The sequence below is a fragment of the uncultured Solobacterium sp. genome, from assembly GCF_963550625.1.
GTDB lineage: Bacteria > Bacillota_I > Bacilli_A > Erysipelotrichales > Erysipelotrichaceae > Bulleidia.
Genome location: NZ_CAUVCV010000011.1, coordinates 1 through 45460 on the forward strand (window position 1 = coordinate 1; position 45460 = coordinate 45460).

Below are 45460 nucleotides of genomic sequence, written 5' to 3' on the forward strand. Positions count from 1 at the left end.
AGGAGATGTATACAGATTTTGTTTAGCTGGATGAGCTTAATTTGTATATACCAATCCTATGAATGAAAAGATTAAAAAGACAATATTAGAAACGGAATATAACAAACCTTCAAAAGAAGAGTTGAAAGGGAAGTTAACAGAGTTACAATACGAAGTGACACAGAATGCGAAGACGGAACGTCCTTACCAAAATGAGTATGATGAGTTATTTCAGAAGGGTATCTATGTGGATATTGTTTCGGGAGAACCATTATTCTTGTCCACAGATAAGTTCAATTCTGGCTGTGGATGGCCAGCATTTTCTAAGCCAATTATTCCAGAAGTAATTACGGAGAAGGTTGATTTACAGTTTGGTATGGTACGAACGGAAGTGCGTAGTCGTTATGCGGATAGTCATTTGGGACATGTTTTTGCGGATGGACCACGTGATAAAGGTGGTTTGCGTTACTGTATTAATAGTTCTTCCTTACGCTTTATTCCGGTTGAAAAGATGGAAGCGGAAGGCTATGGCAGTTATATTGAATTACTAGATAAATAATGAAAAGTAAAAGGGATTTGTCATTCATACAAATCCCTTTTAAGTAATTTTGTTATTGTAATGTAGATAATTTTTGTTTCTTGATAATCCAAAGTATCATTGCCGCAACTATAGAGAATCCAAATAGTGTAGCGTACATCGGAATGCTTGTTGTATCAGCAGTTTTAACACTTGCTTTGGCAATGACAGTGATTGTTGCTACTTGTGTAGCACTTAGACCATCGTTATCTGTCACCTTATATGTAACGGAATAGGTACCGAGTACATCTTTGTTGAAGCCACCGTCGTTGATAATTTGGACACGATTTAAGATATTACCATCTTCATAGTCGTCTGCGGAAACGGCTAGTGTCATAAGGTCAAGATTATCACCTTGGTAAATTGTTGTATTCTGTACTTCTAGTACTGGTGCTTGGTTAACCGCTGTATAGATTGCATAAACTGTCATATCACTATTCACGGTTGTACTACCAGTAAATACTGTGCCTGTACCATCGGCTGCTGTATTCCATTCTTTGAATGCGAAGAAACCAGCTCTGCTTGGATTTAAAGGCATGGATTGATTTGTTAGTACATCTGAATCAATGGATTTACCTGGTTCTACATTAACAACTGCATGGGTTGTACTATCATTCATGAATGTAACTTTGTTTTGGTTGACTCTGAGTGAGTATGTAATGAGTTCTGGCTTATTTGCGTCGCCTCCATCATCTTTACCACTAGCGAGTTGTCTTCCGGCAAATACGATTGTATTGCGATCGATATGATGTCTATTATTGTTTTCTGTTGCGGTGGCGTCTTGATTTAGAATTGCATTATTGTCAGTTGTATGAATAAGCTCATATGCGCCATAAACATATCCTGTTACAGTACTATTTTGATTAGGTTCAATATCCGTAGTTACCTTGAGACCATCGACGCTTAGTTTCACGGAATTTACTAGACGTATCTTTGCGTATACATCTTTTAAGGTTTCGTAGTTTGCAGGTGCGTTGAGTCTAGCTTTTACAACGATTCTTCTGCCGTCATTTTCTTTCGTAACGGATAGTGTTAGATCATCAATACCAGTTAGTGTATAAGTGGTTGAATCAAGAGATTCTAGTCCCTTTGGCAAATCCATAACGAATACTAGTTCGCCATCTGATTGTGTAATTGCAGTCTCAGGCATATTATCCTTCATCATATAATACGCAGGGAATTCGGAGTTTAAAATACTGATAAATTGGGTAAGTAATGTCTTCTTTAAAAGGGATACATCTACATCAAAATCTAAATTGACTGTATCACCAATCATATGCTCAATGACAGCTGTGCTAGATAATCCTCTTTCTCGTATATCTGCACGTGCATTATAGTCGGTGATTCCCTCATTTAATAATTCTGTTGCGTAATTAAAGTTATATGGATTCCACTGTTTTCCACCAGGCCAACGATTAAGGGTAGGGTCAGTAGGTTGTCTATGTGGGAGATCTTTCGCGTATGTTCCAAACCATTGATTAATCACATCAAGCTCTTCAGAATCTACTTGTGGACTGCTTGAAAATCCGGCACTTGGGAAAAATGGAACTAATTCATCGTAGTTCAGTCTGTTATACCAACTTAAACGACTGCTTGTAAAGTAGTCATTTAGATATGTAGGAACTACCCCCTTATAGTTATCATTTTGGAACCAATTTAACTCAGCCCAATAATTATCCTTTGTGTACTCTTTGTATTCGTCAGGCATTTCTTCTGCAATGACTGCGGTATGTAAGAGCGGGGTTGTCATCATTACGCATACCAAGATGGCAAAAAGTTTCTTTAAGAATTTCATCATTTCTTCCTCCTTATGATACAAACAATGAATATAGAAAGTTGATATTCGCAAAGGTCAGAATATCGTTGTAGTATTGAAGGATGCTGGCTGAATGATCTATGTAAAATATTGTTGAGAAAATCATCATTCATTTGTACAAATGAATGGAAGTGATTAGGCAGTTTGCCTAATATGATACATATACTATACTATCTTTTTCTTTACAATGTAAAATTTTTTATACAAATAAGAGAAAAATACCTGTGCTGTATTCTGCACAGGTATTTTAGTAGACTGTATTTCTTGATTATGCAATGGAAGCTGCGTAGATTTTGGCGATTGCTGCTTTTACAGTTGCGTCAAATTCTTCGTCAGTTTGTTGGTAGCGCAAGTCTTGTGCAAAGGCACGTGAGAAGGACGCAATCATTCCGTGGTTGAGTGAGAGTAACTGACAAGCTTCATCTTGTGAATATCCACCAGATAACGCAACGACTCGTACAACATGAGGATCTTTCATTAAATCAGCGTATAAGTTATTCACAGTTGGAATTGTTAACTTAAACATCACTTTTACATCAGAATCTAATTTTGCTAGATGTTCGTTGATTACTTCTAACATAAAGGCTTCAGATTCTGCTTTGTGTGGGTTGTGAATATCTACTTCTGGTTCAATGATTGCGACTGCACCTGCATTCCATACTTGTAGAGCTATATCAAACTGTTGGGCGATGACATCGCGAATACCTTGTTCATCGTAATCGTAGATAACAGAGCGTTCTTTCGTTCCAAAGATATGACGATCTTCGACAGCGTGTTTGAGTGTTTCCGCAAGATTTGGGATAGGCTTCATCAGCTTGACGTGGTTCTGTTCTTCAGCTAAACCTTTATCGATCTTTAAGATTGGAACGATACCTTTCTCTTGCCACAAATAGTCAGCGGTATATTTGCCATCAATCATACGATCCATTGTGTTCTCAAATAGAATTGCGGCTAAGATACCGTCTTTGTTGAAGGATGGTGTTTTGATGATACGTGTACGCATTTGATGTACACAATCGAACATCTCCTCATCATTTGCATAAGCTGTCTCGTCTAGGCCATATGCACGTAAGGCTTTTGGTGTTGATCCACCAGATTGGTCTAAGGCAGCAATAAATCCTAAATCTGAATGCATTCGTTCTAGTTGTTGTTGATTCATTATCGTACCTCCTAGTTAGTACTAACTAACACTACATATATTATAATCCTTTTCTTAAAACAGTTCAAAATATGTGAAGGCAGTGTGAAACGTGTAAAATTCATAAAAAATGATATTATTTTCATCAGAAAATAGTGTAATTTTATAAAACTGCACTATAATATTGAATGTTATTTTGTAAGAATGGAAAGATATTTACTTATGAATTTATCGTATAACGCTTTAGGTTATTTAGTTATATTTCTGCCGATTACGATGTTGTTCTATCAGATAGTTACACAGAAGTATCGGTGGATGGTACTACTGCTTGCAAATCTGGTATTCTTCGGAGTATGGTCGGGTTGGTTGGTAGTATATTGTTTAGTAACAACTTTTATTACCTTTTTCGTTGGCAAGAAATTAGGCGAAATGAAAAAGGCACCGGAAGGTGTAGATAAAAAGGTATTTAAGAAACAGAAGAGTCGTATTTTGACAGCTGGTATCTTGTTGAATCTTGCGGTACTTTTGGCTTTAAAGTATACAAACTTCTTTGCGACAGGCATCTTTGCGGTATTACAGCAGTCTTTTACACCGCTTAAGATTTTGGTTCCAATTGGTATTAGTTATTATACTTTGCAGCTTGTTTCATATCTTGCGGATATCAATAGTGGAAAGATTGAACCGGTGCAGTGCTATGCGAAACTGTTATTGTTTGCAACGTTCTTTCCAACCCTTGTGGAAGGTCCGATTGCACGATTTAGTGAGATTGGTGAGAAGTTAACAGAAGGTAAGCCAATTAGCCAAGAGAATATGATTATTGGGTTTGAACGTATTCTTTGGGGTATGTTTAAGAAGGTTGCGATTGCGGACCATATGGCTCCGGTAGTCAATGCAATCTTCTCCAGGTATGAATCCATGGGTGGACTTGTATTAGTTGGGGCAATCTTCTGTACGATTCAGTTGTACATGGACTTTGCTGGATCGATTGATATTGCAATCGGTAGTGCAAGAATTTTCGGAATCGTATTACCAGAGAACTTTACGCAGCCATTCTTTGCGAAGAATGCCTCTGACTTCTGGCATCGTTGGCATATTACATTAGGTACATTCTTTAGAGATTATATCTTCTACCCAGTATCGCTTTCCAAGCCAGTTATGAAGCTAACCAAGTGGTGTAAACAACATCTAGGTAAGACAGTCGCCAAGTATATTGGACCTGCAATTGCGTTATTTTGTGTATGGATTTCCAATGGTTTATGGCATGGCCCACAGTGGAACTATATTCTATATGGTATTTATTACTTCATTTTAATCTTTGCGGAATTGTTCATGGAGAAACCAACAGAAAACTTCTGTAAGAAGTTTCATATCAACCAAAATGGATTTGGCTATCGTATCTTCCGCTTTGTGAAGTTACTTGTAATTGTGTGCTTTGGTGAAATGGTCTTTGCGGCTTCTTCTGGAGGACAGATTATTACGATGGTACAATCTTTATTCACACGCTTTGATTGGGCTGATGCCTGGTCAACAATTCCATATCTTGGTATGGATGCGTGGGATTACATCACAGTTGGAGTTGCGTTTGTGATTGTGGTGATTGTAGATATCCTAAAGGAAATAGGTTATCCAATTCGCAAGGTGTTTGAAGCCAAACCATTGGTAATACGATGGAGTATTTTATATCTTGTGATATTCTATATTATATTCTTCGGTGCATATGGACCGGGATATGATATTATCAAAATGATGTACGCTGGATTCTAGCGTCAAAAGGAGAAAAACAATGGAAGAACTATTAGAAATTTTAAACGATATTAAAGATGATGCGGATTTTGAAAACTGCACAACATTAATTGATGATGCAGTATTAGATTCATTTGATATTTTATCAATTATCAGTGCTTTGAATGATCACTATGACATTCAGATTCCAGCATCTGATATTGTACCGGCAAACTTTAACAGCGCTGCTGCGTTACTTGCGATGGTACAAAGACTACAAGCTGAATAAGTTTATATTAAGTTTTTAGTAAGGAGTATGTATGAAGAAAGCATTAAAACCAGTTGCCTTTCTATTGGTTTTGGTATGTTTACTGATCGGTACATCATATCTTGTAGCACCAAAGGGATATGAAAATGTATATGACATTCAGTTGGTAAATCGAAAAATTGATGCAGTGAGCCAAGAAAAAGAGAATACGCTGGATGTCTTATTTACAGGTGACAGTGAGGCCAGTAATACATTCTCTCCTTTCCAGTATTGGAAAGAACAGGGTATCGCTTCCTATAATCTAGGTGGTAGTGCACAGCGTTTAAATGACTGCTATACCGTTCTAGAAGAAGTATTAAAACATCAAAAACCAAAAGTCTTGGTGCTAGAGCCAAATACTTTGTTCCGTAAGAATGCAGTTTATAACAAGGAAGATTCAGTATTGATGATGGCAGAACAGATATTTCCTGTATTACACCACCACAATATCTATAAGTCAATCAACCTTGGCGTTAATTTGATTGGTGCAACCAAGGAAAACGCATATGCGGATCAATGTAAGGGGTATTATGCACGTGTCAAGATTCGTCCATATCAAGGCTCTGACCAGTATATGAAGACAAATAAGCGTGAAACGGCAATCTATCCTGAGACGATGGAGTACTTTGAGAAGATTGTACAGTTGTGTAAAGAGAATCAGGTTGAACTGATCATGGTGAGTTCGCCATCTCCAAAGAACTGGAGTGATGAACGACATGATGTGGTTCAAGCACTATGTGATAAATACGGAATTACATATTATGATTTAAATAAGCTAGATAATGCTCTTGCGTTAGATTGGACGACAGATACATTAGACCGTGGAGACCATTTAAATATCAATGGTTCCAAAAAGGTTAATGCTTATTTTGGTAAGATTTTAAAAGAAAAGTATCACATACCTGATCACCGTGGAGAAGCGGATTACGCCATCTGGGATCAGCAGGCAGCTGAGCTAAAGTTATATTAAAAGAAGGTTCTCGATTACGAAGAGAACCTTCTTTTGTTTAATGATATGAATATGCGTTTGAGTTTGCGTTTGCAGTACCTGTTAGATTTACTGGATAACGATAGTACGCTACAACTGCAATATCATTTGGAACGTTCGCATTCATATATGCGGCGGAATCATTCGGTAGGTTGATACAACCATGAGATCCTGCATATGTATAACGGTCACCACCGAACCATGGTTGCCATGGAGCATCGTGGAAGCCGATGTTATATGCAAATACGATAAAGTAGTTTACTGGTGAATCATATTCAGATCCATCGTAATCTGTACCTTTTAAGTGTGTGTTTGTAACACGGTACTTAATTCGGAAGACACCATCTGGAGAACCACTACCCATGTTGAGGTTTCCTGATACGATAGGAGATGAGAATACACGTTCACCATGTAATACGTAGTACATGACTTGGTTTGTGTAATCAATTTCTACATAAGTATCACCGATATCATTTTCTAAAGTACCTTGTGCGGTTTGGGACCACATTGGCTGTCTTTCAACCATCATGCCAGATTCAAGATCTGACTTTAACTGTGTAAACTCAGAATCCTTATCTAAAATATAACCGTAGTCACCACCACCGATTTGAATATCATCGCCAGCTTGTGTTCTAAATGTACGAACTTTACCGTAGGTATTAAAGTTTGCGGCTAGTTCTTCTACATATGCTTGTAACTTAGCATCATCAACTGTCACATCATATGTATCAGAAATGCTTAATACTTTTAGTACAGATGCTTTATCCATGACTTTCTTAGAATCACCAATCGTGTAGGATACTGTACTCTTTAAGTAGCTTTCGATCTTCTTTACAGCATTTGTAATCTGCTCAGATTCTGATGTGATTTCTGGTGCTGTGAAGTTATCTTTATTCAATGTTAATTGGTAGGTTTGGTTATTGATGGCCTCATCAATTTCCTTTTGTACTGCAGCTGTATCTGCACCATACTTCGCTTCAACAACTTTGTATGTATCATCGTTAATTGAGATTGTTGCATTGACTGGATCTTTTGTTAATGACAACAAATCTTCTAATTGTTTTTGGAGCTTTGATTCACTGTATTCTACTTGAATCTCTTTGTGTTCAGGTTGAATCAAAGAGAGTGGCCAAGTAAATACATTCTGTGCTTTGATTTCTTTTTCAACAGATGCCTTCGCGTCGCTTGCTAGACTAAGTGAGATATCTTTACCCTTTACTTCATAAACCTTATCTCCAGGGGCAGTTACTTTAATTTTGTAGGTTTTGGTAGAGTTTGTAAGTGTATCGATACTTGAATCTACATCCATAAAACTTACATCTGTATTACCAACTGTTGTGCGGTAGAAGAAATGTTGTTGGAAATAGATAACACCTGCAATATATACGCCGATAGCGATGATACTCACAACTGCTAAGAGTATGAGTAAAACCTTACCGACGCCACCTTTCTTTTTTTGTTGTTTTGATCTGGCAGACATATATTCACCTCGTACGTCTCAATATTCTTCAAAATATACATGACAAGTATAGCATAGATGTATAAAAATATCTCATTTAATAACTATGAAACAAGGGCATAAAACTGATAAAATAGAAGGGATATTATGGAGGAATGATGAAGGCTTTAGTGATATTGATAGTACTAGTAGGCATATTGTGTTTAATTGGCACAATTACGTTTGTAATACGTTTTAAAGCACTTGGAAAGAGTATCTTTGAAATGCAAGCTACGCTTGATTGTGATGAGTTCACAATCACTGAACAAGGTAGTTATGCGATTTGGTTCAGGGTACCGTTAGGTAAATTTTCCTACCCAAGATTGAATATTGTGATAAACGAAGTGGAAACTGGTAGAGAAATCCCTTTACATCGTACGACGTTCAAAGTGGAGAGAAGCTCTTTTACACAACATTCTAGACAACACTTTTGGTTTGATGCAGAGCCAGGTAACTATCTGATGACGATACAGCGTAGTACAGATGCAGAGAATATTCCTTTGCTTGATAAGTTATTTAGCACAAATGAACAGCCACTAGATGGTTGTAACGTATTTATCACAAAGAGAATCAATCCTACTTTGATAGTAGCTGGTATTGTGGTTTCAGTTGTTGCTGTGAATGCAATTATGTTTGCCATATTCCTACTTGCAGGACGAATCTAAGCAACAAAGCAACTGTGTAGTATAATAGACGAAGTACATTGAAAGAAAAGAGGCTATTTATGAAGGAAAAAATCTATCCATTGTTATTTGGTGGTGATATAAACGTATACTCTGTTGCAAGAGCGTTCCATGAAGCGTATGGATTACGTTCTACATGTTTTGGTAAATATTTATCTGGACCTGCGTATCGCAGCTCTATCATTGATTATCATGCATGTGAAAATAATGAAGATGCAGATGCGTATGTAAAGAATGTTGTGACTTTCGCAAATAGTCACCAAGATGGAAAAGTACTTGTCGTAGGTTGTGGTGATGCATACGTAAAGCTGGCTGCTGAAAATAAGCACTTATTTCCAAAGAACTGTATCGTAGCAGGAATTGACGCAGAACTATTAAATATCCTTATCAACAAAGAAAAATTCTATGAGATGTGTGACAAATATGGTTTAGACCATCCAGCTACGTTTATCTACCACAAAGAAATGGGTCATGACTTTACATTACCATTTACAGCACCATTTATTTGTAAACCTTCAAATTCCGTTACTTATTGGGAACATCCATTTGAAGGCAATGATAAGGTATTTATCTTACAGACAATGGAAGAATTATACGATGTGCTAGATCGTTGTTATGCGGCTGGATATCCAGATACAATGATCATACAAGATTGTATTCCTGGTGATGACTCCTACATGCGTGTATTAACAAACTATTCTGATAAGAATGGACAGGTTAAGATGATGTGCTTAGGCCATGTCTTACTGGAAGAACATACACCGCATGGATTAGGGAATCATGCAGTTATCATGACAGAAAAGAATGAAGAAATCTGTATGAAGCTAAAGAAGTTCTTAGAAGATATTCACTATGTTGGATTCTCTAACTTCGATATGAAATATGATGAACGTGATGGCAAGTTAAAACTATTTGAGATTAACTGCCGTCAAGGAAGAAGTAACTACTACGTTACAGGTGCAGGCTTTAATATCGCTCGTTATTTAGTGGAAGATTATATTGAAGGTAATGAACTTCCATTTGAAATCTGTGAGAATGAAAGCTTATGGCAGGTAGTACCATCAGATGTCGCAAGAGACTTTATCGTATCTTCCTACCACGATAAGATGAAACAACTAGAAAAAGCAGGTAAGATGACAAACTCCCTTGTATATAAGGGAGAAAAGAATCTCTTCCATCGCTTATGGGTTTGGTATAACTTAAAGAGACAAAGAAAGAATTACGAGACATACGCAGTAAAGAAATCATAGAGGTGTCATGTATGGAACAGACAAAAGATAAATTAGGTATCTTAGGTGGAATGGGGCCACAGGCAACACAAATCTTATATCAGTGGATTCTAGATCGTACAGATGCGGTTTGTGACCAAGACCATATTCCAACGATGATATTATCTGATACAAAGATGCCAGACCGTACAACTGCAATTCTATCTGGTAATGAGAATGTCGTGTATGAACGTATGTTGCATGATTGTCATTTGTTAGAGAATTGTGGTAGCTGCTGTATTGCGATTCCATGCAATACATCGCACTACTTCGCAGATCGTTTACAGAAGGAAATATCTATTCCAATTATTCATATGCCACGTGAAACGGTAAAACGCTTAGCACAAACAAATCATAAGAAGGTAGCGATTCTTGCGACGGATGGCACAATTAAGACAGGCGTATATCATCGTGAGATTGAAGCGGCAGGTATGCAAGCATGGCAGCCAGACGCTGAGACACAAAAGAAGGTGATGTCCTTAATCTATGATGAAATCAAGCGTGGAGAAAAGGGTAATCGTCATAGCTTTGCGGCAATAGATAAAGCAGTAAGAGATGCTGGTTGTGATTGTGCAATACTTGGCTGTACAGAATTATCTGTATATCGTGAATATCATGGACTATCTTCATTCTATATTGATGCGATGGAGGTTTTAGCAGAGGAATGTATACGCTTCTTTGACCGTGAACCACTACATGTATAGGAGGTTTAGATGAAGAAATACTTATTAAAAGACTATATCTCACTTTTACAAGAGAAGAATGTATTAGGTAAAGTTCATTTATCTGATACATGCATGAATACTGTTGTGGAACTTGTATCCTGTGATTCAAATCAGGTTGTTAATAATACATTATTCTTGTGCAAAGGCGTGCACTTTAAAGCACAGTACCTACAGGATGCAGTGAATAAAGGTGCCTTTGCATATTTAAGTGAAGTAGAATATCCAGAGGTTAATGTTCCATGGATTCCACTAACAAATGTGCGTTATGCAATGGCAAACCTTGCGACGATGTACTACAACGATCCATGGAAAGAACTGAATGTCATTGGACTGACTGGCACAAAAGGAAAGTCTACAACGACATATTATGTAAAGACAATCTTAGATACATATCTTAAACGTGTTGGGAAACAAGAAAGTGCAGTCATTTCTTCGATTGGCACCTATGATGGTGTAGAACGTTTTGAATCACACTTAACAACACCAGAGCCACTCGACTTAGAAAGACATTTCAGAAATGCAGTTGAGTCGAATATTGATTTTGTGACGATGGAAGTATCTTCACAAGCGTTGAAGTATGACCGTGTACTTGGTGTAAACTTCTCTGTTGCGGCATTCTTAAATATTGGCTATGACCATGTATCATCGATTGAACATCCTACTTGGGAAGATTACTTTGCGTCTAAGTTACGTATCTTTGAGCAGTGTACATATGGTCTAGTGAACTTAGATTCTGAACATTGCGAAGAAATTCTAGAAGCAGCGAAAGCTAGTAAGAAAATAGTTACGTTCTCAGAAACAAAGGAAGCAGCCGACTTCTATGGTTACAATGTTCATAAAGTCGGAAATGATATTGTCTTCAATGTACGTGGAAGTGACTTTGATGAAGAGTTTAAACTATCGATGCCAGGATTATTTAATGTATCCAATGCACTATGTGCAATTGCAATAGCACGCTTGTATGACATTCCTGTTAGTGACATTCAAGCAGGTCTCTATCAGGCAAAGGTACCTGGACGTATGGAAATCTATACATCAAATGACCAAAAGATAACCGCAATCGTAGACTATGCACATAACCAGTTATCCTTTCAGAAATTATTTGAATCTGTACGAAATGAATATCCTGGATATCGTGCAACGATTATCTTTGGCTGCCCTGGTAAGAAGGCACAAGATCGCCGTCATGACCTCGGAGAAATTGCAGGTAAATACGCTGACTATATTTACTTAACCGAAGAAGATGCCGGGGAAGAAGACCCACTGGCAATTGCCCAGGAAATTGCAAGAGCAGTCGAAAAAGAAAAGGCACCATACGAAATTATTATCAACCGTGAACAAGCCATTGCACGAGCTGTGGAAGACGCCGCAAATGCACAAGGTAATACAGTTATCTTGATTACAGGCAAGGGTGCAGAAACACGTCAAAAACGTGGCACTGAATACATTCCGGTTATGTCGGATGTCGAGTGCGTTCATTTAGAGTTAAAGAAGTATAACGAGAAATAAAATAAAAGCATCTTCCTTGTAAAAATGCATATCATGCATACAAAGGGAGATGCTTTTAGTCTAATAGTGCCGACAACAGGAATTGAACCTGCGACCTACGCGTTACGAGTGCGTTGCTCTACCAACTGAGCTATGTCGGCGATGTAATTATTATACGTAATATCAATACTGAATTCAAATCATATTGAGCAGAAATATGATACAGTAGAATACAGAAAAACGTGAGGTATATTATGAAATTTACAAAGTTAATGTTAACAATGTTATTGGTTTTGGCGGGATGTGGTAAGGCAACACCTGAAGCACAAGCTAAAAAGACAGCAGAAATATTTATCAATGCATTAGATGCTGGAGATACAGCAAAAGCAAAGGAACAATCCAGCGAAGATGTTCAAAAGATGTGTGATGCGATTGAATCATCCTTTAAGACACCAACTGGTTTTTCAACTTCAGCAGACTTGTCTGATGATGCGAAGAAAAAACTAGCTGAAATTGAAAAGGAAATTAGAACTGCATCTTTTGAGAATCCGCAGATCAAAGAAGTAAAAGAAGTAAATGAAAGAAAATATGAAGTAATCTTCTCAATGGACTACTTAAATACGACAGAAATCAGAAAATATTTTACAGGTGAAGAATACAAGGCACTGATTGCGACGCTATCCGTCGAAGCAACACAGATCCAAAATAAAGATGGCAAAGAAGCTGCTACAAAGTATATGATGGAAAAACTTGTAGAGAATATCTATTCGGTATATACAGAAAATTTCAAAAACAAGGAGTATACCAATGAGGATTCTGTCATTACACTTGAACAACAAGATGATGGTAAGTGGTTTGTGACAGATATCAAAGGCACAAACCAAAATAAGTAGTACTAGAGGTAAATCAAATGTCAAAGAAGAAAATTGCATATATTGGTGCAGGACCTGCAACCCTATATAGTATTCAAACACTTTTAAAACTTGGTGAATATGACGTCGAAGTATTTGATATGAATGATCGTGCAGGTGGGGCTTGTTATACGGGTATCCCACAGTTTCGCTTCAATATAAATTTTATTGATAAGTTGATGGATGAACTGACAGCTGCGGGTGTTCAGTTTCACTTTCAAACTACAATAGGAAAAGATATTCTATTCAGTGATTTGCAAAAGAAGTTTGACCGTATTGTAGTCGCTATTGGTGCCCAAGTAGAAAATATGTTTGGTCTTGAAGCAAAAGGTGGCTGTGTTGCAGGATTAACTTTACTGCATGATTTAAACATTAAGCACATGCATGATTTTTACAAAGAGAATTACAAACACGCCGTTGTATGGGGTGGTGGTAATGTTGCGATGGATTGTTCAAGAAGTCTTGTACGTATCATGGATGATGTAAAAATCATCTATCGTCGTAGCGAAGCAGAGATGCCAGCACACAAGGGCGAAATCAAAGATGCACGCAATGAAGGAGTTACATTCCATTTCTTAGAAAATATTAAAGAAGTATTGCGTGATGAGAATGGTAAAGTAACTGGTGTGAAGGTTATTACAATGGAACTTGGTGAACCAGATGAAAGTGGAAGAAGATCAACCCATGAAGTAGAAGGAAGTGAACATATTATTCCATGTGATTTAGTTGTAGCAGCAATTGGACAAAAAGTAGACTTTAGTGTTCTAGATGAAAAATTAAATTTGACTTCCGGTCAACATCAGAGTACAATAGGAAATGTACTAATAACAGGGGATGCATATTTGGGTCCTCAATCTATCGCAACAGCGATTAAAGACGGGCGAGAAGTTGCGAAAGAAGTACATGAATCGTTTATTGAAATAGAAAGATAGAGGGAATGATATGAATCAATATCGCATTGGAATAAATATGTTGTTTGCGGCCGCAATCGGTAAAGCGGTTATCTTATGTACACCATTAGGTTGGTTAACTCCAGTTAGAGTTTTATTAATTCTTGCGTGTTTGGCAGTTGCGGTTGGTGGTTTGTGGTATCTATACCAAGCAACTGGTGGACAGAAGATTACAAACGGTTTGATTTACACAGTTTTAGCTTTTGTTGCATATCAAATTGCGTTGGGAATCATTCGTGGTATCTTCGGAAGTATCATCACACTCGTAGTTGTGATTTGTGTACTCAGTTACCTACGCGTATACAAGTATGAAGATATCCTAAAATTTGTGAAACAATAAGAGTAAAACGTAAATAAAAGCCGAAAGGAAACACGTGAATATCATTTGTGGTGCCTTCGGCATTTTTTTAAGAAAAAATTAAAGTGATAATAATCTTAAAATTATAAAGACTTAAGGATTTCAATGTGTTCAACAATATATAATTGTGAGAAGATTAAATCAGTTTAATTGATATTAACAACAAAATATTATTAATACTATTCATGAAATATAGGGGGTATTCTTATGAACAAGAAATTATTAACAGGATTATGTGCAGGAATCATGCTTGTAGGTTTAGTAGGCTGTGGACCTAAAGAACCAAAACAAGACACTACAACAAGTACATCTACAAACGAGACAAAGGAAACAGAAAAAAACACAACAACTACAACAAATAACTCTGAAGTAACTGAGAAGAATTTCAAAGACTTCCCAGAGACAGATGAAAAGTACTTCACATATGATGAATGGCAAGAAGGTTATGTTATCTATAGTTGTACTTCTGACGATAAGGTTGTTCGTGTACCAAAGGAAATTAAAGGTAAACCTGTTATCGCAATTGGAGAACGTGGTCTCGCTAACCTAAAGTACTGTGAGGCAATCGTATTACCAGATACAGTACGGTATATTGGAGAAGGTGCATGTGCAATTGACGATATGTTAAAGTATGTCTATTTAGGCACTTCTGTAGAAACTGTAGAGAAGGGTGTATTTAATTCTGATAGCAGTTTAGAGTCTGTGGTATTCCCAGAAGGTACAAAGAGTATTGGATCACTAGTATTCTGGGGTACAGAATCAATTAAATCCATTACAATTCCAGCAAGTGTAACAGAAATTTCAAATGTATTCTATTTTAAGGATAACTGTAACCCAGATGTAGAAATCCATACACCAAAAGGATCAGCAGCTGAAGAAGTGGCTAATAATATCGGACTTAAAGTAGTAAATGACTAAAGGGGAATATTATGAACAATAAACTATTATCGGGCTTATGTGCAGCAGTACTCTTATCAGGTTTAGTAGGTTGCGGACCTAAAGAACCAAAACAAGACACTACAACAAGTACATCTACAAATGAGACAAAGGAAACAGAAAATAACACAACAACTAACAACTCTGAAGTAACTGAGAAGAACTTCAAAGACTTCCCAGAGACAGATGAAAAGTACTTCACTTATGAAGAGTGGCAAGAAGGATATGCTATCTATAGTTGTACTTCTGATGACAAGGTTGTTCGTGTACCAAAAACCATTAATGGAAAACCAGTCATTGCGATTGCACAGCGTGGTATGGCAAATCTTGAAAAATGTGAGGCAATCGTCTTACCAGATACAGTAAGATATGTTGGAGAGTCATCTTTTGGTCGAGATAAAGCATTGAAGTACATTTATTTAGGAACATCTTTAGAAACTGTAGATGATCACGCATTTTTAGGAGCAAGTTCTCTAGAGTCTGTTGTATTTCCGAAAGGAACAAAATCAATTGGTGAATTGGTATTTTCAGACACACCATCAATCAAATCGATCACAATACCTGAAAGTGTAACTGAAATAACAGACTTATTCTACTTCCCGGAAAATTCAAATAAGAATGTAGAAATTCATACACCAAAAGGATCAAAAGCAGAAGAAGCTGCGAATAGTCTAGGTCTTAAAGTAGTAAATGACTAAAGGGGAATAATATGAACAAAAAATTATTATCAGGTCTATGTGCAGCAGTACTCTTATCAGGTTTAGTAGGCTGTGGACCTAAACAACCAAAACAAGATACTACAACAAGTACTTCAACTACAGAAACAAAGGAAACTGAAAATAACGCAACAACTACAAACAATTCTGAAGTAACTGAGAAGAACTTTAAAGACTTCCCAGAGACAGATGAAAAGTACTTCACATATGATGAATGGCAAGAAGGTTATGTTATCTATAGTTGTACTTCTGACGATAAGGTTGTTCGTGTACCAAAGGAAATTAAAGGTAAACCTGTTATCGCAATTGGAGAACGTGGTCTTGCGAACTTGAAACATTGTGAGGCAATCGTTTTACCAGATACAGTACGATATATTGGAAAAGGTGCGTTTACGATTGACAATAAGTTAAAGTATGTCCACTTTGGTAAGTCAATAGAAACAGTAGAAGATGATGTTTTCAACTCTGATAGTTCATTAGAATCAGTTGTATTCCCGGAAGGCACAAAGAGTATTGGAACATTAGTATTCTGGGGTGCACGGTCAATTAAATCCATTACAATTCCAGCAAGTGTAACAGAGATTACAGACATATTCTATTTTGTAGATAACTGTAACCCAGATGTAGAAATTCATACACCTAAGGGATCAAAAGCAGAAGAAGTAGCTCAAACAATGGGACTTAAAGTAGTAAATGACTAAAGGGAATAGTATGAACAAGAAACTATTATCAGGATTATGTGCAGGAATCATGCTTGTGGGTTTAGTAGGATGTGGACCTAAGGAGCCAAAACAAGATATTACAACAAGTACATCTACAAACGAAACAAAGGAAACAGAAAACAATACAACTACAACAAATAACTCTGAAGTAACTGAGAAGAACTTCAAAGACTTCCCAGAGACAGATGAAAAGTACTTCACATACGAAGAATGGCAAGAAGGCTACGCAATATATAGTTGTACTTCTGATGACAAGGTTGTTCGTGTACCAAAGACAATTAAGGGCAAACCTGTCATTGCAATAGGCCAACGTGGCATGGCAAATTTGAAGAATTGCGAGGCAATTGTTTTACCGGATACAGTAAGATATTTAGGCGAATCTGCTTTTGTGAATGACAAAGCGTTGAAATATATTGATCTTGGAACCGGAGTGGAAACGGTAGATGATCATGCTTTTCTTGGTGCTAGTTCATTGGAGTCAGTCTCATTTCCGAATGGTACAAAGTCAATAGGTGATTTGGTGTTTTCGTATTCATCATCACTTAAATCTATCACAATTCCTGAAAGTGTCACAGAAATTACAGCGGCTTTCTATGGAAGAACAACATCTAATTTAGATGTAGAAATTCATACACCAAAAGGTTCTAAAGCAGAAGAAGTAGCTAATAGTATTGGACTTAAAGTAGTAAATGACTAAAGGGGAATAGTATGAACAAGAAACTTTTATCAGGATTATGTGCAGGAATCATGCTTGTAGGTTTGGTAGGTTGTGGACCTAAAGAACCAAAACAAGATACTACAACAAGTACTTCAACTACAGAAACAAAGGAAACTGAAAATAACGCAACAACTACTACAAACAGCTCTGAAGTAACAGAGAAGAACTTCAAAGACTTCCCAGAGACAGATGAAAAATATTTCTCATATGATGAATGGCAAGAAGGTTATGTTATCTATAGTTGTACTTCTGATGACAAGGTTGTTCGTGTACCAAAGGAAATTAAAGGAAAACCTGTAATCGCAATTGGAGAACGTGGTCTTGCGAACTTGGAACATTGTGAGGCAATCGTATTACCAGATACAGTACGTTATCTTGCGAAAACTGCATTTGCGATTGATGAATCTCTAAAGTATGTACACTTAGGTAAGTCAATAGAAACAGTCGAAGATGATATCTTCAATGGATGTAGTTCTCTTGAAGAAGTAACTTTCCCAGAAGGCACAAAGAGTATTGGAACATTAGTATTCTGGGGTACAGAGTCAATTAAATCCATTACAATTCCAGCAAGTGTAACAGAAATTACAGACTTATTCTATTTTGTAAAAAACTGTAATCCAGATGTAGAAATCCATACACCTAAAGGATCAAAAGCAGAAGAAGTAGCGAATCACTTAGGGCTTAAAGTAGTAAATGACTAAAGGGGAATAGTATGAACAAGAAACTATTATCAGGCTTATGTGCAGCAGTACTCTTATCAGGTTTAGTAGGATGTGGACCTAAGGAACCAAAACAAGACACTACAACAAGTACATCTACGAACGAAACAAAAGGAACAGAAAATAATACAACAACAGAAACAAAGGACACAAATAAAAATCAAGAAACAACAAGTGAAAAATCAAAATATGGCAACAAGTCAGAAGATTATTACATTTTTCACCAAGATGAGTATGACACTTTCCATCTTCGAGGAATGGGTAAAGGTTATGGGGCAACGAAAGCCCGTATGGATTCAGGAGACTATGACATCTCCATTAAAATTCCAACAAATTACTGGGTAAATGCTACTTCTATTAGAGAGAATGATGTAAAAGAGGCTATTCGTTGGAATGATACATTAGAAAAGATAGACTCTAATAATAAGGTAAGAGAAGATGACCGTATGTCGTTAGAGGATATTGAAAATAACGAACATGTATGGAAAATTCAAGCAGGGATGCGTAAAGAAAAGAGTAATACTGATTTAGAAGATACACTCATGGCATCCTTAACCTATTCAACAGAGAATTATGAGGAAAGCGATGCTAAAAATAATTTCCTACTTGATTCTAAGAAAACCACTGTTTCAGAGTTAGAGTATAAAGGCTATAAGTTAAAGGTTGTGCCAGTTAAGACAGTAGATGGTGTTCCTACAGGTGTTCATATGTTCTTATACTTAGATGAACATACATGTCTTTGGGTGAAGTACGAACCAGAAGATAAGATAGCAGACAATATTAAGGACTTAAAGCAGGAAGAACTTGTTAAGTTAGCAACAAAGGTTTTAGACGAGTTGGTTACAATTAAGAAGAAATAGGAGATAAAATGAACAAGGAATTATTGACAGGACTATGTGCAGTAGTACTATTGTCGGGTTTAGTAGGCTGTGGACCTAAAGAGTCAAAACATGAAAACGAACAGACTACAACAGAAGCACCGAAACAAAAAGAAAAAGACACTTCAAGATTCGATATTCTTTCACAGAATAAACTTGAGGAATTTAAAATAAGAGCATCTGGAGCAGAGTATGATGGAAGAATGGTTGATGAGAACGGCAATCGTATTATGGGTGATGACGGTAATCCAGTTGGACCGAATGTGCAACATTTTGACTATGATGTATCAATTAAATTACCAACCAATTACACAGTCAATGCACAAACAGTAGACAAGAATGGACATCTTTTAGATAGATACCGTTTAAATAAAGAAGTAGAAGAACGTGACCACTATTGGGATGAGGAATACAAGAAATCTACAGATGAACTCAATAATGACTATGTTGGTAAGGTAATTGCAACAGGGTTTGAAAAAGACACAGATACTTATTCATACGATAAGTTAATCTTTGTGGCAACTTTCTTACCTAAGCATTTCAAAAATACAGAACATGGTACTACTCTTGAAGAAGTAGACTCTTATTACCAAGAGTTTGATAAGAAAGAAAACCTAGTTAAGAGTGATTATAAGGGTTATACTTTATATACTAACAAGGTTGATACAACAGACGGTGGATATGTTGAAGGCTACTTATATTTAGATAACGTAAACAAGGTATATTTAACATACTTCAACAAGTATCAGAACACAAAGGACATGTCTAAGGAAGATGCTTACGAGCGAGTAGTTGAGTTACTTGACGAATTAGTAACAGTTAAGAAGAAGTAGGAGAAATAATGAACAAAAAATTATTATCAGGCTTATGTGTAGCAGTACTCTTATCAGGTTTAGTAGGTTGTGGACCTAAAGAACCAAAACAAGATACTACAACAAGTACATCTATGAACGAGACAAAGGGAACAGAAAATAACACAACAACTACAACAAACAACTCTGAAGTAACTGAAAAGAATTTTAAAGACTTCCCAGAGACAGATGAAAAGTACTTCACTTATGAAGAGTGGCAAGAAGGTTATGCAATTTATGGTTGTAGTTCTGAAGATAAAGTTATCAATGTACCAAAAACCATTAATGGAAAACCAGTCATTGCGATTGCAGAGCGTGGCTTAGCAAATAAACAAACTTGCGAGGCAATCGTATTACCAGATACAGTTAGGGTTATCTCTAAATCTGCATTTACTCTTGATGTAAATCTAAAATTTATCCATTTAGGTAGTTCTTTAGAACGTATAGGTGATAATGCATTCAACGGATGCAATTCCCTAGAATTCGTTAAGTTCCCAGAGGGAATGCAGGAAATTGGAATTAATGTATTTGCAAATACAAAAGTAATTAAATATATAGAAATTCCTGCAAGTGTAACAGAAATCACGGATGTATTTTACTTTACAGCAAGTGCTAATCCAGATGTCGAGATTCGTACACCTAAGGGATCAAAGGCAGAAGAAGTAGCGAATAGTTTAGGACTCAAGGTTGTAAACAATTAATGCAGTATTAAAATTAGTATTCATAAAGAAAGATAGTGTAGAGAAAACTCTATACTATCTTTGTTTATTTCATAAATGTGCTGATATATCCCTGGATAAAGATCCACATGATGATAAGTGGAATAATATAGGTCACATATAGGCGTGCCCATTTAGGGAATTTGATGCCTTTTCCTTCATTTGCTTCTGCAAGGAAGTTACCAAAGCCCCATCCATATTTGCTTGTACAGAATAGGAGATAGATTAGACAGCCTATTGGTAGTAGGTTATTACTAACGATAAAGTCTTCTAAGTCCATAATATTTGTTCCTGCACCTAACGGTGTAATGTTTTGCAATACATTAAATCCTAATATACATGGTAGTGATAATACAATAATGACGATTGCGTTGATGAGTGAGGATTTCTTAACGGATACTTTTGTTAAATCAGAGCTAAAGCCAATCATATTTTGGAAGATAGCGATAACTGTTGAAAGAGCTGCGAAGGACATGAATAAGAAGAATAATGCTCCCCATAATTGTCCTAAGAACATGTGGTTAAATATATTTGGTAATGTCACAAATATAAGTTTTGGTCCTTGTGATGGTTCTACACCAAATGCGAAACATGCTGGGAAAATAATGAATCCAGCCATGATGGCCACAAGTGTATCGAGTCCTAGTACGTGTAATGCTTCACCAGTGAGTGCTCGTTTTTTATCGATATAGCTGCCGAAGATTGTCATTGCACCAATACCAATACTAAGTGTAAAGAAGGATTGGCCTAGCGCTGCGAAGATAACTTTACCGATACCGACTTCCTGAATTGCTGCTAGGTTTGGTTTGAGGTAGAATTCTAGTCCTGCTTGTCCTCCTTTTAAGAAGATGGAGTTGATTCCTAGTGCTACCATTAAGATGAGTAGGGCAACCATCATCTTTGAAGTGATTTTTTCTACTCCGTTTTGTAGTCCTTTAGAACAGATGCCAAAACAGAGTATGACTGTAATTGCCATGAAGATAAACATTGTAAGTGGTTGGTTCATTAGACTGTCAAATTGTTCGCCAACTGCTGATGCGTCTAAACCATTGAAGTCTCCACGTAATGTCTTAAAGAAGTATAGTAATAACCAACCTGTGATAGTTGTATAGTACATCGCAAGCAAGTAGTTGCCACCCATACCGAACCATTTATAAATATGCCACTTGGTTCCTTTTGGTTCTAATTCATCAAAGGCAAGGGCAAGACTTTTTTGGCTGCCTCTACCAACCGCATATTCCATAATGATAATTGGTAGACCTAGTAATATTAAACATGCAATATAGATTAGTACGAAGGCTGCTCCACCATATTGTCCGACGATGTACGGGAATCTCCAGACGTTGCCTAAGCCGATTGCACAACCTGCGGATAATAAGATAAAGCCGAGGCGTGATGAGAGTTTTTCACGTTCCATAATATATACCCCTTTTTATAATGCCCTTATCATACCAAATTCTTTTCGAAGTTTTATATATAAAATGTAAAAAATATGAAAAAAGATATAGTTTTATGAAAATAATTACTATATCTTTTCAAAAATAATATTTTAAGTATTTATGCGGCCTTCTCAATCTTTTCGAAGTTTGCGCTATTTGTTAATACAACGATCACAGTATCTGGATGATTTGCGTCTTTGATCTTAGCACGGTCGAAAGTAATTAGTTTATCACCAGCATGGATAACATCATCTTGTTTTACAAATGCTTCAAAGCCTTCGCCATTCATCTGTACTGTATCAACACCAACGTGAATGAGTACTTCTAAACCGTCCTTGGATTGTAATCCAATTGCGTGTTTTGTAGGGAATAACATCATCACTGTTCCATCAAATGGAGCGTATACCGTTCCTTCTGTTGGGACAATACCAACGGATTGACCCATTGCTTCACCTGCAAATACTGGATCTGGGATTTCGCTGGCAGGAATAACTTTTCCCTTCACTGGAGAAAGGACTGTACCTTTTTCTGTTGTGATAATTGTTTCTGCTTGTGGTGTTACAGGAACAGGAGTAGATGAGGTTGTTTCTGTTTCTTCACCATCATTTTCTTTCCAGAATAAGAACGTTAGTACAAAGGATGTTCCGCCTGCTACAAGTAGCAGGATAGTATATGTTAGTGGGTTTGATGCGATGAGGTAGCCTGGAATACCTGTTACACCGTTGGCTGTTGCACCAATGTGGAAGATGGCTCCTACTAAGGCACCGATTGCACCACCAACTGCAGCGAATACAAATGGCTTCATCAAGCGTAGGTTTACACCGAAGATAGCTGGTTCTGTAATACCTAAGGAAGCAGAGAGTGCAGATGGGATAGCAATTGTCTTACGCTTTGTGTTCTTTGTCTTTAGACCTACAGCCAAGCAGGCACCAAACTGTGCAAAGTTTGCGGCAGAAGCGATAGGCATCCATGTGTTTAATGCACCAGTACTGAGCATACCTAACTCAATGGTGTTGTACATATGATGTAGACCCATGACAACTGTGACAGGATATAGAGCACCCATTGCTAGAGCTCCAAATGGATTTGCAACTAACACTGTTGCGGCAGATAACACCCAAGTTTCAAGTGTTGCGAAAATAGGACCAATCACCATGAATGTGGCTAAAGCAGTAACGATGACAGTTGTGAGTGGTGTTACGAATAGGTCAATCATTTCAGGTACAATCTTGTGTAACTTGATTTCAATCTTACTCATTAACCATACCGCAATGACAACTGGGATAACGTGTCCTTGGTAACCTAATTGGTTGACTTGTCCAAGTGTATAGCCAAAGATGTTAATGCCTTTACCAAATAGATACCAAACATCATATCCATTTGCGGCATTCCAACCGTTTGTAAGTGCTGGATGAACCATCATCAGTCCGATGACTGCACCTAAGAAGATATTTCCACCAAATACATGTGCTGCTGATACTGCAACTAGTACTGGTAAGAATGCAAAGGATGTATTTGAAGCCATGTCTAAGAATGCATACCAGTCAGTAGACGCAAAGGATGGAATTGCCTTACCTAGCGCTTCTACAAGACCCATCATTAAGCCAGCAGCTACGATAGCTGGTAGGATAGGTACGAATACATCACCAAGTGTCTTGATTAATTGTTTCCACCATGGCATTTGTGAAGCTGCAGCAGCTTTTACATCTTCCTTACTACCAGCAGTTACTCCGCTGATTGCAATGAATTCATCGTAAACTTTATTCACAGTACCGGTACCGATAATAACCTGTAATTGTCCACTAGAATTAAATACGCCTTGGACACCCTGTACGTTTTCTAATGTCTTTACGTCAACTTTACTGTTGTCCGCAATCACAAGACGTAAGCGTGTAGCGCAGTGTGCAGCACTGATAATGTTTTCTTTGCCACCAAGCGTCGCAAAGATTTCTTCTGCACATTTTCTATAGTTTAGTTCCATAAAAGAGCCCCCTTCTTTTTTGTGTAATAGCTCGGTATCATTTTACAATAAAAATGAAAAAAGAAAGATAAAAGATTGTTGAAATGTGACACAACTTATATGTTGATAAGTCAAAGAAAAACACAAGGGCTTAGGCTCTTATGTTTTGTTATCGATACGATATTGATTTGGTGTACTACCTGTATGTTTTTTGAAGAACGTATAGAAGTAATTTGAGTTTTCAAGACCTAGCTTTGACGAGATTTCTAGCGTTGATAAATTGGTTTCTATCAGTAGTTTTTTTGCGAGTTCTACTCGGCTGATATTGATATATTCCTTCATTGACATTGCATACTGGGATTTAAAGATACGGTTTAAGTATGTAGCGTTATAATCCATTGATAGTGCGACACTATCTGCAGTTAAATCGGTATCACATAAGTGTTGGTCGATATAATTCTTTGCGTTAGAAATTAGATCGAGTATCTTTTCTTCTTTCATATTGGCAAGATACTGACTATATGCATGCATGAGATTTAGAATGTAGCTGTTAATCTCTTGGATATCTGTTGTTGTACTTAATTTATTTTCAAACTGATATGTTGGTAAACTTGGAATAGATGATATAGAACGGATACGATCACGTAAGCCGGAATATAGTTTTGTATAGAAAAATTGTAGGGAATTGTAATGCAGGGATTTCATGAGACTAAACCACTCTTGGAAAGTTGCAGTAATTTCTTCCTCACGTCCGTGTTCGATTGTATAGAGTAAACGTTGTTCGGTTTCTTGAATCGTAGAGAAGTTTGTCATGAAGTGTGGCATATCTGACTCTCGATAGAAGAATTTTGTAGAATCTAGAATACGTAGGAAGTAGAGTTGGGATAACTTCTGATATGATGTATAGACTTTCGAGAGTGGTTTTGCATCGCCTAGGAATACTTTGATGTGATGTGATTTTGCGTAACTAGATAGTGCCTCAATATCTACCTCGTTAGTGATGATAGTGTAGAGGTTGTTAATGGTATGAACTTCTTTCTTCTCGCCAAATAAAGTGAGAATATGTTTGTTCGCTAAACTATCTAAGATACAGATGTAGATATCTTTTGTTGTATCAAAATCAAGTGGATTTCTTAAGAGTGGAAGTTTTTGGTTTAAGAGTAACTTGGTTAGATAATCCTGTTTCGCTTTGTGGGTCGCTTCCTCCATCTTGTGCTGTTGGTCGTGAATCCAAAGTGTAACAGCGTTATTTACAGAGCTTTTGGACGAGGATTTGAGTTCAAACTTATCCATAATCTCATAAAGTGGTGTGTAGTAATACTTATTAATAAAGTAACCTAATATCACAATCAGGATAAAGTTAATCACGATAATCTCTAAGAATAGAGGAACATAAGATGAGAAACGGTTGATAATACTGTTTGATTTAACCTGTTTTACAATATATAGATTGTAATCTGGTTGGTAAGAGTAGAAGTATACATAGTCCTCAATCGTTTTAAAGTGACTATCGTTATCAGAAGTGAAGTTTAATGTTTCAATCGGTAGGTAGGCATTGCCAGTGGAACTGAAATAGGTATCTTGTTCTGGTACATAGATAAACTCTGTCGCATCTGTATCTCTAAATAAGGAACGATTGAAAAGATAGGCATCAATATTAACAACCATGGAAACGTCTGTATCACGAATACCAGTAAACTGTAATGTATATACCCAAACATTATTTGGAAGTTGACGTAGTTTTAGTAAATGGTTGTTTGGGGTAAAAGCTGCTTGATCATCAAATTGATCTAACGAATATGAGCCGGAGTTGGTTGTATAGACTATGCTGGATGATTTATTTAAAAGATAAATCGAATGAATAAATGGATTCGTACTATCTAGCGCATGAAGAGTACGTAGGTACTTTGCGGCTTGGGTAGGAGAGATATCTGTTGCGTTACGAAGACTAATTGCCTCACTAGAGTAAAAGGTATTATATGCGGCATAACGAACTGTATCCAATGAGTGGGCCATCAGGTTTTTGAAGCTTTCTTGGGTACTTAGGTGATAATCAATCAGACTCTTTTTTCTAGAATCATTGATATTTTTCAGTAAAAGTAAACTAACAAAGACAAAAAATAACGCGATAATTAAGATCAATCGCTTTCGTAATCTATCAATACTGTTTTGTAATTTCGTCGTTTCATTCATATAATAGGCACTTTTCTAGATATTTAAATATTTGATATTCACATAATATCACAATTTTTAAGTTTTAAATATGCACTAGTCTTCCTACAATAAGATTAGTAAGTGAACTCAGGAGGAAAGAAATCATGAAAAAATTTTTCTTACTACTTGCGGCATCCGCAATGTTAATTGGATGCACAAATAAACCTGCATCAACTTCCACAACAACAACTGAAAATACAAACTCAGGTGGAAAGTCAAAGGTTATGTTGTACTCCTCATTAAAGGAACAACAGTTAGAAGCTTTAAAGGAAGGATTTGAAGCTGCTCACCCAGAATATTCTTTAGACTACTATGCGGCTGGCACATCTAAGGTTGCAACAAAGATTGCGACAGAAAAGCAGTCTGGTCAAATCGCAACTGACTTAGTATGGATCGGTGACCCATCCAACTATGTAACATTCAAGGAACAGGGAATCTTAGAAGCTTACGAATCTCCAGAAGCTGCTAAGATCGACGAAAAGTTCAAAGATCCAGAACACTTCTATACAGGCGCACGTCTTGTAGTTATGGGATTAACAACAAATACAAACACAGTTCCAGAAAATGAAGTTCCAAAGACTTGGAAAGACTTATTAAAGGATGACTTCAAGGGCCAAATCGTTATGACAGACCCAGGTGAATCCGGAACAACATTCTACTTAGTAGCTAGCTTGATGAATAACCCAGAATATGGTGTTGAATTCTTCGAGAAGTTAAAGGAACACGGTGCTGAATTAGAATCAGGTACAACTTCTACACATACAAAGGTAGCTGCGGCTGCTTATAAGGTAGCTATTGGTGTTGACTACGTTACACAATCTCTAGCAGATAAGGGTTCTACAATTCGTTTCACATATCCAGAAAAGGACCTAATCGCTGTATCTAGTCCAATCGCATTACTCAAAGACTCACCAAACCCAGAAGGTGGTAAGGCTTTATATGACTACATCCTTTCTAAGGAAGGACAAGAAATTCTTGCAAAGAATGACACAATGCCAATCCGTGGAGATGTTAAGAAGGAAGGCACATTATCATTAGATGAAATTATCGCTCGTGCAATGGTTGCGGATGACAAGGCAATCGCTGAACAGAGTGCAGAAATCTTAGAGAAGTTCGACAAGATTTTCAAATAAACAACTAGGAGAAAACCATGGCAAAAGTACAATTTAACGACGTATCTTTTAGCTATGGAGACAAAAAGATTATCCAAAACCTATCATTAGAAGTAAATGATGGCGAAATTATGGGTGTAATTGGACCCTCCGGGTGCGGTAAAACTACATTGATTAGACTTCTCTGTGGTTTTATCAAGCCTGAAACAGGGTCCATTTTTATTGGAGAAACTTGTGTCTTCGACGCTAAAAAGAGAATTAATATCCCACCAGAAAGAAGAAATATTGGTGTTGTATTCCAAGACTATGCGGTATGGCCACATTTAACAGTATTGGAAAACGTAAAATATCCATTAAAGAAGAAGAGAATGGATAAGAAACAAATGCAGGAAATCGCAATGAATGCGCTCAAGCAGGTACAGATGGAAACTTATGCAAACCACTTACCTTCACAGTTGTCTGGTGGACAACAGCAGCGTGTAGCGATTGCCAGAGCACTTGTATCATCAAAAGAATTAATCGTGTTAGACGAGCCTATCACAAACTTGGACTTGAAACTACGTCAAGAGATGTTGAAGGAAATTCGTGAGATTCAAAAGACAATTGGTACAACAATCGTTTATATCTCACATGACCAAGAAGCTTCTTTAGAGTTATGTGATCGTTTGGCAATCATGGATCAACAAGGTAACATCCGTCAGTTAGGTAATGACTACGATATCGTTATGAAGCCTAAGGATCGTTATATCTTTGAATTTGTAGGGATTTCTAACTTCGTAGATGTTGTAGCGAAAGAAGATGGCGTATATATCAATGCACAGAATGGTTTAGTGAAGCTAGATGATAAGTCTGCGCTGGAAAATCCAACAAAGGCATATCAACTAGCATTTAGACCAATGGATGCAGTATTTGATAATGAAAGTCCTATTAAGGGTAAGGTAGTTACAGAAACTTTCCTAGGAAATATTACAAACTACTTTATTCAATTAGGTGATAAACAAATCCGTCTTCAACAATCTGCATTAGATGTAATGAAGTACGGCAAGGCAAAGGAAGGCCAAGAAGTTGGCTTGAAGTTTGTTCGTAAGTTCTATTATGAAAAGGAGGAGGCATAATGTTTAAGCGTAAAACATTAAATAATGATTTAGCTGCGCTAGACGGTCGTAAGTTTTCTTTAGATAAAATTATGATTATCGCAAGCTTTATCATCCTTGCGATTATTGCGATCGTTCCGGTTGCCTCCATTATCGTAAATGCTTTATTCGTAGATGGAAAACTAGCGTTAGATAGTTTCTTCAAAGTTCTATTGAATAAAGAAAACATCGGTGCAATGTGGAATACAATTACCATTGCATTCTGGGTAACAATTTTCGGTACTATCATGGGCTTGTTCTATGCATGGTTACTAGGACGTAGTGATATTCCGATGAAGGGATTCATGCGTGCATTGTTTAGTATTCCATACATGTTCCCTCCATTCTTTGGAGCCATGGCTTGGGACTTATTGTTATCGGGTAGAGGTGGATATTTAAACAACTGGTTAATGACTACCTTCCACTTAACAAAGGCACCTATTAACATCAACTCCATCTGGGGAATTATCTTCGTTGAAGTTTCTTACTACTTCCCATTTGTATTCATGCAGGTAGTAAGTGCATTAGAGAGAATGGACCCAACACTTGAAGAATCTGCACGTATTGCTGGTGCTTCACAGGGATATGTTATTCGTAAGATTACATTACCACTTGTTAAGCCTGCAATCTCATCTGGTGCGTTATTGATTATGATTTCATCATTATCACATTTTGGTGTTCCTTCTATCCTAGGATTCTCACAGAACATCTACACATTACCAACACGTATCTTCCAGCTCATTAACCGTGCAGCTGGTGACTTCCAAGGTATTCGTGAAGCGACAATTCTATCTATCTTATTAGTTGTTGTTGTATCTGTAGCACTTGTATTACAGAAGGCTATCTTGAAGTCTGGAAGCTATGACATTATCAAGGGTAAGAGTATGCGTCCAACAGTAATTAAATTACGTTCCGCTAAGATTCCTCTCTTGATTATCTCTATCGTGACATTAGTTATCATCGTTGTTGTACCATTAGGAATGATCTTCTTAGTTGGTCTATTAAAGTCTTACGGTCTACCACTTGTTCCAAGTAACTTCGACTTCAGTAACTACACAAACATCTTATTCAACAACAAGATGGTTCGTGATGGTGTTTCCAACTCCTTGATCCTAGCAGTAAGCTCAGGTATCTTCGCAATGTTACTGGGTGTAATGATTGCGTATGTAATCATCAAGATCAAGCCAAAGGGAAAGGGTGCTTTGGAATTCTTAGCTACACTTCCATACTCTTTACCAGGTACAGTACTTGCAATCGGTGTCATTCTTGCATGGTCTGGAAAGATCTTGAATATCAACCTATATAACACACTATGGATTATCTTTATTGCATATATCGCACGTTACTTGTCATTCTCTATGAACGCAGCTTCCGCTGCCTTAAGACAGGTACACCCATCCTTGGAAGAGGCTTCACGTTCTTGCGGTGCTTCTCATACAGAATCACTCAAGGATATTACACTTCCACTCATCCGTCCTGCGATGTTATCAGGCTTCTTCCTAATCTTCTTGCCAGCAATGCGTGAATTAACAACAAGTTCACTCTTGTATGGACCATATACAAGAACTTTAGGTGTAGCTATCTACATGTTACGTAGTGATGGATATATTACACAGGCTTCAGCACTTGCAACTCTAACAATCTTATTGATCGTTGTTGTGAACTGGATTATCAACTTTATTACTAAAGAAAGAAAGGGCGTATAAATATGAATCAGATTGAATTAATTAATGTAAGAAAAGATTATACGACAAAAACTTTAGGTACAGTCACAGCAGTGAATAACTTCAACCTAACAATCAAGAAGGGAGAATGTTTCTCATTCTTAGGTCCTTCTGGATGTGGTAAGACAACAACATTACGTATGCTTGCAGGTTTTGAAGATTTGAGTGAAGGTGAAATTCGTTTAGAGGGTAAGGTTGTATCTAACAAGGCGAAGAACTTATACGTTCCACCTGAACACCGTAACTTAGGAATGGTGTTCCAGGCATTCGCTGTATGGCCACACTTAAACGTATTTGATAACGTTGCATTCCCATTACAAGTTCAAAAACGTCCAAAGGCAGAGATTGAAGAACGTGTCAATCTTGCGCTAAAACAGACGAACTTATTAGACCAAGCAAAGGTATTCCCATCTGATTTATCTGGTGGTGAACAGCAGAGAATTGCGTTAGCACGTTCTATCGTTGTTAACCCAGGTATCTTATTATTGGATGAGCCTCTATCAAACCTTGATCCAAAGTTAAGAGAGAGTATGCGTTTTGAAATCAAGCGTCTACAAAAGGAATACAACTTTACAATCGTATTCGTAACACATGACCAGTCAGAAGCTCTAGCGTTATCTGATCGTCTACTTGTTATGAACAAGGGTGAAATTATCCAGATTGGCACACCACAAGAACTCTATAACAAGCCAGTAAGCTTATTCGTACATAACTTCTTAGGCGAATCAAACTTTACAAAGGTTGAGTATAGAGATGGTAAGGTGTATGCCGAAGGTGATACAACACAACCATTACCATGTACAATTCAACACATGGATCAGGCTGTAAAGCTTGCGACAAGACCAAGTGAGATTGAAATCAATCATGACTCGGGAATTAAGACAAAAATCACAAAGCGTATTATCTTATCTGAATATACAGAATACTATGTAGGTTTAGGCACACAGGAATTAAAGATTCAAGCACCACACCACCAAGTATTGGCTGTGGGTGATGAATGTTATATCCGTTTAGTAAACCCTGTATATTACGATGCGCAAGAGCGTAATCTAACACACGCTGAATAAACATAAAAAGGAGTGAATTATCACTCCTTTTTATGTTTATCTACTGATATTTAATGCAAGTGCACCATAGATACCTGCTTTATTACCGAGTTTTGCTTGGTGAATTTGTACACCATCAAACCCTGGAATTACATATTTTTGATATGCTTTCTTAATGTTGTTAAATACATATTCTTGTTCTAGAATACCACCACCAAGAATGAATAGTGGTACGTTATACACGTGTGTTAAAGAACATAATCCAATCGCAATCTGTTCAATCCAAGCATCTAATACAGCTTTTATTTCAGGCTCATTCAAGTGTTCAAATAGGACTCTTCCATTTGTAATGCATGGATTAACTTGTTGTGCATTTTTGATGAGTGAGGTTGTAGATGCTAGGGATTCGTAGCTACCATCCCATGGTTTTTTAACTATTGATGATTGCAATATCATACCACCTAACATCACTCCTGCAGATTTACCTGCTCCATAGTATGGCTGACCATTTAGGTAAACTCCTCCACCAATACCAGTACCATAGGTTAGACATATGAAATCTTGGTAGCCTTTGCCTGCGCCGTATTGATTTTCACCACGAGCAGCGGCGTATACATCGTTTTCAACTGTGACTTTGACGTTGAATTCTTTTTCGAATATCTTCTTGACTTGCATGCCTGTATAACCTGGCATGTTTTCATTTGCATAGTGGATAGAGCCGTCATCGTTATTGACTTGTCCACAGGTGCTAATGCCAATACCATCACATGGCATGTATTGTTTGATGAATGCAATACAGCGGTCAATGACATCTTTTGCGCCTTGTTTTGCTAGTGTTGGGATTTCTGCTTCTTGGACAAGTATTTCATCTTCGAAGATGCCAACTTTGATATTTGTACCACCGATATCTAAAGTGATAATTTTACGCATCGAGAGCCGCCTTAAACTTCTTTGTTATTTCAAGTGGTCTAGTAATTGCGGAACCTACGACAACAGCGTGTACACCAATATCCATCGCATGACGGCACTGTTCAGGTGTTGAGATATTTCCTTCTGCGATTACAGGTTTACCACACTGTTCAACGAGTGTCTTAATCATTCTGTATGGAGGTAAACTGCAGCCCTTTGTATATTCTGTATAACCAGCCATTGTTGTGCCAATTAAGTCAAAGCCAATTTCGGCTGCATGCATGCCTTCTTCAATGTTGGAACAATCTGCCATAAATAACTGATCTGGATATTTTTCACGTACGGCTTTGAAGAAGGTATCTAGGTCTAATTGGCCAGGACGTGTGCGCTCTGTGGCATCCATTGCGATAACTTCAACACCAATTTCTACTAACGCATCAACTTCTTTCATTGTTGGTGTGATGTATACATCTGGTGCATCCTCATAATCAATCTTGATAATACCGATCACTGGTAAATCTACTGTCTTTTTAATCTCAATGATATCTTCTACGCTATTTGCACGGATTCCTTTCGAACCGCCTAAATATGCCGCATAAGCCATTCTGGACATGATGTAACTGCTGTGTAATGGCTCACTAGGTAATGCTTGGCAAGAGACAATTAATTGTCCCTTGATTGCGTCTAAAATTTGTTTATTTTTTTCGTTCATATGTTTTTACTCCTGTTAGTTTCATTGTATACACTTCAAAGAGTATTTGACAATCTGTTCTTTTTGGGGCATAACTAAAAACAAATACAAGTATAAGGACGGAAAATTATGGAAACTAAAATTCAATATGGCTCCAGAGAGTTAAAGGTTTTAAAAACCTATGATACTGTCATTGTTGGTGGAGGTAGTGCAGGTAGTTCAGCAGGTTATACTTCAGCCAAGAATGGCTTTTCTACATTAATCATTGATAAGGCAATTCGTCTTGGTGGTAGTGCTACAAACGCACTTGTAACACCGATGATGCGCTCGTTTACAAATCATCATCAGAATTTCTACGATCTTGAAAATGAGATGAAGAAATATGGTGAAACACGTGACCAACACGGAACTGCCCAAAGATGGTTTTCTGCAGAGGCAATGGCAGATGCGTGGGAAAGTCTTTATACAAGCTGTGGTGGTGAATTACTCTATGATGCGTCTGTTTGTGATGTAATTCTAGAAGATCAAAAGATTAAGTATGTAATCGTCAATACGATTGAAGGCTTAGTTGCGATTGGCGGAAGACAGTTCGTGGATGCCAGTGGTGATGCAGTGCTATCGCGTTTGTCTGGCGTAGAAGTACTGTGTGGTGATGAAGAGGGGAATAACCAGATTACTTCACTACGTTTTGAAGTTGGTGGTATCGACATTGAAAAATATCGTGAATATGTATTCTCACTAGATGATACTTACAGTATTCATCGTATCAAGGGTGACCAGTTTGAATCAGCGATGGTAGCTGGTAAGAACTTTGTGATGGAGCCACTATTCCGCAAGGGTGTAGAGGCAGGTATCCTAATTCCACAGGATCTACACTATTTCCAAAACTTCACAATTCCTGATAAGACGGGTGTAATGTCATTTAACTGCCCTCACTTAGTGGATTTAAAGAACAATACACATGCGCTAGAGCGTTCCGCTGCTATCGTATATGGTCATCAGTGTATTCGTCGTCTTGTTCGTTTCTTGAAGGAAATGATGCCAGGCTTTGAAAACTGTTATTTGGTACAAGTGGCGAATATGTTAGGTGTACGCGAATCATGGCAGATTGTTGGCAAACTTTTGATGCATGAGGAAGATTACCCAAGACAAGCAAGATACGAAGACGCGGTAGCCCGTGGTGACTGGTATATCGATGTCCATTCCGCAAATAAGAGTTTGGTACACCAGATTTCCTATCAACCAGGCGATTACTATGAAATTCCATATCGTGCGATGGTCACAAATGAAGTAGAAAACCTTGTTGTGGCAGGTAGATGTATCTCTACAACGTTCTTGATGCAGGCAAGTGTCAGAATTATTCCAACCTGCATTGATATGGGTGAAGCTGCAGGTATGGCAACAATACTAGCAAATCAAACAGACACTCCACTGAATGCACTAAATGGCAAAGATATCGCAGAAAAGCTGGGTGAATATCGTTAATCAAAATCAAGTACTCTATCGCTAGAGTACTTTTTTATGCAAAAGAAGAAAGCGTTTACAAATTTCTATTGCATTTCTTAAAAGTTAGGTGTATTTTAGAAGTACGATTTATTTCGGAGTCCGAATTAAAGGAGCTTGCATGGGGAAAACAGGGTTAAAAGACATTAAAAATCAGAATACCAATTTAATCATGCAACAGATCATGCAAGCAAGGAGTATCTCACGTATTGAACTTGCACAGGGAACGGGTTTATCACCAAGTACTGTTAGTTCAATTGTTGGAGATTTGCTAGGTAAAGGGATCATTGTAGAAACTGGCACACAGACGGTTGAAAAGGGTAGAAGCCGCAAAGACTTATCTATCGCTGCAGATTTTGGAAGTGTTGCAGTATTTGAAATCAGTCGACGTTCAGTATTCTTCTGCTTATTCGATATGTGTCTAGAAACGCTTGTTTCGACATGCATTACGAAACAAAGAGTAACGGGTAATGACTTGTTTGAATTATTGGTAGAAACTGTAAAGATACATGCAGACCAAAATATACGTGGGATTGGTTTGTTGCTGCATGATGATGTACAGCCTAGTGATTTAAATACGATTTACGATACAGGATACGCCTCCGCGACTATCAGTTTACAAGGTGCACTCAGTAGCCAGTTACATATTCCAATCAGTGAAGAAACATGTAGTAGTTTCACAATCACAAATGCATTCAATGAAGAAACACTACATGAGAAAGTAAACTGTGCACATGTGATGGTTGGCGAGAAGGTATTTACAACGATTACGATCGATGGACAAAAAGTTCCACTACGCTCTGAGTTCTGTAAGGAACTTCTATCAGAAAATACAGGCACAAAGGAAGTGAATCAGCTACTAAACACGTTATGTACGATGTTTGATATCGAAAAGATCTTCATGATGGGTATGGACTTTCAGTTCTATCAAAAACTCAAGCTCCAAAATAAACATGTGGAACTGATACAGGTCCACACAGAAAATACAGATACTTTATCACCACTTATGGCTGAAAAAGTACGAAATGAATTGTTATTTGTTTAGGAACTAACGACAACAGTCGTGTTCATATAGGAAAGGGGAATTTGAATATGCTTCAAGGTATTTTAATTATTTTAGCCTTCGTTATCATCGCAGCATTGATGATGACAAAAAAGATTCCTACATTACTAGCGTTACCTTTAATGGCAGTTGTAATCTGCTTGATTGCTGGTGTTCCAGCAATTGGTGTAAACGCTGATGGTGTAGCAATCGGATGGTTGCAGGCAGTTCTAGAAGCTGGAACTGTTCGTATGGGCGCAGCTATCATGGCGGTTATTTTCGGTTCATGGTTAGGTCAATTAATGAACAAGACAGGTATTACAGAAAATATCATTAAGAAATCCGCCGAATTAGGTGGCGATAAGCCATTAGTAGTAACACTGATTCTCTGTGTTGCGGTAGCATTACTCTTCACAACATTAAGTGGACTTGGATCCATCATCATGGTTGGTTCTATCGTATTACCAATCTTGATTTCTATCGGTGTCCCTGCTTTATCAGCAGCATCAATCTTCTTAATGTCATTCACAACAGGTTTAACATTCAACATCGCTAACTGGAAGATGTTTGCAGGTATCTTCTCACTTGAAATCGATCAGATTCGTAATTTTGAGATTTACCTCATGGCAGCTACAGCAGTAGCTACATTAATCTTGATCTTCGTTGAATTTAAGAAGAACGGTATCAAGTTTGCATTCTCAGCTCCAGCCAAGCAAGAAGCTAAAACAACACAACTAACTGGTGTTAGAGGTGGACTAGCAATGTTAACACCATTAATCCCAATCGTACTTGTTGCAGGTCTTAAGGTTCCAGTTTGCCCTGCATTCATGGTTGGTATTGCATGGGCATTACTATTCACATCAACATCTTTCGCAAAGGCAATGAACACACTTACAAAGACATGCTACGACGGTATCACAGATGCTGGTCCAGCAGTAATCTTGATGGTAGGTATCGGTATCCTTTACTTAGCAGTTACACACCCAATGGTAAAAGAAGTTCTCAATCCATTCTTATTAGCTGTAACACCTAAGTCTATGGTTACATACGTCCTATTCTTCTCACTATTAGCGCCTTTAGCACTTTACCGTGGACCAATGAACTTATTCGGTTTAGGTTCTGGTATTGCAGCGTTAATTATTGGTTTAGGAACATTATCTCCACTAGCAGTTATGGGTGCATTCTTATCTGCTGAACGTATCCAGGGTTGTGGTGACCCAACAAATACACAGAACGTTTGGACAGCAAACTTCTGTGAAGTAGATGTCAACAGCATTACACGTAAATTACTACCTTACCTATGGGTAATCGCAGTATTTGGTGTAGTATTATCAGCCGTATTATTTTTCAATTAAATAAAACTGAAGGGTGCTTATTCTTTAAGTACCCTCAGTTATTTAAAATGAGTACAAGTTTAACTTGTGTTGATTTTAGATAGTCGTATGAGGAGGGTATATGAAAGTTCGTATTGGTATTGACGTAGGTGGAACATTTACAGATGCAGTTGCGATTAACAACGAAACATATGAGTTGATTGGAACAGTTAAGATTCCTACAACACACTTTGCACCAGAGGGTGTAGCAGCAGGTATTGTTCAAGTTTTACATAAAATCATGGAGGAATATAACATCAAACCAGATGATGTTGTATTTATTGCTCATGGTACAACCCAGGCAACAAACGCCTTACTAGAAGGAGACGTTGTTAAGGTAGGTGTTGTAACACTTGGTAAAGGTTTACAAGGTGCTAAATCAAAGAGTGATACAACAATCGATAATATCGAATTAGCAAAAGGAAAGTATCTCTACTCTGAAAATGAGTTTGTAGATACTTCTGATACATCAAAGATTGATGAGGCAATTATCAACACAATCAAATCTCTACAAGAAAAGGGATGTAAGAGTATCGTAGCAGCTGAGGCATTCTCTGTTGATGATCCAACAAATGAAAATTTAGTAATTAAACATTGTACAGAGCAGAATGTTCCATCAACAGCCACAAACGATATCTCCAAGTTATATGGCTTAAAGATTAGAACACGTACAGCAGTTGTAAATGCTAGTATCATGCCTAAGATGTTAGAGGCTGCAACAATGACAGATGAATCAATCAAGAAGGCAAGTATCAAGAATCCACTGATGGTTATGCGTTGTGATGGTGGTGTTATGACGGTTGAGGAAGTAAGAAATCGTCCTATCCTAACAATCCTATCTGGACCAGCAGCTGGTGTTGCGGGTGCTTTGATGTATGAAAAATTAACAGATGGTATCTTCTTTGAAGTTGGTGGTACATCAACTGATATTTCATGCGTAAAAGACGGTAAGGTTATGATTAAGTACGCTGAAGTTGGTGGACATAAGACATACTTAAACTCTCTTGATGTACGTACCGTAGGTATTGGTGGTGGATCTATGGTAGAGATTAAAGACGGCAAAGCCGTTAATATCGGTCCAAGATCTGCACATATCGCAAACTTAGAATATGAAGTATATACAGATCCAAGTTTGATTGTTGATCCTGTATTAAAGACAATTCAACCAATGAATGGTGACCCTGAGTATGCATACATTGAATGTAGTAATGGTACAAAGGTATCTCTAACAATGGCAGGTGCCGCAAACATTGCAGGTTATGTTCATCCAGAAGATTATGCATATGGCAATGTAGAAGCTGCACGTAAAGCATGGCAACCACTCGCAGATAACATGGGCTTATCTGTGGAAGAAACTGCGAAGAAGGTAATGGCATACGCAGCAGAAAAGAATGGTAAGGTAGTCAAAGACTTAATGCATGACTATCAGATGGACCCACGTACAACGCTATTCGTTGGAGGTGGAGGAGGTGCAGCTAGCGTTGTGCCACATCTAGCTGAAACAATGAACCACCAGTTCAAGATTGCAAAGAACGCTCCAGTTATCTCAACAATTGGTGTTGCTCTAGCGATGGTTCGCGATATGGTGGAACGTTCCGTATCAAATCCAACAGAAGAAGATATTATCAGTGTACGTCGTGAAGCGGAACTTAAGGCAATCCAAAATGGCGCATCCCCAGATACAGTTGAAGTATCTGTAGAAGTAGATACACAACGTAATATCATTCGTGCAATTGCAGTAGGTGCCACAGAATTACGTAGTAAAGATCGTCTCAAGAAACAACTTACTAAAGAAGAGTTACTAGATACAGTTGCGCATAACTTAGATGTTGATAAATCAACATTAGAAATTTCTGCAGAAAATGGCAGTATGTACGCAGTCCAAGCAACGATTACAGAAAAGAAACTCTTTGGCATTGTTAAGAAGACAACAAAACCACTACGTTTAATTGATGATGAAGGTGTTATTCGTCTACAGAAGAAGAATGCATGGTCACGTCAATCTTCAGCCGCAAGCTGGCAAGCAGATATTGATTGGATGATTGAGGAACTAACAGAATATAACGATGGTGGCGCAAACCTACCAAACCTATATATCGTATTAGGTAAACGTATCATCGACTTATCTGGTCTACAGAATGCAGAACAGATCAAGTCAATTGGTGGTGTTGAATTAAGTGGTATCGCAGCAGACACAAAATTGATCGTCATTGCGACAAAGAGAGTTGATGGCTAATATGCCAGGATTTACATATCCTTTCCCAACCAAAGACCTTGCGTATCAAGAACTTACCTATGATTATTGTTACAACAAGATTAAGGAAGAAGATAAACAGTGCATTGTAGAAGAGGCTTGGAAAAAGGGTGAGGAAACCGCAAAGGAAGTATTCGAAAAATTTAATGGTAGTTATGATTTTCGCAAAATCTGCACAGAATCGGGGCTACAGTTAAATGACAAAGATACTGACTACGTTGTAGGTAACCAAAGATACTTTAGTGATTATGTATCTGGAACCAATCAAATCAACCTCTACTTAAAATCTATTGAAAAGTGGGCAGAAGAAAATCAGTTATCTATGGACAATGCAATCAATCTTATTCTTAGCCATGAATATTTCCACTTCATGGAGATGAATGTGATAGGACAACTCAGTAAATCCTACGAAGTACCAATGTTAGTAATTGGTAAATTCAAACTAGGTAAAACAGGTATCCATGCATTATCCGAAATCGGTGCACATGGATTTGCCCATCAGTATTATCTCCTAGCAACTCAGTAAATTCTAAAGGCAGGATTCAATCCTGCTTTTAATATTGTAATGCAAATAGGGGACTACTATACTGAATATAGATATTAGAGGTATTCATCATGGAAAACAAAGAAAAAAGTATGTTTCAAGAAGCTCGCATGAAGCTGAAACTAACAAGAAATAAAGTAGCGGATTTATCAGATGGTTTTTTCAATGAGAGCCGTCTTGAGAAGATTGAGACTGGGAAACTAGAAATTCATCCTGAAGAAGTTGTAAAACTGTCAGAAATTTATAAGGATAAAGAATTATGTAGTGCATTCTGTGCAACAGAATGTCCAGTTGGTATCAAGCGTGGAATGAAGGTTGTAAAAGAGAAAAACTTATCTCAAATTGTATTAGAGATGCTTGCGACCCTACAATCTTTGGATGAAAAGAAAGCACGCTTAATTGAGATGACAGTGGATGGAAAAATCGATGATAAGGAAATCCATGATTTTAAGTTAATTCAAAATCAACTAAAACAAATGGAGGAAACAATCCACTCATTACAACTTTGGATTGAGCATTACATTGATGAAGATTAACATTTCGTAAAAACCGCTAAAAATAAGCGTGGTATTCGTAATATTCGCAAAATGATAAATAGATATTACAGGATATAATGCATGTGTAGAATAAAGGGGGATAAAAAAATGAACGTACAAAAGAACCCACAGTTTCATCAGTTTAGTAGAATGAAGATTCATCAAGAGAATTTAAAGAATAATACTGTGATGAGTTATGTGATTGGAGTAGTTATTACACTTGTCATTGCGTGTGTCGGCTTCTACTTCTTCTTACCAGCAATCAATCTTAAGAGTATTCAATTCTGGGCATTTCTACTAGGAGTTGGTGCAGTGTACCTTATCGTACAGGCACTAGTATTCTCTGTTCGTAAAGAAAAGGAGAATCTAAAGTGGATTGCTCTTGTAGAATGTATTCTATTTGTGTGTATGGTACTAGGTAGTATTACAAGCATGCGCTTGTTCCATGCAAAGGAATATTCATCCATCTTAAAAGTAGATGAAGGTAGTACAGAGGATATTCCATCTGTTAGTGGAACAAGTTCCATTGCGTTAATGGATACTGCAAGTGCAGAGAAACTTGGTGATCGTAAGATAGGTTCCTTAAGTGATGTTGTTTCACAGTTTAATGTTAGTGAGTATATGCAAATTGACTATCAAAATAGTCCAATCAAGGTAGCACCTTTACAATATGATGGTTTCTTTAAGTGGTTTGGAAACCATGAAAATGGTATTCCTGGTTATGTAAAAGTAAATCCAGTTACAATGGATGCGGAATATGTTGCGATGTCAAGCAAGATGAAGTATGTGCCTAGCGCTTACTTCAATGAGAACCTAGAAAGACATATTCGTTTTGCATATCCAACAACTATGTTTACAAATCTGCACTTTGAAATTGATGAAGAGGGTAATCCTTGGTACATCGCTTCTACTTATACAAATAGTATTTCTCTTTTTGGTGGTAAGAAGATTACAGGTGCTATCTTAGTTAATCCAATTGATGGCACAATGACAAAGCTTGATGTGAAAGATGTTCCTCGTTGGGCAGATATTATTTACCCAGGAAATCTTATCGTAGATCAGTATAATGACTCTGCTAAATTACACCGTGGATTCTTGAATAGTATTTTTGGTCAGATTGATTGTAGACAGACTACAACTGTAGAAATTAAGAATGAAGATGGTGATAAGAGTTATCGTACAGACTATGGATATATCGCTAAAGATGGAGATATCTGGATTTATACAGGTGTAACCTCTGTAAATGGTGATTCCAGTAATATTGGATTTATCATGGCAAATGAACGTACATCCGAGACAAAGTTCATTTTAGCTTCTGGTGCAGATGAAGGTAGTGGTATGCATTCGGCTGAAGGTGAAGTACAAGAGAAGGGATATCACGCATCTTTCCCATCATTAATTAATGTAGATGGTACACCAACATATATTATGGTATTAAAGGATGATAATGGTTTGGTGAAGATGTATGCTTGTGTAAATGTCGAACAATATAACATGGTGGTAACAGCGTATAACCAAAAGGACGCAATCGAGCAGTATCGTCGTTTACTCAAGGGTGAAATTAGTACTGAACAAGCAAATCAAGAGACAAATGAAACTGTAGATACTTCTAACTATAAAGAAAAGGAAATTACAGTAGCGAAACTTGAAAAGATTGATATTGGCGGAAATACCTATCTTTATATCATTGATACAGATCAAATGATTTATAAGGCAAAGTACGCTGATGTAATCAAGATGATCACTGTAAATGTGGGTGATAAGATTACAATTAAGACAGATGGTACATATTATCTGTATGAATAAAACAAAAAAGATTTCAACAGAACGTTGAAATCTTTTTAATGGTGCGGATAACAGGAATCGAACCTGCACTCCGAAGGAACTAGATCCTAAATCTAGCGCGTCTGCCAGTTCCGCCATATCCGCATGCTAAATAATAATAGCAGAATAGTATGGCGATGAAAAGCATAAATTGATTAATTGTTTAATTGAGTGTTAATTAATTGGTTTACATAGTATGGAAATTGCTTTTCCCACCATGGCCAATCGTGGCTGACGTCAAATCCCCAGTACTCAACATGAGCAGGGATATTCTTGTATTGAAGTAGTTCTTCTAAGCGATGAGTATCCTCTAACATTGGGTGTTCCCAAGCTCCTTGTCCACAACAGATGTATATCTGCTTTTGACGGTATTTTTCGACGTATGGATGATCATAGTGCATACCGTTGATAAAGTCATTTGGGGAGTTTTGGTAGATGATTTCATTGCTGTAGGAACCAAAGAATGGGTAAGTGCTATAGACTCCAGATAAGCAGATACATCCTGCAAATAAGTCTGGCATACGGAACAAGATATTTAATGCGTGGTAAGCACCTAGTGAGCATCCTGTTGTATAAATTTTACTTTCTCTTTGGTTATGATATAAATCACGGAATAGTGGTAATAGTTCTTGGTGAATGTAATTGAAATATGCTTCATGCGCACTGATGCGATCATTGATGTTTTTCCATTCTGCAGACCATGATTCTCCATCAATAGAGTCACAGCATAACACCATGACTTTACCTTGGTCAATCTGGTAGGAAATAGATTGAATTAAGTTGCGGTTTTCATAGTCATAGAATCTTCCATCTTGGGATGGAAAGGCAAGTAGCACAATACCTGCATGACCAAAAACCTTGAATTCCATATCACGATTTAGATGGTAACTATAGCTCTTGTGGTAGTTTATCTGCATGTGGCTTCACTTCCTTTTCCGTCACAAAATCAACAAACTCATGTAGTTCTTTCATTGTTTTAAAGCGGGCAACGTAGAATTCATTACCCATAGCCGCATCTAACACTTGTGGCATTCTTTCATGCATGACGATGTTTGCGCCAAAGCGTTGGAATATTTCGAGGCCAGAATGTGCGTAGTCGCTACCATCACGTTTACCTACGTGCACACAGTGATAGATAGGGTGTGGGGATACAATATTTTGTACATGCATGCACATCTTTGCATAAATCATGTAGATATTTATGTCTTGTGAGTAGTTAATCATGTCTGTCATGTATCCACCTGGTGGACGCATGTTTACTTCTAAACCGATTAAATCACCTTTCTTACCAAGTCCTTCTTTATCTTCTGTCATACGGAAGTATTCTGTATGGAAGAAACGTGAACGAAGATTAAACGCATGAATGAGTTTTTCACCCATTTGGTTTAGATCCTTTGGCATGTCAATTTCATTCCAGAAGATACAGTCTGTCTTTTCGTTTACAATTTCCATAACTGGGTTCGGGAATACGTGGCATGTACGGTAAACAATCTTATTGTTTTCATCTACGATACCATCAAATGACAAGATATATCCTGGAATATATTCTTCCATGATATATTCATTAGGAAGTTGAATTTTATAGAAGTCTTCTAGTTCACCATCATTACGGATCTTCCAAGTAGCACTTGAGCCTACACCGTTGTTTGGTTTTACAACAACTGGATAGCCTACCTTAGAGATAAACTCTTTACCAGCTTCATATGTAGATACGATATGATAGCGTGCAGTAGGTACATTTGCCTTGTGATAGTATGCCTTCATTTCAGACTTTAACTTATAATGAACAACATCATCAGCTTTATCACCAGTTGTAATATTAAAGTCTTGGCGAAGTTTTGCGTCTTGAAATAACCAATACTCATTATTGGACTCTAACCAGTCAATCTTGCCATAACGATGTGCAAACCATGCGACAGCACGATATACCTCATCATAGTTCTCTAAAGAACTTACCTGATAGTAATCATCAAAAGCTGACTTTTGTACGTCGCTTAAAGAGTTGTAATTTGCGTCACTGATTGCGAGGGAACGACCGCCCAATTGTTTCCAAGCGAGTGGAAATTGATAATATGTCTTAGGAAAATTAGGGGAAATAAAGATAAAGTTTTTTTGCATAATATTCACCTGCTTCGTGATGATTTTAGCATATTTTAGGGTATAAAGATGAAGAACCAGCATACTTTTTCGCTAGAAAGTCTATAATAGAAACAGGAGGTATTTAAAATGGGTGAACTATTATTACAATTACGAAAAGATAATATGAAGGCAATGAAGGAACATGACACTCTAACCAAGGGTGTGTTGAGCCTTGTGATTGCCGCAATTACACTTGCGGAGAAGGAAGCTGGTCATACGTTAGAGAAGAATGATGAACTAGCGTATATTCAGCGTGAAATCAAACAAACAAATGAAACAATTGATAGTATTCCTGAAAATCGTGAAGATTTAAAGGAAGAAGCACAAAAGAAGCTAGCACTACTTTCTTCTTACTTACCAAAGCAGTTAACGGAAGAAGAGATTCATCAAATTATCGAGGGAATCTTACAAGAGAAGGGCTTAGAACCTCTTAAGCGTAATCAAGGTCCTGTGATGAGGGAGATTCTTGATAAGTATAAGGGTCAAACAGACGGTAAGACTGTTAACCGTATTCTTGGCACAATCTTACATTAAAAAAAACAAGTAACTTTCGTTACTTGCGATTGTTTGGGTCAAAATTTGTAATTTGTCGAACAACTTCGGCAGCTAGTGTAATACCTGCAACAGGTGGTACGAAGGCAGTGGAACCTGGAATACTCCATTTCACTGCTTTTTCTTGTTCTTCATCTGGATATTCAATCGGTTTGATAGGTGCTTCTGTTGAACAACAAACTTGTAAGTCTTTAATGTTACGTGCACGTAATTCATGGCGCATGACTTTTGCAAGTGGGTCATTTTTTGTGTCATAGATATCCATGATACGAACTTTTGTTGGATCAAAGCGATTGCCACAACCCATCGCAGAGATGATAGGAACACCTAAACTCTTCGCTGTTACAATAAGGTCAATTTTAGCGGTAACATTATCGATCGCATCGATAATATAGTCGTATTGGCTAAAGTCAAACTGATCTTTGGTTTCTGGTAAATAGAAGATTGGTAGAGCGTTAACGATGGTATCAGGGCTAATTGTAGCGATGCGTTCCTTCATCACATCTACTTTGTATTGGTCGATGGTTGCGTCGGTTGCGATAAGTTGTCGGTTGATGTTAGTAAGTGAAACCGTATCATGGTCGACGATGTCGATTTTGCCAATGCCACTGCGTGCTAAAGCTTCGATAGCATATCCGCCAACTCCACCAACGCCGAAGACAATTACATGTGCTTGTTGGATTTTATGTAGTGCGTCTCTTCCAATGACGCGTTGTGTTCTAGAAAAACGATTAATCATAGCTTTGGTATATACAAATTAAGCTCATCCAGCTAAACAAAATCTGTATACATCTCCTT

At 37.4% G+C, this 45460-nt stretch carries 42 protein-coding genes and 2 tRNA genes; 31 read left to right on the top strand and 13 right to left on the bottom strand.

The window, feature by feature from the left end:
- The first annotated feature begins 58 nt into the window (after positions 1 to 58).
- Positions 59 to 538 (top strand): peptide-methionine (R)-S-oxide reductase MsrB, encoded by a 480-nt coding sequence (gene msrB / locus RYK16_RS06305; RefSeq protein ID WP_314851419.1) that lies wholly within the window; start codon positions 59 to 61, stop codon positions 536 to 538.
- A 52-nt stretch (positions 539 to 590) separates the two neighbouring features.
- Here the strand turns inward: msrB and RYK16_RS06310 are convergent, their stop codons facing one another.
- Complete coding sequence (locus tag RYK16_RS06310; protein ID WP_314851420.1) at positions 591 to 2354, bottom strand: InlB B-repeat-containing protein; 1764 nt, start codon at positions 2352 to 2354, stop codon at positions 591 to 593.
- 286 nt (positions 2355 to 2640) lie between these two features.
- Complete coding sequence (locus RYK16_RS06315; RefSeq protein ID WP_314851421.1) at positions 2641 to 3531, bottom strand: fructose bisphosphate aldolase; 891 nt, start codon at positions 3529 to 3531, stop codon at positions 2641 to 2643.
- Between the two features lie 201 nt (positions 3532 to 3732).
- Between RYK16_RS06315 and RYK16_RS06320 the strand changes: the two genes are divergently transcribed.
- The 3 genes from RYK16_RS06320 to RYK16_RS06330 are packed head-to-tail and all read left to right on the top strand — an operon-like array spanning position 3733 to position 6509.
- Positions 3733 to 5274, top strand: coding sequence for an MBOAT family O-acyltransferase (locus tag RYK16_RS06320; RefSeq protein WP_314851422.1), 1542 nt, complete (start codon positions 3733 to 3735; stop codon positions 5272 to 5274).
- Positions 5275 to 5293: 19 nt separating this feature from the next.
- Complete coding sequence (locus RYK16_RS06325; RefSeq protein ID WP_294023362.1) at positions 5294 to 5521, top strand: acyl carrier protein; 228 nt, start codon at positions 5294 to 5296, stop codon at positions 5519 to 5521.
- A 31-nt stretch (positions 5522 to 5552) separates the two neighbouring features.
- Complete coding sequence (locus tag RYK16_RS06330) at positions 5553 to 6509, top strand: hypothetical protein (RefSeq protein WP_314851423.1); 957 nt, start codon at positions 5553 to 5555, stop codon at positions 6507 to 6509.
- 37 nt (positions 6510 to 6546) lie between these two features.
- Here RYK16_RS06330 and RYK16_RS06335 read toward each other — a convergent pair whose 3' ends face one another.
- On the bottom strand, positions 6547 to 8007 hold the full coding sequence (locus RYK16_RS06335; RefSeq protein ID WP_314851424.1) for a peptidoglycan binding domain-containing protein: 1461 nt from the start codon (positions 8005 to 8007) through the stop codon (positions 6547 to 6549).
- Between the two features lie 137 nt (positions 8008 to 8144).
- On the opposite strand from RYK16_RS06335, the gene RYK16_RS06340 reads away from it, so the two are divergent.
- The 4 genes from RYK16_RS06340 to RYK16_RS06355 are packed head-to-tail and all read left to right on the top strand — an operon-like array spanning position 8145 to position 12210.
- Positions 8145 to 8690 (top strand): hypothetical protein, encoded by a 546-nt coding sequence (locus RYK16_RS06340; protein WP_314851425.1) that lies wholly within the window; start codon positions 8145 to 8147, stop codon positions 8688 to 8690.
- Positions 8691 to 8749: 59 nt separating this feature from the next.
- On the top strand, positions 8750 to 9958 hold the full coding sequence (locus tag RYK16_RS06345; RefSeq protein WP_314851426.1) for an ATP-grasp domain-containing protein: 1209 nt from the start codon (positions 8750 to 8752) through the stop codon (positions 9956 to 9958).
- Positions 9959 to 9969: 11 nt separating this feature from the next.
- A complete protein-coding gene (locus RYK16_RS06350; protein ID WP_314851427.1) occupies positions 9970 to 10680 on the top strand; it encodes an amino acid racemase in 711 nt (236 codons plus the stop codon).
- Positions 10681 to 10689: 9 nt separating this feature from the next.
- The gene (locus tag RYK16_RS06355; RefSeq protein ID WP_314851428.1) at positions 10690 to 12210 is read left to right on the top strand and encodes a UDP-N-acetylmuramoyl-L-alanyl-D-glutamate--2,6-diaminopimelate ligase; all 1521 of its coding nucleotides are present in this window, start codon (positions 10690 to 10692) and stop codon (positions 12208 to 12210) included.
- Positions 12211 to 12277: 67 nt separating this feature from the next.
- Here the strand turns inward: RYK16_RS06355 and RYK16_RS06360 are convergent.
- A tRNA-Thr gene (locus RYK16_RS06360) sits at positions 12278 to 12350 on the bottom strand.
- Positions 12351 to 12443: 93 nt separating this feature from the next.
- On the opposite strand from RYK16_RS06360, the gene RYK16_RS06365 reads away from it, so the two are divergent.
- The 11 genes from RYK16_RS06365 to RYK16_RS06415 all read left to right on the top strand — a co-directional run bounded on the left by RYK16_RS06365 (position 12444) and on the right by RYK16_RS06415 (position 20649).
- Complete coding sequence (locus RYK16_RS06365) at positions 12444 to 13082, top strand: hypothetical protein (RefSeq protein ID WP_314851430.1); 639 nt, start codon at positions 12444 to 12446, stop codon at positions 13080 to 13082.
- A 17-nt stretch (positions 13083 to 13099) separates the two neighbouring features.
- The gene (locus RYK16_RS06370) at positions 13100 to 14032 is read left to right on the top strand and encodes an FAD-dependent oxidoreductase (protein ID WP_314851431.1); all 933 of its coding nucleotides are present in this window, start codon (positions 13100 to 13102) and stop codon (positions 14030 to 14032) included.
- Between the two features lie 10 nt (positions 14033 to 14042).
- Complete coding sequence (locus tag RYK16_RS06375) at positions 14043 to 14390, top strand: hypothetical protein (RefSeq protein WP_314851432.1); 348 nt, start codon at positions 14043 to 14045, stop codon at positions 14388 to 14390.
- Positions 14391 to 14615: 225 nt separating this feature from the next.
- Positions 14616 to 15326, top strand: a complete 711-nt coding sequence (locus tag RYK16_RS06380) for a leucine-rich repeat domain-containing protein (RefSeq protein WP_314851433.1) — start codon at positions 14616 to 14618, stop codon at positions 15324 to 15326.
- A gap of 11 nt (positions 15327 to 15337) precedes the next feature.
- Entirely contained in the window at positions 15338 to 16042 is a 705-nt protein-coding gene (locus RYK16_RS06385) for a leucine-rich repeat domain-containing protein (RefSeq protein ID WP_314851434.1), read from the top strand.
- Positions 16043 to 16053: 11 nt separating this feature from the next.
- Positions 16054 to 16761, top strand: coding sequence for a leucine-rich repeat domain-containing protein (locus RYK16_RS06390; RefSeq protein WP_314851435.1), 708 nt, complete (start codon positions 16054 to 16056; stop codon positions 16759 to 16761).
- A gap of 10 nt (positions 16762 to 16771) precedes the next feature.
- Positions 16772 to 17479, top strand: a complete 708-nt coding sequence (locus tag RYK16_RS06395; protein ID WP_314851436.1) for a leucine-rich repeat domain-containing protein — start codon at positions 16772 to 16774, stop codon at positions 17477 to 17479.
- 11 nt (positions 17480 to 17490) lie between these two features.
- Positions 17491 to 18201, top strand: coding sequence for a leucine-rich repeat domain-containing protein (locus tag RYK16_RS06400; protein ID WP_314851437.1), 711 nt, complete (start codon positions 17491 to 17493; stop codon positions 18199 to 18201).
- 11 nt (positions 18202 to 18212) lie between these two features.
- Complete coding sequence (locus RYK16_RS06405; RefSeq protein WP_314851438.1) at positions 18213 to 19079, top strand: hypothetical protein; 867 nt, start codon at positions 18213 to 18215, stop codon at positions 19077 to 19079.
- Positions 19080 to 19087: 8 nt separating this feature from the next.
- Positions 19088 to 19930 (top strand): hypothetical protein, encoded by an 843-nt coding sequence (locus RYK16_RS06410; protein ID WP_314851439.1) that lies wholly within the window; start codon positions 19088 to 19090, stop codon positions 19928 to 19930.
- A gap of 8 nt (positions 19931 to 19938) precedes the next feature.
- Positions 19939 to 20649, top strand: a complete 711-nt coding sequence (locus RYK16_RS06415) for a leucine-rich repeat domain-containing protein (protein ID WP_314851440.1) — start codon at positions 19939 to 19941, stop codon at positions 20647 to 20649.
- Positions 20650 to 20713: 64 nt separating this feature from the next.
- On the opposite strand, the gene RYK16_RS06420 is transcribed toward RYK16_RS06415, so the two are convergent.
- The 3 genes from RYK16_RS06420 to RYK16_RS06430 all read right to left on the bottom strand — a co-directional run bounded on the left by RYK16_RS06420 (position 20714) and on the right by RYK16_RS06430 (position 26259).
- Positions 20714 to 22084: a sodium-dependent transporter gene (locus RYK16_RS06420; protein ID WP_314851441.1), complete on the bottom strand. Its 1371-nt coding sequence runs from the start codon at positions 22082 to 22084 to the stop codon at positions 20714 to 20716.
- A gap of 140 nt (positions 22085 to 22224) precedes the next feature.
- Positions 22225 to 24087, bottom strand: a complete 1863-nt coding sequence (locus tag RYK16_RS06425) for a glucose PTS transporter subunit IIA (RefSeq protein WP_314851442.1) — start codon at positions 24085 to 24087, stop codon at positions 22225 to 22227.
- Between the two features lie 138 nt (positions 24088 to 24225).
- Positions 24226 to 26259: an AraC family transcriptional regulator gene (locus RYK16_RS06430; protein WP_314851443.1), complete on the bottom strand. Its 2034-nt coding sequence runs from the start codon at positions 26257 to 26259 to the stop codon at positions 24226 to 24228.
- 125 nt (positions 26260 to 26384) lie between these two features.
- Between RYK16_RS06430 and RYK16_RS06435 the strand changes: the two genes are divergently transcribed.
- Genes RYK16_RS06435 through RYK16_RS06450 form a run of 4 tightly spaced genes read left to right on the top strand, consistent with a single transcriptional unit; the run spans position 26385 to position 31316 of the window.
- Positions 26385 to 27413 (top strand): ABC transporter substrate-binding protein, encoded by a 1029-nt coding sequence (locus RYK16_RS06435; RefSeq protein ID WP_298665116.1) that lies wholly within the window; start codon positions 26385 to 26387, stop codon positions 27411 to 27413.
- 17 nt (positions 27414 to 27430) lie between these two features.
- Complete coding sequence (locus RYK16_RS06440) at positions 27431 to 28507, top strand: ABC transporter ATP-binding protein (protein ID WP_314851444.1); 1077 nt, start codon at positions 27431 to 27433, stop codon at positions 28505 to 28507.
- A complete protein-coding gene (locus RYK16_RS06445) occupies positions 28507 to 30231 on the top strand; it encodes an iron ABC transporter permease (protein WP_294025200.1) in 1725 nt (574 codons plus the stop codon). The genes RYK16_RS06440 and RYK16_RS06445 overlap by 1 nt, the downstream gene beginning before the upstream one ends.
- Before the next feature lie 2 nt (positions 30232 to 30233).
- Positions 30234 to 31316 carry an ABC transporter ATP-binding protein gene (locus RYK16_RS06450; RefSeq protein WP_314851445.1) on the top strand — a complete coding sequence of 361 codons (1083 nt, stop codon included), beginning with the start codon at positions 30234 to 30236 and terminating at the stop codon, positions 31314 to 31316.
- Positions 31317 to 31352: 36 nt separating this feature from the next.
- Here RYK16_RS06450 and RYK16_RS06455 read toward each other — a convergent pair whose 3' ends face one another.
- Both RYK16_RS06455 and RYK16_RS06460 read right to left on the bottom strand, forming a co-directional pair.
- Positions 31353 to 32225, bottom strand: a complete 873-nt coding sequence (locus tag RYK16_RS06455; RefSeq protein ID WP_314851446.1) for an ROK family protein — start codon at positions 32223 to 32225, stop codon at positions 31353 to 31355.
- Positions 32218 to 32916: an N-acetylmannosamine-6-phosphate 2-epimerase gene (locus RYK16_RS06460; RefSeq protein WP_314851448.1), complete on the bottom strand. Its 699-nt coding sequence runs from the start codon at positions 32914 to 32916 to the stop codon at positions 32218 to 32220. The genes RYK16_RS06455 and RYK16_RS06460 overlap by 8 nt, the downstream gene beginning before the upstream one ends.
- A 108-nt stretch (positions 32917 to 33024) precedes the next feature.
- Here RYK16_RS06460 and RYK16_RS06465 point away from each other — a divergent pair, with 108 nt between their 5' ends.
- From RYK16_RS06465 to RYK16_RS06495, 7 genes are all read left to right on the top strand, one after another.
- A complete protein-coding gene (locus RYK16_RS06465) occupies positions 33025 to 34380 on the top strand; it encodes an FAD-dependent oxidoreductase (RefSeq protein ID WP_314851449.1) in 1356 nt (451 codons plus the stop codon).
- A 139-nt stretch (positions 34381 to 34519) separates the two neighbouring features.
- Complete coding sequence (locus RYK16_RS06470; RefSeq protein WP_314851450.1) at positions 34520 to 35443, top strand: winged helix-turn-helix domain-containing protein; 924 nt, start codon at positions 34520 to 34522, stop codon at positions 35441 to 35443.
- Positions 35444 to 35490: 47 nt separating this feature from the next.
- Positions 35491 to 36795 carry a C4-dicarboxylate ABC transporter gene (locus RYK16_RS06475; protein WP_314110935.1) on the top strand — a complete coding sequence of 435 codons (1305 nt, stop codon included), beginning with the start codon at positions 35491 to 35493 and terminating at the stop codon, positions 36793 to 36795.
- A gap of 100 nt (positions 36796 to 36895) precedes the next feature.
- Entirely contained in the window at positions 36896 to 39049 is a 2154-nt protein-coding gene (locus tag RYK16_RS06480) for a hydantoinase/oxoprolinase family protein (RefSeq protein WP_314851451.1), read from the top strand.
- On the top strand, positions 39042 to 39593 hold the full coding sequence (locus RYK16_RS06485; RefSeq protein WP_314851452.1) for a hypothetical protein: 552 nt from the start codon (positions 39042 to 39044) through the stop codon (positions 39591 to 39593). The genes RYK16_RS06480 and RYK16_RS06485 overlap by 8 nt, the downstream gene beginning before the upstream one ends.
- An 89-nt stretch (positions 39594 to 39682) precedes the next feature.
- Positions 39683 to 40147 carry a helix-turn-helix transcriptional regulator gene (locus RYK16_RS06490; protein WP_314851453.1) on the top strand — a complete coding sequence of 155 codons (465 nt, stop codon included), beginning with the start codon at positions 39683 to 39685 and terminating at the stop codon, positions 40145 to 40147.
- A gap of 108 nt (positions 40148 to 40255) precedes the next feature.
- A complete protein-coding gene (locus RYK16_RS06495) occupies positions 40256 to 41953 on the top strand; it encodes a hypothetical protein (RefSeq protein WP_314851454.1) in 1698 nt (565 codons plus the stop codon).
- 39 nt (positions 41954 to 41992) lie between these two features.
- Here the strand turns inward: RYK16_RS06495 and RYK16_RS06500 are convergent.
- The 3 genes from RYK16_RS06500 to RYK16_RS06510 all read right to left on the bottom strand — a co-directional run bounded on the left by RYK16_RS06500 (position 41993) and on the right by RYK16_RS06510 (position 44089).
- Positions 41993 to 42076 (bottom strand) — tRNA-Leu (locus RYK16_RS06500).
- A gap of 50 nt (positions 42077 to 42126) precedes the next feature.
- On the bottom strand, positions 42127 to 42888 hold the full coding sequence (locus RYK16_RS06505; protein ID WP_314851455.1) for an alpha/beta hydrolase-fold protein: 762 nt from the start codon (positions 42886 to 42888) through the stop codon (positions 42127 to 42129).
- Positions 42860 to 44089, bottom strand: a complete 1230-nt coding sequence (locus RYK16_RS06510) for an ATP-grasp domain-containing protein (RefSeq protein ID WP_314851456.1) — start codon at positions 44087 to 44089, stop codon at positions 42860 to 42862. The genes RYK16_RS06505 and RYK16_RS06510 overlap by 29 nt, the downstream gene beginning before the upstream one ends.
- A gap of 108 nt (positions 44090 to 44197) precedes the next feature.
- On the opposite strand from RYK16_RS06510, the gene RYK16_RS06515 reads away from it, so the two are divergent.
- Entirely contained in the window at positions 44198 to 44644 is a 447-nt protein-coding gene (locus RYK16_RS06515) for a GatB/YqeY domain-containing protein (protein ID WP_314851457.1), read from the top strand.
- Positions 44645 to 44663: 19 nt separating this feature from the next.
- Here the strand turns inward: RYK16_RS06515 and RYK16_RS06520 are convergent, their stop codons facing one another.
- Complete coding sequence (locus RYK16_RS06520) at positions 44664 to 45401, bottom strand: tRNA threonylcarbamoyladenosine dehydratase (protein WP_314110915.1); 738 nt, start codon at positions 45399 to 45401, stop codon at positions 44664 to 44666.
- Positions 45402 to 45460: the final 59 nt, after the last annotated feature.

Bases quoted from the DNA above. Each gene is read 5' to 3' on its own strand.
- msrB (WP_314851419.1), top strand. From the start codon at position 59: ATGAATGAAAAGATTAAAAAGACAATATTAGAAACGGAATATAACAAA.
- RYK16_RS06310 (WP_314851420.1), bottom strand. From the start codon at position 2,354: ATGATGAAATTCTTAAAGAAACTTTTTGCCATCTTGGTATGCGTAATG.
- RYK16_RS06315 (WP_314851421.1), bottom strand. From the start codon at position 3,531: ATGAATCAACAACAACTAGAACGAATGCATTCAGATTTAGGATTTATT.
- RYK16_RS06320 (WP_314851422.1), top strand. From the start codon at position 3,733: ATGAATTTATCGTATAACGCTTTAGGTTATTTAGTTATATTTCTGCCG.
- RYK16_RS06325 (WP_294023362.1), top strand. From the start codon at position 5,294: ATGGAAGAACTATTAGAAATTTTAAACGATATTAAAGATGATGCGGAT.
- RYK16_RS06330 (WP_314851423.1), top strand. From the start codon at position 5,553: ATGAAGAAAGCATTAAAACCAGTTGCCTTTCTATTGGTTTTGGTATGT.
- RYK16_RS06335 (WP_314851424.1), bottom strand. From the start codon at position 8,007: ATGTCTGCCAGATCAAAACAACAAAAAAAGAAAGGTGGCGTCGGTAAG.
- RYK16_RS06340 (WP_314851425.1), top strand. From the start codon at position 8,145: ATGAAGGCTTTAGTGATATTGATAGTACTAGTAGGCATATTGTGTTTA.
- RYK16_RS06345 (WP_314851426.1), top strand. From the start codon at position 8,750: ATGAAGGAAAAAATCTATCCATTGTTATTTGGTGGTGATATAAACGTA.
- RYK16_RS06350 (WP_314851427.1), top strand. From the start codon at position 9,970: ATGGAACAGACAAAAGATAAATTAGGTATCTTAGGTGGAATGGGGCCA.
- RYK16_RS06355 (WP_314851428.1), top strand. From the start codon at position 10,690: ATGAAGAAATACTTATTAAAAGACTATATCTCACTTTTACAAGAGAAG.
- RYK16_RS06365 (WP_314851430.1), top strand. From the start codon at position 12,444: ATGAAATTTACAAAGTTAATGTTAACAATGTTATTGGTTTTGGCGGGA.
- RYK16_RS06370 (WP_314851431.1), top strand. From the start codon at position 13,100: ATGTCAAAGAAGAAAATTGCATATATTGGTGCAGGACCTGCAACCCTA.
- RYK16_RS06375 (WP_314851432.1), top strand. From the start codon at position 14,043: ATGAATCAATATCGCATTGGAATAAATATGTTGTTTGCGGCCGCAATC.
- RYK16_RS06380 (WP_314851433.1), top strand. From the start codon at position 14,616: ATGAACAAGAAATTATTAACAGGATTATGTGCAGGAATCATGCTTGTA.
- RYK16_RS06385 (WP_314851434.1), top strand. From the start codon at position 15,338: ATGAACAATAAACTATTATCGGGCTTATGTGCAGCAGTACTCTTATCA.
- RYK16_RS06390 (WP_314851435.1), top strand. From the start codon at position 16,054: ATGAACAAAAAATTATTATCAGGTCTATGTGCAGCAGTACTCTTATCA.
- RYK16_RS06395 (WP_314851436.1), top strand. From the start codon at position 16,772: ATGAACAAGAAACTATTATCAGGATTATGTGCAGGAATCATGCTTGTG.
- RYK16_RS06400 (WP_314851437.1), top strand. From the start codon at position 17,491: ATGAACAAGAAACTTTTATCAGGATTATGTGCAGGAATCATGCTTGTA.
- RYK16_RS06405 (WP_314851438.1), top strand. From the start codon at position 18,213: ATGAACAAGAAACTATTATCAGGCTTATGTGCAGCAGTACTCTTATCA.
- RYK16_RS06410 (WP_314851439.1), top strand. From the start codon at position 19,088: ATGAACAAGGAATTATTGACAGGACTATGTGCAGTAGTACTATTGTCG.
- RYK16_RS06415 (WP_314851440.1), top strand. From the start codon at position 19,939: ATGAACAAAAAATTATTATCAGGCTTATGTGTAGCAGTACTCTTATCA.
- RYK16_RS06420 (WP_314851441.1), bottom strand. From the start codon at position 22,084: ATGGAACGTGAAAAACTCTCATCACGCCTCGGCTTTATCTTATTATCC.
- RYK16_RS06425 (WP_314851442.1), bottom strand. From the start codon at position 24,087: ATGGAACTAAACTATAGAAAATGTGCAGAAGAAATCTTTGCGACGCTT.
- RYK16_RS06430 (WP_314851443.1), bottom strand. From the start codon at position 26,259: ATGAATGAAACGACGAAATTACAAAACAGTATTGATAGATTACGAAAG.
- RYK16_RS06435 (WP_298665116.1), top strand. From the start codon at position 26,385: ATGAAAAAATTTTTCTTACTACTTGCGGCATCCGCAATGTTAATTGGA.
- RYK16_RS06440 (WP_314851444.1), top strand. From the start codon at position 27,431: ATGGCAAAAGTACAATTTAACGACGTATCTTTTAGCTATGGAGACAAA.
- RYK16_RS06445 (WP_294025200.1), top strand. From the start codon at position 28,507: ATGTTTAAGCGTAAAACATTAAATAATGATTTAGCTGCGCTAGACGGT.
- RYK16_RS06450 (WP_314851445.1), top strand. From the start codon at position 30,234: ATGAATCAGATTGAATTAATTAATGTAAGAAAAGATTATACGACAAAA.
- RYK16_RS06455 (WP_314851446.1), bottom strand. From the start codon at position 32,225: ATGCGTAAAATTATCACTTTAGATATCGGTGGTACAAATATCAAAGTT.
- RYK16_RS06460 (WP_314851448.1), bottom strand. From the start codon at position 32,916: ATGAACGAAAAAAATAAACAAATTTTAGACGCAATCAAGGGACAATTA.
- RYK16_RS06465 (WP_314851449.1), top strand. From the start codon at position 33,025: ATGGAAACTAAAATTCAATATGGCTCCAGAGAGTTAAAGGTTTTAAAA.
- RYK16_RS06470 (WP_314851450.1), top strand. From the start codon at position 34,520: ATGGGGAAAACAGGGTTAAAAGACATTAAAAATCAGAATACCAATTTA.
- RYK16_RS06475 (WP_314110935.1), top strand. From the start codon at position 35,491: ATGCTTCAAGGTATTTTAATTATTTTAGCCTTCGTTATCATCGCAGCA.
- RYK16_RS06480 (WP_314851451.1), top strand. From the start codon at position 36,896: ATGAAAGTTCGTATTGGTATTGACGTAGGTGGAACATTTACAGATGCA.
- RYK16_RS06485 (WP_314851452.1), top strand. From the start codon at position 39,042: ATGGCTAATATGCCAGGATTTACATATCCTTTCCCAACCAAAGACCTT.
- RYK16_RS06490 (WP_314851453.1), top strand. From the start codon at position 39,683: ATGGAAAACAAAGAAAAAAGTATGTTTCAAGAAGCTCGCATGAAGCTG.
- RYK16_RS06495 (WP_314851454.1), top strand. From the start codon at position 40,256: ATGAACGTACAAAAGAACCCACAGTTTCATCAGTTTAGTAGAATGAAG.
- RYK16_RS06505 (WP_314851455.1), bottom strand. From the start codon at position 42,888: ATGCAGATAAACTACCACAAGAGCTATAGTTACCATCTAAATCGTGAT.
- RYK16_RS06510 (WP_314851456.1), bottom strand. From the start codon at position 44,089: ATGCAAAAAAACTTTATCTTTATTTCCCCTAATTTTCCTAAGACATAT.
- RYK16_RS06515 (WP_314851457.1), top strand. From the start codon at position 44,198: ATGGGTGAACTATTATTACAATTACGAAAAGATAATATGAAGGCAATG.
- RYK16_RS06520 (WP_314110915.1), bottom strand. From the start codon at position 45,401: ATGATTAATCGTTTTTCTAGAACACAACGCGTCATTGGAAGAGACGCA.